This is a genomic window from Bacteroides sp. ZJ-18, assembly GCF_011038705.2.
Classification (GTDB): domain Bacteria; phylum Bacteroidota; class Bacteroidia; order Bacteroidales; family Bacteroidaceae; genus Bacteroides; species Bacteroides hominis.
Window position 1 is genome coordinate 57,672 of record NZ_CP072198.1, and the last position, 57,671, is coordinate 115,342.

General features: G+C 41.8%; 48 protein-coding genes and 1 pseudogene (2 of these 49 cut by a window edge). 12 read left to right on the forward strand and 37 right to left on the reverse strand.

Annotated elements, in window-relative coordinates:
• Positions 1-1,428 carry the 3' portion of a helicase-related protein gene (locus G7Y45_RS00270; RefSeq protein ID WP_165017465.1) on the forward strand. The gene continues 279 nt to the left of window position 1, outside the view, so the window shows 1,428 of its 1,707 coding nt (coding positions 280-1,707); the start codon falls outside the window, past its left edge; the stop codon is at positions 1,426-1,428.
• 123 nt (positions 1,429-1,551) lie between these two features.
• Here G7Y45_RS00270 and G7Y45_RS00275 read toward each other — a convergent pair whose 3' ends face one another.
• Positions 1,552-1,776: a hypothetical protein gene (locus G7Y45_RS00275; protein ID WP_005808515.1), complete on the reverse strand. Its 225-nt coding sequence runs from the start codon at positions 1,774-1,776 to the stop codon at positions 1,552-1,554.
• 111 nt (positions 1,777-1,887) lie between these two features.
• The gene (locus tag G7Y45_RS00280; protein ID WP_165017475.1) at positions 1,888-2,937 is read right to left on the reverse strand and encodes a DUF2027 domain-containing protein; all 1,050 of its coding nucleotides are present in this window, start codon (positions 2,935-2,937) and stop codon (positions 1,888-1,890) included.
• An 80-nt stretch (positions 2,938-3,017) separates the two neighbouring features.
• Here G7Y45_RS00280 and G7Y45_RS00285 point away from each other — a divergent pair, with 80 nt between their 5' ends.
• Together G7Y45_RS00285 and G7Y45_RS00290 are read left to right on the forward strand one after the other, a co-directional pair.
• Positions 3,018-4,238 carry an S-adenosylmethionine:tRNA ribosyltransferase-isomerase gene (locus G7Y45_RS00285; protein WP_165017572.1) on the forward strand — a complete coding sequence of 407 codons (1,221 nt, stop codon included), beginning with the start codon at positions 3,018-3,020 and terminating at the stop codon, positions 4,236-4,238.
• A 3-nt stretch (positions 4,239-4,241) separates the two neighbouring features.
• A complete protein-coding gene (locus tag G7Y45_RS00290) occupies positions 4,242-4,763 on the forward strand; it encodes an NUDIX domain-containing protein (RefSeq protein ID WP_165017477.1) in 522 nt (173 codons plus the stop codon).
• 128 nt (positions 4,764-4,891) lie between these two features.
• Here G7Y45_RS00290 and G7Y45_RS00295 read toward each other — a convergent pair whose 3' ends face one another.
• Positions 4,892-5,434, reverse strand: coding sequence for a glutathione peroxidase (locus G7Y45_RS00295; RefSeq protein WP_005781482.1), 543 nt, complete (start codon positions 5,432-5,434; stop codon positions 4,892-4,894).
• A 62-nt stretch (positions 5,435-5,496) separates the two neighbouring features.
• Positions 5,497-7,839: a GH92 family glycosyl hydrolase gene (locus tag G7Y45_RS00300; RefSeq protein ID WP_165017479.1), complete on the reverse strand. Its 2,343-nt coding sequence runs from the start codon at positions 7,837-7,839 to the stop codon at positions 5,497-5,499.
• A gap of 178 nt (positions 7,840-8,017) precedes the next feature.
• Between G7Y45_RS00300 and G7Y45_RS00305 the strand changes: the two genes are divergently transcribed.
• The 8 genes from G7Y45_RS00305 to hydF all read left to right on the forward strand — a co-directional run bounded on the left by G7Y45_RS00305 (position 8,018) and on the right by hydF (position 20,299).
• A complete protein-coding gene (locus G7Y45_RS00305) occupies positions 8,018-12,337 on the forward strand; it encodes a CusA/CzcA family heavy metal efflux RND transporter (protein ID WP_165017481.1) in 4,320 nt (1,439 codons plus the stop codon).
• Positions 12,338-12,357: 20 nt separating this feature from the next.
• Complete coding sequence (locus G7Y45_RS00310; protein ID WP_165017483.1) at positions 12,358-13,245, forward strand: efflux RND transporter periplasmic adaptor subunit; 888 nt, start codon at positions 12,358-12,360, stop codon at positions 13,243-13,245.
• Between the two features lie 28 nt (positions 13,246-13,273).
• Positions 13,274-14,335: a sensor histidine kinase gene (locus tag G7Y45_RS00315; protein WP_005808531.1), complete on the forward strand. Its 1,062-nt coding sequence runs from the start codon at positions 13,274-13,276 to the stop codon at positions 14,333-14,335.
• Positions 14,332-15,111 (forward strand): LytTR family DNA-binding domain-containing protein, encoded by a 780-nt coding sequence (locus G7Y45_RS00320; RefSeq protein WP_005781490.1) that lies wholly within the window; start codon positions 14,332-14,334, stop codon positions 15,109-15,111. The genes G7Y45_RS00315 and G7Y45_RS00320 overlap by 4 nt, the downstream gene beginning before the upstream one ends.
• A gap of 88 nt (positions 15,112-15,199) precedes the next feature.
• Entirely contained in the window at positions 15,200-16,669 is a 1,470-nt protein-coding gene (locus G7Y45_RS00325; RefSeq protein WP_032529799.1) for a monomeric [FeFe] hydrogenase, read from the forward strand.
• The gene (gene hydE / locus G7Y45_RS00330; RefSeq protein WP_165017484.1) at positions 16,650-17,687 is read left to right on the forward strand and encodes a [FeFe] hydrogenase H-cluster radical SAM maturase HydE; all 1,038 of its coding nucleotides are present in this window, start codon (positions 16,650-16,652) and stop codon (positions 17,685-17,687) included. Before G7Y45_RS00325 ends, hydE begins: the two co-directional genes overlap by 20 nt.
• A 12-nt stretch (positions 17,688-17,699) precedes the next feature.
• Positions 17,700-19,118 (forward strand): [FeFe] hydrogenase H-cluster radical SAM maturase HydG, encoded by a 1,419-nt coding sequence (hydG, locus tag G7Y45_RS00335; RefSeq protein ID WP_165017486.1) that lies wholly within the window; start codon positions 17,700-17,702, stop codon positions 19,116-19,118.
• Positions 19,115-20,299, forward strand: coding sequence for a [FeFe] hydrogenase H-cluster maturation GTPase HydF (gene hydF, locus G7Y45_RS00340; RefSeq protein WP_165017488.1), 1,185 nt, complete (start codon positions 19,115-19,117; stop codon positions 20,297-20,299). Before hydG ends, hydF begins: the two co-directional genes overlap by 4 nt.
• Positions 20,300-20,430: 131 nt before the next feature.
• On the opposite strand, the gene G7Y45_RS00345 is transcribed toward hydF, so the two are convergent.
• From G7Y45_RS00345 to G7Y45_RS00395, 11 genes are all read right to left on the reverse strand, one after another.
• Positions 20,431-21,627 carry a 6-bladed beta-propeller gene (locus G7Y45_RS00345; RefSeq protein WP_165017575.1) on the reverse strand — a complete coding sequence of 399 codons (1,197 nt, stop codon included), beginning with the start codon at positions 21,625-21,627 and terminating at the stop codon, positions 20,431-20,433.
• Positions 21,628-21,843: 216 nt separating this feature from the next.
• The gene (locus tag G7Y45_RS00350; protein WP_165017491.1) at positions 21,844-24,153 is read right to left on the reverse strand and encodes a beta-galactosidase; all 2,310 of its coding nucleotides are present in this window, start codon (positions 24,151-24,153) and stop codon (positions 21,844-21,846) included.
• Between the two features lie 39 nt (positions 24,154-24,192).
• Complete coding sequence (locus tag G7Y45_RS00355) at positions 24,193-27,198, reverse strand: glycoside hydrolase family 2 TIM barrel-domain containing protein (protein ID WP_165017494.1); 3,006 nt, start codon at positions 27,196-27,198, stop codon at positions 24,193-24,195.
• Positions 27,199-27,379: 181 nt separating this feature from the next.
• A complete protein-coding gene (glmM, locus tag G7Y45_RS00360) occupies positions 27,380-28,768 on the reverse strand; it encodes a phosphoglucosamine mutase (RefSeq protein WP_005808542.1) in 1,389 nt (462 codons plus the stop codon).
• 36 nt (positions 28,769-28,804) lie between these two features.
• Positions 28,805-29,449, reverse strand: coding sequence for a DUF4827 domain-containing protein (locus G7Y45_RS00365; protein ID WP_005781500.1), 645 nt, complete (start codon positions 29,447-29,449; stop codon positions 28,805-28,807).
• Between the two features lie 204 nt (positions 29,450-29,653).
• Entirely contained in the window at positions 29,654-30,685 is a 1,032-nt protein-coding gene (locus G7Y45_RS00370; RefSeq protein WP_005781501.1) for a bifunctional oligoribonuclease/PAP phosphatase NrnA, read from the reverse strand.
• 50 nt (positions 30,686-30,735) lie between these two features.
• Complete coding sequence (locus tag G7Y45_RS00375) at positions 30,736-32,835, reverse strand: ComEC/Rec2 family competence protein (RefSeq protein ID WP_165017497.1); 2,100 nt, start codon at positions 32,833-32,835, stop codon at positions 30,736-30,738.
• A gap of 9 nt (positions 32,836-32,844) precedes the next feature.
• Positions 32,845-33,495, reverse strand: coding sequence for a ribulose-phosphate 3-epimerase (gene rpe, locus G7Y45_RS00380; protein WP_005781503.1), 651 nt, complete (start codon positions 33,493-33,495; stop codon positions 32,845-32,847).
• 187 nt (positions 33,496-33,682) lie between these two features.
• Positions 33,683-34,657, reverse strand: a complete 975-nt coding sequence (fmt, locus tag G7Y45_RS00385) for a methionyl-tRNA formyltransferase (RefSeq protein ID WP_165017500.1) — start codon at positions 34,655-34,657, stop codon at positions 33,683-33,685.
• 44 nt (positions 34,658-34,701) lie between these two features.
• Complete coding sequence (locus G7Y45_RS00390) at positions 34,702-36,492, reverse strand: chloride channel protein (protein WP_005781508.1); 1,791 nt, start codon at positions 36,490-36,492, stop codon at positions 34,702-34,704.
• Positions 36,492-37,055 (reverse strand): L-threonylcarbamoyladenylate synthase, encoded by a 564-nt coding sequence (locus G7Y45_RS00395; RefSeq protein ID WP_005781511.1) that lies wholly within the window; start codon positions 37,053-37,055, stop codon positions 36,492-36,494. The genes G7Y45_RS00390 and G7Y45_RS00395 overlap by 1 nt, the downstream gene beginning before the upstream one ends.
• Before the next feature lie 79 nt (positions 37,056-37,134).
• Here G7Y45_RS00395 and G7Y45_RS00400 point away from each other — a divergent pair, with 79 nt between their 5' ends.
• On the forward strand, positions 37,135-37,569 hold the full coding sequence (locus G7Y45_RS00400; RefSeq protein ID WP_005781514.1) for a thioesterase family protein: 435 nt from the start codon (positions 37,135-37,137) through the stop codon (positions 37,567-37,569).
• A 47-nt stretch (positions 37,570-37,616) separates the two neighbouring features.
• Here the strand turns inward: G7Y45_RS00400 and G7Y45_RS00405 are convergent, their stop codons facing one another.
• From G7Y45_RS00405 to G7Y45_RS00510, 22 genes and pseudogenes are all read right to left on the reverse strand, one after another.
• Entirely contained in the window at positions 37,617-39,686 is a 2,070-nt protein-coding gene (locus G7Y45_RS00405; protein WP_165017503.1) for an LruC domain-containing protein, read from the reverse strand.
• Between the two features lie 287 nt (positions 39,687-39,973).
• Positions 39,974-40,066 carry a smalltalk protein gene (locus tag G7Y45_RS00410; protein ID WP_005781518.1) on the reverse strand — a complete coding sequence of 31 codons (93 nt, stop codon included), beginning with the start codon at positions 40,064-40,066 and terminating at the stop codon, positions 39,974-39,976.
• 25 nt (positions 40,067-40,091) lie between these two features.
• A pseudogene (locus tag G7Y45_RS00415) lies at positions 40,092-40,570 on the reverse strand (HU family DNA-binding protein).
• A 322-nt stretch (positions 40,571-40,892) separates the two neighbouring features.
• Positions 40,893-41,477, reverse strand: a complete 585-nt coding sequence (locus G7Y45_RS00420; protein ID WP_165017506.1) for an N-acetylmuramidase family protein — start codon at positions 41,475-41,477, stop codon at positions 40,893-40,895.
• 6 nt (positions 41,478-41,483) lie between these two features.
• Positions 41,484-42,434 carry a glycosyltransferase family 4 protein gene (locus tag G7Y45_RS00425; protein ID WP_165017509.1) on the reverse strand — a complete coding sequence of 317 codons (951 nt, stop codon included), beginning with the start codon at positions 42,432-42,434 and terminating at the stop codon, positions 41,484-41,486.
• Positions 42,435-42,437: 3 nt separating this feature from the next.
• Positions 42,438-43,400 carry an NAD-dependent epimerase/dehydratase family protein gene (locus tag G7Y45_RS00430; RefSeq protein WP_165017512.1) on the reverse strand — a complete coding sequence of 321 codons (963 nt, stop codon included), beginning with the start codon at positions 43,398-43,400 and terminating at the stop codon, positions 42,438-42,440.
• Complete coding sequence (locus tag G7Y45_RS00435) at positions 43,397-44,161, reverse strand: glycosyltransferase family 2 protein (RefSeq protein WP_005802142.1); 765 nt, start codon at positions 44,159-44,161, stop codon at positions 43,397-43,399. The genes G7Y45_RS00430 and G7Y45_RS00435 overlap by 4 nt, the downstream gene beginning before the upstream one ends.
• An 89-nt stretch (positions 44,162-44,250) precedes the next feature.
• Positions 44,251-44,592: a hypothetical protein gene (locus tag G7Y45_RS19850; protein WP_241159070.1), complete on the reverse strand. Its 342-nt coding sequence runs from the start codon at positions 44,590-44,592 to the stop codon at positions 44,251-44,253.
• 33 nt (positions 44,593-44,625) lie between these two features.
• Positions 44,626-45,444, reverse strand: coding sequence for a glycosyltransferase family 2 protein (locus G7Y45_RS00445; RefSeq protein WP_005802140.1), 819 nt, complete (start codon positions 45,442-45,444; stop codon positions 44,626-44,628).
• A gap of 7 nt (positions 45,445-45,451) precedes the next feature.
• Positions 45,452-46,522, reverse strand: a complete 1,071-nt coding sequence (locus tag G7Y45_RS00450; RefSeq protein ID WP_165017515.1) for an EpsG family protein — start codon at positions 46,520-46,522, stop codon at positions 45,452-45,454.
• Complete coding sequence (locus G7Y45_RS00455) at positions 46,519-47,676, reverse strand: glycosyltransferase (protein WP_165017518.1); 1,158 nt, start codon at positions 47,674-47,676, stop codon at positions 46,519-46,521. Before G7Y45_RS00455 ends, G7Y45_RS00450 begins: the two co-directional genes overlap by 4 nt.
• An 11-nt stretch (positions 47,677-47,687) precedes the next feature.
• The gene (locus G7Y45_RS00460) at positions 47,688-48,530 is read right to left on the reverse strand and encodes a hypothetical protein (protein ID WP_165017521.1); all 843 of its coding nucleotides are present in this window, start codon (positions 48,528-48,530) and stop codon (positions 47,688-47,690) included.
• 5 nt (positions 48,531-48,535) lie between these two features.
• Complete coding sequence (locus G7Y45_RS00465; RefSeq protein WP_241159072.1) at positions 48,536-49,705, reverse strand: hypothetical protein; 1,170 nt, start codon at positions 49,703-49,705, stop codon at positions 48,536-48,538.
• 253 nt (positions 49,706-49,958) lie between these two features.
• Positions 49,959-50,930: a hypothetical protein gene (locus tag G7Y45_RS00470; RefSeq protein ID WP_032543926.1), complete on the reverse strand. Its 972-nt coding sequence runs from the start codon at positions 50,928-50,930 to the stop codon at positions 49,959-49,961.
• A gap of 286 nt (positions 50,931-51,216) precedes the next feature.
• Complete coding sequence (pseI, locus tag G7Y45_RS00475) at positions 51,217-52,227, reverse strand: pseudaminic acid synthase (RefSeq protein ID WP_165017527.1); 1,011 nt, start codon at positions 52,225-52,227, stop codon at positions 51,217-51,219.
• Position 52,228: 1 nt separating this feature from the next.
• On the reverse strand, positions 52,229-52,447 hold the full coding sequence (locus tag G7Y45_RS00480; RefSeq protein ID WP_025815006.1) for an acyl carrier protein: 219 nt from the start codon (positions 52,445-52,447) through the stop codon (positions 52,229-52,231).
• A gap of 8 nt (positions 52,448-52,455) precedes the next feature.
• Entirely contained in the window at positions 52,456-54,036 is a 1,581-nt protein-coding gene (locus G7Y45_RS00485; protein ID WP_165017529.1) for an HAD family hydrolase, read from the reverse strand.
• A 3-nt stretch (positions 54,037-54,039) separates the two neighbouring features.
• Entirely contained in the window at positions 54,040-54,441 is a 402-nt protein-coding gene (locus tag G7Y45_RS00490; RefSeq protein WP_241159074.1) for a VOC family protein, read from the reverse strand.
• 4 nt (positions 54,442-54,445) lie between these two features.
• On the reverse strand, positions 54,446-55,066 hold the full coding sequence (gene pseH / locus G7Y45_RS00495) for a UDP-4-amino-4,6-dideoxy-N-acetyl-beta-L-altrosamine N-acetyltransferase (protein WP_165017535.1): 621 nt from the start codon (positions 55,064-55,066) through the stop codon (positions 54,446-54,448).
• Between the two features lie 258 nt (positions 55,067-55,324).
• Positions 55,325-56,284, reverse strand: coding sequence for a UDP-2,4-diacetamido-2,4,6-trideoxy-beta-L-altropyranose hydrolase (gene pseG / locus G7Y45_RS00500; RefSeq protein ID WP_165017538.1), 960 nt, complete (start codon positions 56,282-56,284; stop codon positions 55,325-55,327).
• Between the two features lie 6 nt (positions 56,285-56,290).
• Entirely contained in the window at positions 56,291-57,598 is a 1,308-nt protein-coding gene (locus tag G7Y45_RS00505) for an aminotransferase class III-fold pyridoxal phosphate-dependent enzyme (RefSeq protein ID WP_165167659.1), read from the reverse strand.
• 12 nt (positions 57,599-57,610) lie between these two features.
• On the reverse strand, positions 57,611-57,671 hold the final stretch of the coding sequence (locus G7Y45_RS00510) for a cytidylyltransferase domain-containing protein (RefSeq protein ID WP_165167657.1). The gene runs 719 nt beyond the window's last position; 61 of the gene's 780 nt are visible here — the last part of the coding sequence; its start codon lies off the right edge, out of view — the gene reads right to left on this strand; it ends in the stop codon at positions 57,611-57,613.

Below are 57,671 nucleotides of genomic sequence, written 5' to 3' on the forward strand. Positions count from 1 at the left end.
GCCAATAAAAGAGCAGGATTCATCTATAATCTGATGAATTCATTTGCAGAAACAGAGGAAATTGCTTTAGTTAGAAAATACATTGACGATGAGATAGGGAAAGAAACTACCTTAACAAAATATTTATCAAAAGGAATAGCTATTCATCATGCCGGATTATCAGATGAAGCCAAACTTTTAATTGAATATTTGATCCGTGAAAAACAAATAAAATATGTCTGTGCCACTACTACCATAGCAGAAGGAGTAAATTTTCCTGTATCTTCTGTTTTCTTTGATGATTATAGAAAAGGAAATACTGTTCTCTCTTCCAATGATTTTTGGAATATAGCAGGAAGAGCCGGTAGAACTTTAGTTGACAATTTCGGGAAAATAATAATGCCCTTTCATACTCCTAGAAGTGAGCAGGTTTTTAAAGGTATTATTCAAAGAAGTTCTGATGAATTGGCAAGTGTATTAGCTGAACTTTTTATTAATGAAAATAGTGTGCGTTCTTATTTGTCACAAGAAAGAGGTATTTATGACTTAATCAAAAATTATCCGGATTCATTTTCTCCGTTATTTCAGTATTTTGTACATTTACTTACTACTGGACAAAATGCCTACGCAGTAGAAGTCGAGGATATGTTTAAGGATTCACTACAATACTACTTGCTTGAAACAGAAGAACAAAGAGATAAATTTGTCCAATTATGCAAGAGTATATATCAATCTATAGAATTAAAATATAGTGGCACCTTAGGCGCATTGCAGTTTGCCGATAAAACAGGTTTTTCTGTTCCGTCTGTACTGAAGATAATGCGTGAAAAATCACAAAATGGTATTATATCCGATTTAGCAGGATGGCAACCGAATGTCATGTTCAATAAACGCGACAATTCTAATCTTACAGAAAAAATTAAAGTGATAGCTACACTGAAAGAAACAAATTTAGGAACAGATTCTAAAGAGGCTTCTTTCAGTCCAGAGCTAATAGCAAAAATGGTAACAGCTTGGGTTAAAGGAGATAAACTTAATTCTATTTCTTTAATTCATCCCAGTTATAAGACTTTGAAAGATGATGAACGTATGACTGAATTTATGAAAAAGATGAATGATATACGTTTCAAGACTTCATGGGGATTGAGTGCTTTAGAAGGCATAGTAAAAGGCAATCAAGATGAAATTCAAGATTCCTACATCCCTTCATTAGTTTACTATGGAGTAGATAGTGAAAAACCATTAGCATTAAGAATGCTGGGAATTCCACGGTCTTTATCATTTAGTTTAGCAAATATTATAGATGGAGACTTAAAAGATTTCTCTTATTCTTCTTTAAGAAAAAAAATCAAAGGATTATCGGCATCTGATTGGGATAATTTTAAACCGAAAAAATCAAACTTGACAGGAGATGAATGGAGGAGAATTGTTGAAATTCTTATGAAATAAAAGGGTGTTTCATAACTCACCACAGATTTACACAAAACATTTTTTAATCTACTGATAACCAATAATATTTATCTGCGTAATCTGTGGTAAATACGAGTTTTGACATATCCCCTTGTAATTAGCTCAACAATACTCCCTCTTAAACCAAAGTTCGAATACAGGATCAGAAAACACATACAGTTCCCCCTCCTTCTCAATAAAATCACGTTCGGTCAGCATGCGTTTGTTGCGGGTGATGGTTTGTACACTTCCCGAATCTAACCACTCTTTCAGCTGTTTGCGTTCTTCTACCCGGTTGACGAAATTCTCTTTATCGACCAGTGTACCATACTGAAAAGGTGATTTCATAAACCGTTTCCTTCTTTATCATAGAACTAAAGATACAAATTATGCATCAATGTATAATACATCGATGTATAATTTTAAAGATTATTTATTTCAAAAACAGGCATAGAAGCATCATTTAATGGTCACCATGGTTGCTCCGAAGCCATATTCCTGGAAAGAAGCATCCTGATAGCGGCAATTACTATATTTTCGCTTTAGCTCGTCAATCAATGCTTTGCGAAGCACTCCGTCACCTTTGCCATGAATGAAAACTATTTTTTGTTCACGTTTGGTTTTGTACTTCTCCATCACTTCACGGAATTTATCCAACTGATAATTCAGTATCTCGGCATTCCCCATGCCACGTGTGTCATCCAGCAACTCGTTGATGTGCAGGTCCACTTCAAGAATATCATTTTTCCCGCCACGTTTTACGATAGGCTGCGACTTGGGTTTATCCACTTCTTTCTTCTGGATCAATACGGATTGCAATTCTTCGGCCGAAACAAATACCTGACGGGTAGGAACATCGTCTTTCACAATGTCATAAACCAGTGCCGGTTGTTCAAAGAAATCGGACTCACGGAAAGTATGAAGTTTATAGAACTTCACCGTATCGATACGCAGCTCCACACAAACCGCAGGTTTCAAAGGCGCTGTCCGTCCATCTTTAAAAGCAATGAACTGAACGGCTACATGCTCCATTTCATTCAGCATATCTTTAGTAAACTCTTCCAGCAAAAGCTTCGTATTAGGTTCCACCAGTCCATGCGAACGGGTTTTCCAAGCCTTTCCTTCGGCACTCTGATACGTATAATACAAATAATAATTGCTGTCATTCACCAGATAGGCCTCAAATGGAGTACTGCTGATAGCTTTCACATCTTCGGGCACATAAGCCAGAAAAACATTTAAAACATCGCCACCCCGCACTTCGGCCGGACGAACTACCGGAATCTCAAGCTTTACCGGTTTGACGGGTTCTTCGGGTTTCTTTGGCGCAGGAGCAGCCTTCCGGGTCATATTATAATCATCCGTATCGATCACCACACACTCGCGTATCTGCATCGGGATATCAAATCCATCAGCATCTTCCACCAATACAATATCTTTTCCCCGGAATCCCTTTACGATTCCTCCGCCCACCTCACTGAGGAAGCGCACTTTATCACCTATTTTCATCGTTCTGTTTACAATTTACCATTTACAATCTACAAATTAAGGCAAATATAACTACTTTTGTCGTCGCAAAGAAAGAAATGATGAAAGAAAACCCGAAACATATCCGTATTAGCGAATACAATTATCCATTGCCGGATGAACGCATCGCTAAATTCCCGTTGCCTATGCGGGACCAGTCTAAGTTACTTATTTACCGTCACGGCGAAGTCAGCGAAGATGTATTCACCTCCTTACCGGAACACTTGCCTGCCGGAAGTCTGATGATATTCAACAATACCAAGGTTATTCAGGCACGACTCCATTTCCGCAAAGAGACAGGAGCCTTAATCGAAGTTTTTTGTCTGGAACCGATTCAACCTAACGACTATGTACTCAATTTCCAGCAAACGGAACATGCGGCGTGGCTTTGCATGATCGGTAACCTGAAAAAATGGAAAGACGGTCCGTTACGTCGTGAAATGACTGTAAAAGGTTTCCCCATCACCCTGACGGCTACTCGTGGCGAGTGTCGTGGAACCAGTCATTGGATAGATTTCAACTGGGATAATCCGGAAGTCACCTTTGCCGATATTCTTGAAGTATTCGGCGAGTTACCCATCCCTCCATATCTCAACCGGGATACGGAAGAAAGTGATAAAGAGACCTATCAGACAGTCTATTCAAAAATAAAAGGCTCGGTGGCCGCTCCTACGGCAGGTTTACATTTCACCCCTCGTGTACTGGATGCCCTGACCGAAAAAGGGATCGACCTCGAGGAACTGACCCTCCATGTTGGCGCCGGTACTTTTAAACCGGTAAAAAGTGAAGAGATAGAGGGACACGAAATGCATACGGAATATATATCCGTATCACGCAGTATTATCAAAAAGCTGATAGACCACGACGCTTGTGCCATTGCCGTAGGAACAACTTCCGTACGTACCCTTGAAAGTCTCTACCACATCGGTGTAACGCTGGCCAACAACCCGGAAGCTACGGAAGAACAATTGCGTGTAAAACAGTGGCAACCTTACGAAACGGAATGTGACGTACGCCCTGTTGTAGCTTTACAGAAGATATTAGGTTATCTCGACCGTCACGGTATGGAAGCATTGCACACCAGTACACAAATTATTATTGCTCCGGGGTACGAATACAAAATAGTCAAAGCAATGGTTACCAATTTTCATCAGCCACAGAGCACCCTGCTATTATTGGTCTCGGCATTTGTCAAAGGGAACTGGCGTACAATTTACGACTATGCACTCAGCCACGATTTCCGCTTCCTGAGCTACGGCGATTCATCCTTATTAATACCTTAAGATATGCAAAGCGATAATAATCAGGAAATGTTTCCCATCGTAGACGAACAGGGAACTATTACAGGAGCTGCTACACGCGGCGAATGCCATAGCGGAAGCAAGCTATTGCATCCGGTTGTCCATCTGCACGTATTCAACTCAAAAGGTGAACTTTACTTGCAGAAACGCCCTGAATGGAAGGATATACAGCCGGGCAAATGGGATACCGCCGTAGGCGGACACATCGATCTGGGAGAGAGTGTAGAAATAGCTTTAAAGAGAGAGGTCGCCGAAGAATTAGGTATCACGGACTTCACACCGGAACTCCTGACAAGTTATGTCTTTGAGTCTTCCCGTGAACGGGAGTTAGTCTTTGTGCATAAAACAGTATACGACGGAGCAATACATCCCAGCGATGAATTAGATGGCGGACGTTTCTGGAGCCATGAAGAAATCAAAACGAATTTAGGAAAAGGTGTCTTCACACCGAACTTTGAAAGTGAAATAGAAAAAGCAGGGATTTTCTCTTCTACTTCCCCAAAATAGGCTGTGTAGAAACTCTTTTCGCCACGGAGTAACACAGAGTAGCACAGAGTCTTTTGATTAATAATCAACAACTTAAAATCGTCTCTGTGTTACTCTGTGTCCTCTGTGGTGAGTTTTGACACATTAAATCACTTCTTTTCTATCCAACTGATAATAGTCTCAGAAAAAGGACTTTCTTTAGGAGCTGCGAAACCAACCCAATTTCCATTCTCATCAATCATAAACTTCTGAAAATTCCACTGTACGGGCGCATCCTGCTTCCCGTTCAGTTTCTTCTCAGTCAGCCACTGATAAAGTGGAGCCATATCTTTACCCTTTACCGAAATCTTGGCCATCATCGGGAAAGTAACATCATAATTTGCCGAACAGAACTTGGCTATCTCTTCGTTCGTACCCGGTTCTTGCCCCATAAAGTTATTGGCAGGAAAAGCTATAATCACAAAATTCCGATCTTTATACTGATCGTACAACTCCTGTAACTCGGCATACTGTGGCGTCAGTCCGCACTTGGAAGCGACATTAACCACCAATACCTTCTTGCCTTTAAGGTCTGCCAGTTTATACTCTTTGCCATCTATGGTCTTCACAGAGAAGTCATAGAACGATTTACTCTGCGCAGCCATCGATAATGAGAGTACCAAGACTGCTACAAAAGAAAAAATTGCTTTCATATTCTATTATTTGGTTCATCAAATAATTAACAAGCAGCCCGGACAGAATGTTTGAAAACGTTCTACTCCTCAGACATCGAATAAGGTTTAGCCTCCTTGGCAAGCCCTCTCTTCTTGTTTGGAGAAGCAGACATTTCAAATTCAAGTATTCCCCCTGCCAAGAGATCGGCATGGGTAATATACATTTTATCGTAAACTTTTCCGTTGAGCTTTGCCTGTCGAACATAGCGGTTGCGATCGTTCACTTTCGGTGCTTTTATCTCAAAAGTGTTTCCATTAGGCAGATTCATACGGATGTATGGAAGATAAGGTGCTCCCAACACGTATTGATCGGTACCCGGACAAACGGGATAGAATCCCATTGCCGTAAACAGATACCAGGCAGACATCTGCCCGCAATCGTCATTGCCCCCCAGGCCGTCAATATCATTTTTGTACATCCGGTTCATCACCTCACGCACCCAATATTGTGTTTTCCAGGGCTGGGAAGTCCATGCATACAAATAGGGAATATGATGACTGGGTTCGTTGCCATGCACGTACCCTCCTACCAAACTCACCTCGGCGATATCTTCATTCTTTTCATAATATTTCCGGGGAAGTGCCATAGAGAAGAGTGTGTCCAGCCGGTTGACAAATTTCTTTTCACCACCCATCAGCCCGATCAATCCGGTTACATCATGCGGCACATGGAAAGAGAAATTCCATGAGTTTCCTTCAATAAAACCTTCACCGTAGGTCTGCATAGCATCAAACTCTTTCTTAAATTCACCGTTGCTATAGCGAGGGCGGGCAAAACCGACAGAAGCATCAAAAACATTCCGATAATTATCCGCCCTTTTCTTATAAATATCGGCTAACCGTTTATCTCCCGCCAACAAAGCCACCCGGTAAATGGTCCAGTCGTCATAAGCATATTCCAACGTAGTAGATGCAGCCGTTCCACTCTGATCAAAAGGCACATATCCCAATCGTTTATACGATTCAATGCCTTCATAATAAGACACATTTGCCGTATGATCCATCGCCGGCAAAGCCTCCCGGACGGATATTCCGGCACCTTTGACAATCGCGTCAGCCAAAGCAGATACAGCATGATAACCGCTCATACACCAGCCTTCATTCCCCATCAGACTCCATACCGGCAACATGCCATGCACACTCTGCTGCTGATGCCGAATCATAGACTGCACCATGTCTCTATTCTGCCGGGGTTTAAGCAAATTCAAAAAAGGATGTTCTGCACGGTACGTATCCCATAAGGAGAAAATAGTATAATTGGTAAATCCTTCGGCTGTATGGATATTATGATCGAGCCCGCGATAACTACCGTCTACATCCATATAGACAGACGGATTAATCATCGTATGATACAGTGAAGTATAAAACATGGCAAGCTGGTCGGGGGTTCCTTTGGCCTCAAGCACATCCAATTCACGATTCCATGCCGAATGTGTCTCGGCTGCCAGCCGGCTGAAAGTCTTTCCGCCGGCCTCAGCCTGCAAATTTTTTAAAGCCCCTTCTGTGCTCACTGCCGAAAGAGCGACTTTAATTATCAGTTCCGGATTCTGCCGGGTATCGAAGTTGAAATAAGCCACCAGTTTCCGTCCGGTCATTTCCGGGAAATTCCGGTCGGTATTGAACCGTCGCCAGAATCCTTTATACAAAGCCTTCTCTTTATCTGTATATCCATAGTCTTTGATGGGTTGAGACAAGGATATGGCAAAATAAGTATAGTTGGTGCGGGCCCACCCGTTCGTGATACGATATCCCGTCAGCAATGTATCATTTTCTACGCGTATATTAGCCCACAACGTTTTCCCGTCATAATTATAGATACCGTGTACCAGGTCAAGAATAATGCGTCCGTCGGCACCGTCCGGAAAAGTATATTTATGTATCCCTACCCGTTGGGTAGCTGTCAACTGTGCTTTTATACCGTAATCTGTAAGCTCCACTTCATAATAGCCCGGACGAGCCACTTCAGTTTCATGGCTGAAACGGGAACGGTATCCTTCGTCTGGGGTGTCCGCCCTTCCGGGATTCAGTTTCAACTCACCTGTAGCAGGCATAATCAAGATATCCCCCAGATCAGAATGTCCCGTACCACTCAAGTGGGTATGACTGAATCCTACTATTGTTTGATCGCGATGCTGGTACCCGGCACAATATTCATATGCATTTTTTTGATAAACTCCATCCACATTGTGAGGAATTGTATCCGTATCAGGGCTCAACTGTACAAGTCCGAACGGAGCGCAGGCCCCGGGAAAGGTGTGCCCCATACCATTGGTTCCGATAATGGGATTGACAAGTGCGCATACATCCGATACCGCCGGCAGTTGAGCCGTCACTGTCGTAAATGCCGGGATGAATGCCAGCAAGGAAAGTGCTTTTTTCTTCATAATCTTATTATTGTGATGTGTTGTTGATATGCAAAGATAGCCTTTTTCAACAATTCCGTTCCACTTCATTCCCACATTTTGCCATTTCACCTGCCAATCTTTCCACCTCGCAATTTTTCATCAACAACAAAAGTTTCAGCGATCTACCTTTGTACCGAAATTCAAACACTTAAGGATTATGTTTAAAGCTATCGTACGTTTTTCTATAAAGAAGAAACTATTCGTAGGACTCACTACCCTCTTTCTTCTTATCGGAGGCATTTATGCGATGATGACCTTGCCAATTGATGCCGTACCGGACATCACCAACAATCAGGTACAAATCGTAACTGTCTCGCCGACACTTGCCCCACAGGAAGTAGAGCAACTGATCACAATGCCCATCGAAATTGCCATGAGCAATATCATGAATGTGGAAGATATCCGTTCGGTAAGTCGCTTCGGACTATCGGTAGTGACAGTTGTATTTAAAGAGAGTGTACCGACCTTGGATGCCCGGCAACTGATTAACGAACAGATACAATCCGTAGCAGGAGAAATTCCATCGGAATTGGGTATGCCGGAAATGATGCCCATCACTACCGGATTGGGAGAAATCTACCAATATATCCTAAAGGTAGAATCCGGTTACGAAAACAAATATGATGCGATGGAACTCCGCACAATTCAGGATTGGATGGTGAAACGCCAATTATCCGGCATACCGGGTATTGTGGAAATTAACAGTTTTGGCGGATACCTGAAACAATATGAAGTAGCCGTTGATCCGGATGCGCTCTTTTCGCTGAATATCACCATCGGTGAGGTATTCGAAGCTTTAAGCAAAAACAATCAGAACACCGGAGGAAGCTATATTGAGAAGGCTCGAAATGCTTATTATATCCGTTCAGAGGGAATGATCAGCCGCACTAAAGACATCGAGCAGATTGTTGTTGCCAACCGCAACGGCATTCCTGTGCACATTAGTGATGTAGGTACTGTCCGCTTTGGAGCTCCAAAGCGGTTTGGCGCAATGACCAAAGACGGAAATGGTGAATGTGTAGGAGGCATTGCGATGATGTTGAAAGGAGCCAACGCCAACGTTGTGACACAAGAGTTGGAAAAAAGGGTAGAAAAAATACAGAAACTATTACCCGAAGGGGTAAGTATAGAGCCTTATCTGAATCGTTCGGAACTTGTCAACCGAAATATCTCCACCGTCATACACAACCTGATAGAAGGTGCAATTATCGTATTCGTAGTACTTATCATTTTCCTGGGTAACGTACGTGCAGGGCTCATCGTAGCCTCAGTTATCCCACTGGCCATGCTGTTTGCATTTATCCTTATGCGTATTTTCGGTGTGACAGCCAACCTGATGAGTCTCGGTGCCATCGACTTCGGTATTGTGGTAGACGGTTCTATTGTAATAGTAGAAGGTATATTAGCTCACCTCTACGGCAATAAACTAAAAGGCCGCACTTTATCGAAAACAGAAATGGATGAAGAAGTGGAGAAGGGTGCTTCGGGGGTAGTACGTTCGGCTACATTTGCCGTTTTCATCATTCTGATCGTATTCTTCCCCATCCTGACTCTGAACGGAATTGAAGGAAAATATTTCACTCCAATGGCAAAGACACTGGTATTCTGCATTATCGGAGCCCTATTACTCTCTCTGACTTATGTACCGATGATGGCTTCCCTCTTCTTGAAACACACCATTGTGGTAAAACCTACGTTTGCCGACCGTTTCTTTAAAAAACTTAATGTCATATACCAACGTTGCCTATGCTTCTGCCTGCGTTTCAAATGGCAGACAGTCACTATAGCTTTCGCTGCTTTAATAGGTTCTTTCTTACTCTTCGGACGTTTGGGAGCAGAATTTATCCCTACTTTGGACGAAGGCGATTTTGCCATGCAAATGACATTACCGGCCGGAAGTTCACTCTCTGAAAGTATTGAAGTATCCAACCAGGCCGAAAAGGTTTTGATGGATCAATTTCCGGAAATCAAACATGTAGTTGCCAAGATCGGAACTGCCGAGGTTCCTACCGATCCAATGGCTGTGGAAGATGCCGATGTGATGATTGTAATGAAACCCTTCAAGGAATGGACCTCTGCTTCGAGCAGGGCAGAAATGGTAGAAAAGATGAAAGAAGCCCTCCTGCCTTTAGAGAACCGTGCAGAATTCAACTTCTCTCAACCCATTCAGTTGCGTTTTAACGAGCTGATGACCGGAGCTAAGGCTGACATAGCGGTCAAGCTATACGGCGAAGACACTCACGAACTTTATGCAAAAGCGAAAGAGGCTGCAAAGTTTGTCGAACAGATTCCGGGCGCTGCCGATGTCATTGTCGAGCAAACCATGGGATTACCCCAACTGGTAGTAAAATACAACCGGGGGAAAATAGCCCGTTATGGCATTAACATCGAGGAATTAAACACAATGATCCGTACAGCTTATGCCGGCGAAGTAAGCGGAGTAGTATTTGAAAACGAAAGAAGATTCGATTTGGTAGTACGCCTCGATCAAGAGAAAGTGGCAGACCTGAACCTCGATAAACTCTTTATCCGTACTTCAGAAGGAGTACAGATTCCTGTCAGCGAAGTGGCAAGTATTGACCTGGTAAGCGGTCCGCTCCAAATTAACCGGGATGCCACTAAACGCCGCATCGTGATCGGAGTCAATGTGCGCGATGCCGACATTCAACAGGTAGTATCAGAAATCCAACAAACATTGGACAAAAACATCCGGTTGAAACCGGGATATTATTTTGAATACGGGGGGCAGTTTGAAAATCTGCAGAACGCCATCCGTACACTGACTATCGTAATACCGGTAGCCCTGATGTTGATCCTGCTGATTTTATTCTTCGCTTTCAAGAATGTAACCTATACACTGGTGGTATTCTCTACAGTGCCATTATCATTAATAGGTGGTATCCTGGCTCTTTGGCTACGCGGACTCCCGTTCAGTATTTCGGCAGGAGTAGGATTCATCGCATTGTTTGGGGTATCTGTGCTCAATGGAATTCTGATGATTAACCACTTCAACGACTTAAGAAAACAAAATAAATATGCCATGACCACTAATCAGATTATAAAAAAAGGAACACCACACCTGCTACGTCCGGTATTCCTAACCGGGCTGGTAGCTTCACTGGGTTTCGTACCGATGGCCATTGCCACATCCGCCGGAGCTGAAGTACAACGCCCACTGGCAACTGTTGTAATCGGAGGCTTGATTCTATCAACCATATTGACCCTGATTATCCTTCCGGTTTTTTATAAAATAGTAAATGCGACAAGTGCCGGTTGGAAACAACCTAAGAGACGGTTGCATCTGTTCATCCTGCTACCGGCACTTCTGCTGAGTGCCACCGTCACAGCACAAGCGCCACAAACCGTCAGCCTGGAACAAGCAATAAAAATAGCCAGACAGAACCATCCAAGGCTTAAGACAGCCACAACCGCCATCCGGCAGGCACAGGCCACAAGAGGTGAGATTGTAGAAGCCTCCCCTACCACATTCAGTTACTCCTGGGGACAACTGAACGGCGAAAACAAGAAAGATAAAGAAATGGTTCTCGAACAAAACCTGGGTTCACTATTGACACCGTTCTACAAGAATACCCTTATCAACCGTCAAGTACAAACCGGCACTTACTACCGCCAAATGGTAGAAAAAGAAGTAACGGCAGAAGTAAAACGTGCATGGGCTTATTATCAGTATGCTTCAGCAATATGTTCACTTTATCGCGACCAAGATCGCATGGCTGCTGAATTAAAGCGCATCAGCGAACTGAGATACGAACAAGGAGAAATCACCCTGTTGGGAAAAAACATGATGGCTACATCGGCTGCGGACCTGCACAACCGACTCTTTCAGGCACAAGAAGAAGAAAAAATGGCTCTTACCCGTTTTCAATGGAGTTGCTACGCAGATGCGCCCATCATACCGGAAAACACGAGCATGCAGCTCTTCCCGACAAATATTCAGCCAGGAAGCGTATCCGAAGCCCATCTCGGATTTTTCAACAGCCAGATTTCCGAAACACGGGCAGCACTGAACGTAGAGCGCAGTCGTTTCTTTCCGGAACTCAGCATAGGATATAGCCGCCAAAATATTCTGCCCCTGAAAAACCTGAATGCATGGATGGTGGGGGTATCATTTCCTATCTACTTCTTACCACAAAAGAGCCGGATCAAACAAGCAAAACTTGCCGCTTCTGCCGCACAAATACAAGCAGAAGCCAATATTCGCGAATTGAACAATAAAGTTACTGAACTGAGTGCCACCTTACGCCGTCACGAAGAGAGTCTCCGGTTTTATACCTCGTCTGCACTCAAAGAAGCAGACGAATTAATCAAGGTGGCTAATCTACAATTGCAACACAGCGAAACGAGCATCGCGGAATTTATCCAATCGGTCAGTGCCGCACGTGAAATACGCAAAGGTTATATCGAAACGGTATATCAATATAACATCGCCTCACTGGAGTATGAACTTTATCAATAACCTGTTGAAACATAAATAATATGAAAAGAATATTTTATCCCATTCTCTTGTTGGCTCTTATAGCATGCAAAGAGACAAAACAAACTTCCGAAACAGCAACAACAGCTCCTTCCATCGCTAAGGTACAAACAGATACTACTGCTACGCAAGTGGATGGAATTACATCAGCCACCTCAAAACCCAATCAAGTATCTTTCAACGGAACTATCGTACTATCTCCCCAACGCCAGGCCACCGTAGCCCTTACCATGGGAGGAGTAGTAAGAAACACTTCACTTTTACCGGGACAACAGGTGCAGAAAGGTACCCTGCTGGCAACCCTTGAGAATCCGGACTTCATCATGTTGCAACAGACCTACCTTGACAGTCATGCCCAAACAGAATATTTGCAAGCGGAATATGAACGCCAAAAGTCACTCTCAGCCGAACAGGCCGCTTCGCAAAAAAAGTTTCAACAAAGCAAAGCAGACTACTTATCAATGAAAAGCAAACTGGAAGCTACAGCTGCACAACTTTCCTTATTAGGTATTACCCCTGAAGAATTATTGAAAAGTGATATACAGCCTCTGTTGCAGGTGAAAGCTCCTATAAGCGGCTATATCAGCGATGTAACCATGAATATAGGCAAATACATTCAACCCGGCGAAGCGCTTTGTGAGGTCATTGACAAATCATCTCCCCTACTCTGCCTGACAACTTATGAAAAAGACCTGGCAGATATGAAGGTAGGCAGCCCCGTCCAATTCCGGGTAAACGGCATGGGCAAAACAGTATTTAAAGCTACCTTGGTCTCAATCGGGCAGAAAGTAGATGAAACGAGTCGTTCACTCGAAGTATACGCCCGGATTGACAGCACCGCTCCACAGTTCCGTCCCGGCATGTATGTAACAGCAAGAATACAGAAATAATCCGGTAGATTATCTTATCTTTGTTCCCATGAAAAGAATCAGAGCTCTATATAACGATAAATACCTTCTGTCCACGGTTATCATTTCAATGGCTGTGGCGGTACTTATCCACTTCCCCGAATCCGTCTCCCTCTTTGACGGGTTTGAGAGCCATACCCTTTTCCCGGGCATGAAATTTGCAGATGTAGCCAACGAGATTATCTTCACTTTCCTCTCACTATTGGCCCTGTTCGCTGTCAACACAAGATTGTTTCATTTCAATCAGACCTCGATGAAAATCACGTGGCAAAAGATTGTTCTCTCTTTTGTACTGACCTGGATATTGAGTAACCTATTGGGACAATGTTTTGTCTATCTGCACAAAACATTCGATATTCCCGCAATCGATGCCATGGTACACCACTACCTGCACCCATTACGCGATTTTATCATGTCATGCCTTGTCACCAGCAGTTGTTACATCATCTACCTGATCCGCCGTCAACAACAAGTAATCATTGAGAATGAACAATTGCAGGCAGAGAACATACGCAACCAGTTCGAAGTATTGAAAAACCAGCTGAATCCACATATGCTATTCAATTCGCTCAACACGCTGCGTTCACTCGTCCGTGAAAATCAGGACCGGGCACAAGATTACATTCAAGAATTGTCACGCGTATTACGCTATACATTGCAAGGCAACGAATCTCAATCTGTCACCTTACGTGAAGAAATGGATTTTGTATCGGCCTACATCTTTCTTTTAAAAATGCGCTTTGAAGATAATCTGCAATTCGAAATTGACATAGAATGTAACCTTGAAGACTATTTTCTACCACCTATGTCGATACAGATGTTAATTGAAAACGCTGTAAAACACAATGAAATCAGTAACCGTCGTCCGCTCACCATCACAATCGTCACCGATCCGGAGGGCAGCCTCTCTGTAAGTAACCCTATCCAACCTAAACTGACAGCAGCCACCGGTACCGGCATCGGACTGGCTAACCTCGACAAACGTTACCATCTCTTGTTCCGGCAGGAAATACAAATCACAGAAGATAGTAACTTTACCGTTCGTATACCCCTCATCCGGAAATACCCATGAAAACAATTATCATTGAAGACGAAAAAGCAGCAATACGGAATCTGACTTCACTCCTCACCGAAGTCTGTCCGCAAATAGAAATGGTGACGGAACTCGACAGCATTGCCGGCACCATCGAATGGTTTGCCAGCCACCCTATGCCTGAATTGATATTTATGGATATCCATCTGGCGGACGGTTCGGCATTTGAGATATTCGAACACATCCACATCACATGTCCCATTATTTTCACGACTGCCTACGACGAATATGCTTTACGGGCCTTCAAAGTCAACAGTATCGATTATCTGCTGAAACCCATCGGACGAAAAGATGTAGAACAGGCACTGGAAAAGTTATCTCTCTTTAGTTCCAACACATCCGGACCCGCTGGCCTGGAAACAGACGAACTGTTGAAACTGATACGTTCATTAAAAAAACAAGAAAGCTATAAAACCCATTTCCTGATTCCAGTGAAAGGGGATAAACTACTCCCGGTTTCGGTCGATATGATCATGTTGTTCTATATCAAAGACTGCCAGGTGAAAGCTGTCCTGACAGATAATACGGAATACTCCTTTCCACAGACTCTTGATGAGTTGACGGAATGTCTGGATCCGGCACTCTTTTTCCGCGCAAACCGACAATACCTGCTTTCACGAGAAGCTATCAAAGATATAGACCTCTGGTTCAACAGCCGCCTCTCCATCAATCTACGTCATCCGGTTGCGGGGGAAAAGATTCTGGTGAGCAAGGCACGTGTAGCCGAGTTTAAAGAGTGGTTCTGTGTTAAATAATTAAGGAATAAAAAACAAATATTAATGCAAGCTTGCAGGATACTCCTGCAAGCCGTATCTTTGTAACCCTAATTCTAAATACTCAAATATGGCTTTCACCAACAACGTAATGATTGTACGCCACAAGTTGCTGGCAAAACTGGTAAATCTCTGGAAAGAGAACAAACTGACTAATGAAATTGACAGACTTCCCATTGAACTGAGCCCACGCCGTTCACGCCCGCTCGGACGCTGCTGCATCCACAAAGAGCGTGCAGTGTACAAATACAAGCTGTTCCCGTTGTTGGGCTTCGACATGACAGATGAAGCAGATGAACTCACTCCGCTTTCAGAGTATGCCCGTCACGCCCTGGAGCGTAAAAACGAACAAAAAGAAAACATACTCTGTGTCATCGACGAGGCGTGTTCATCCTGTGTACAGGTCAATTACGAGATAACCAACCTCTGTCGTGGTTGTGTGGCTCGCAGTTGCTACATGAACTGTCCTAAAGACGCTATCCGCTTCCGGAAAAACGGACAGGCAAAGATCGACCATGACGCCTGTATCAGTTGTGGAAAATGCCATCAAAGTTGCCCGTACCACGCCATCGTATTCATTCCGGTACCTTGCGAAGAAGCCTGCCCTGTGAAAGCCATCAGCAAAGACGAAAACGGTATCGAACACATTGACGAAAACAAATGCATCTACTGTGGCAAATGCCTCAACGCTTGTCCTTTCGGGGCTATCTTCGAAATCTCACAAGCCTTTGATGTGCTCGAAGGTATCCGCCGCGGTGAAAAAATGGTTGCGATTCCCGCTCCTTCCATTCTCGGACAATTCAACACATCGATCGAGGCAGTATACGGTGCACTCCGCCAAATGGGATTTGCCGATGTGGTCGAAGTGGCTCAAGGAGCCATGGATACCGTAAGCCACGAAGCTGCCGAACTGAAAGAAAAGCTGGAAGAGGGACAACCATTCATGACAACCTCTTGCTGCCCATCCTACATCGAACTGGTAAACAAGCATATACCGGGAATGAAGCCTTATGTTTCTTCTACCGGATCACCGATGTATTATGCCGCCCGTATCGCCAAAGAACGCCATCCGGACGCAAAAATCGTATTCATCGGCCCATGCGTAGCCAAACGTAAAGAAGCCCGTCGCGACGAATGTGTAGACTATATACTCACTTTTGAGGAAATGGCTTCCATCTTCGAAGGATTGGATATCCAGCTTGAACAGACACAACCGTTCTCTGTACTCTACACTTCAGTGCGCGAAGCACACGGCTTCGCACAAGCCGGAGGCGTGATGGGAGCGATTCAGGCATATCTGGGCGAAGAGGCAAAGAGATTCTCTGCCATCCAGGTTTCAGACCTGAATAAGAAAAACATAGGTTTACTGCGTGCTGCTGCCAAAACAGGCAAAGCGCAAGGACAATTCATCGAAGTCATGGCTTGCGAAGGCGGATGTATCAGTGGCCCCAGCGCCCATAATGACGCTGTCGGCGGACGCCGGCAGTTGAACCAGGAACTGATAAAACGCCGCGAATCATATGAAGAGACTCATAGATAAATTAAAGGGGGAACACACCCTCACCAACGAAGAGTTTGCACACCTGCTATCGCATTATGATGACGAAACTCTGGCATACATCAACCTGCAGGCACGCGAAGTGGCCAACGCACACTTTGGAAAAGGGGTCTACATACGCGGACTCATTGAAATAAGTAATCACTGCCGGAACAATTGCAAATACTGTGGTATCCGGAAGGATAATTGGCAAGCCGACCGATACCGCCTCAGCAAAGAAATGATTCTGGATTGCTGCGAACACGGCTACAAGCTCGGTTTTCGCTCATTCGTTCTTCAGGGAGGAGAAGATCCGAAACGATCTGATTACGACATGGAGGAGATCATCGCGGAAATCCGCCGGTGCTATCCGGAGTGTGCCATTACATTATCCATCGGCGAGAAACCACCGAAAGCCTACGAACGCTATTTCATGAAAGGAGCCAACCGCTACCTGTTACGTCACGAAACAATCGACAGGGGACATTACTATTGTCTGCACCCTTACGAAATGTCCAACGAGAGGCGTATCAAATGCCTCCACGAGCTGAAACGAATCGGTTATCAGACAGGAACAGGTATCATGGTGGGCAGCCCTCTTCAAACTGTAGAATACTTGATAGAAGATATCCGCTTTATTGAAAGTTTTCATCCGGAAATGATTGGCATCGGCCCCTTCATTCCCCATCAGCGAACTCCATTTTGTGACGAAAAGCCGGGCAGCGTGGAACTGACCCTGTTACTGCTTTCCATCTTCAGGCTGATGCACCCCCAGGCGCTGATCCCTTCGACAACGGCATTGGCAAGCTTGGCACCGGATGGAAGAGTACGTGGCATCCTTGCTGGAGCCAATGTGGTCATGCCCAATCTGTCACCCATTATTGTGAGAAATAAATATGACCTGTACGACCAGAAAGTAGCTTTCGGTGCCGAAGCTGCCGAAGGACTTGCCCTGTTGGAAAAGCAACTGGCAGATGTCGGATACCACATCGACTACAGCAGGGGAGACTATAACGACTAATCAATAAATGATATGTATAAAGTAGATTCACCTGATGCCACCGACTTCATAGACCATCAGGAAATAATTGAAACTCTGGAGTATGCCCGTGCGCACCGAAATGACCGGAAACTGATTCGGGAACTGATAGAGAAAGCCCGCACTTGCAAAGGACTCACCCACCGGGAAGCTGCCATATTGCTGGAATGTGTCGAAAAGGACCTGACTGAAGAAATATTTCGTCTTGCCAAAGAAATCAAACAAAAATTCTACGGCAACCGCATCGTAATGTTTGCTCCGCTTTACCTATCCAATTATTGTGTCAACGGTTGTGTATATTGTCCGTATCATCTCAAAAACAAAACTATCGCCCGCAAAAAACTGACTCAGGAAGAAATACGCCGGGAAGTGACTGCCCTGCAAGATATGGGACACAAACGTCTGGCACTTGAAGCCGGCGAAGACCCGGTGCGTAACTCCATCGACTACATATTGGAATCTATCCGCACCATCTACAGCATTCATCATAAAAACGGAGCTATCCGCCGGGTGAACGTAAATATCGCCGCCACAACAGTGGAAAATTACCGCAAACTGAAGGAGGCGGGTATCGGCACCTATATCCTCTTTCAGGAGACATATCATAAAGAGAACTATGAACAGTTGCACCCCACAGGCCCCAAAAGCAACTATGCCTACCACACCGAAGCCATGGACCGTGCCATGCAAGGGGGAATTGACGATGTGGGAATGGGAGTCCTGTTCGGACTGAATACATATCGTTACGATTTTGTAGGCCTGCTGATGCACGCCGAACATCTGGAAGCTGTCTATGGTGTGGGACCACATACCATCAGCGTTCCACGTATCTGTTCGGCAGACGACATCGATGCCGGAGACTTCGAGAATGCTATTTCCGATGAAATCTTCCGGAAAATAGTAGCGGTCATTCGTATCAGCGTCCCCTATACCGGTATGATCATCTCTACACGCGAATCACAAAAAACCCGTGAAAAAGTACTCGATCTGGGCATTTCACAGATAAGCGGAGGCTCACGGACCAGCGTAGGTGGATATGCCGAAACGGAAACTCCGGAGGAAAATTCTGCGCAGTTCGATGTCAGCGATACCCGTACACTGGACGAAGTAGTTAACTGGCTTCTGAAACTCGGATATATTCCCAGCTTCTGTACAGCCTGCTATCGTGCGGGACGCACAGGTGACCGGTTTATGTCACTTGTCAAATCGGGGCAAATAGCCAATTGCTGTTCACCCAATGCGCTGATGACCTTACAGGAGTATCTGGAAGATTATGCTTCGGAAGAAACGAAAGTCCGCGGAGCGGCCATGATAAAACAAGAAATGCAACACATCCCCAATCCCAAAATCCGGGAAAGGGCCTTGGAAAACCTGAAGCAAATAGCAGCGGGAGAAAGGGATTTCAGATTTTGAAAACAACTCCGCTCTCCAACCGCCTGCATATTGCCCTGTTTGGTAAGCGAAACAGTGGCAAGTCGTCATTGATCAATGCACTGACCAATCAAAATACTGCTTTGGTATCGAATATCGCCGGTACCACTACCGACCCTGTATACCAACCGATGGAGATACACGGCATCGGCCCGTGTGTATTCATCGACACGGCCGGATTCGATGACAACGGTGAACTGGGGTCCCTGCGTATCGAACGGACTGTGCAAGCAGTGGACAAAACCGACATTGCACTGATGGTTTGTTGTGATACGGAGTTATCCGAAGAGAAGCGATGGATAGAACTGCTGAAAGAAAAAGGCATCCCCTATCTACTGATACTGAACAAAGCCGATCTGTCAGAAAACCCGGAAGAAACAGCCAACGAACTGGAACGGCAGACAGGAGAACGTCCTCTGATTGTCAGCGCCAAAGAGAAAACAGGCATGGACTCTATCTGCAGGTCCATCCTCCAAAAACTACCGGAACTCGGCGGACAGCCGGATATTATGGGCGATCTGGTTAACAAAGGCGATGTAGTTCTACTCGTCATGCCACAAGATATTCAAGCTCCCAAAGGACGGCTCATCCTGCCACAGGTACAGACGCTACGCGAATTGCTCGACAAGAAGTGCATCACCCTGAGTTGCACTACCGACCAGTTAGACAGTGCCCTGAATGTTTTGTCAGCCCCTCCTGCACTGATCATCACCGATTCACAAATCTTTAGGACCGTATACGAGAAAAAGCCGCCACAAAGCCGGCTGACCTCCTTTTCGGTATTATTCGCCCGGTACAAGGGAGACATTGACTACTATACCGAAGGAGCGTATATCATAGACCAACTGACGGAAAACTCCCGTGTCCTGATAGCCGAAGCCTGTACCCATGCTCCCCTGTCCGAAGACATCGGCAGAGTGAAACTTCCGCGAATGTTGCGCAAACGGATCGGAGAGCAACTGCATATCGATATTGTTTCCGGAAATGATTTCCCTAAGGACCTGAATTGTTACGACCTGATTATCCATTGTGGAGCATGTATGTTCAACCGCAAACATGTTCTGAACCGGATAGCCAAAGCTAAAACGCAAGGTGTCCCGATGACTAACTATGGGGTAGTTATCGCATATATCAATGGTATTTTAGAACAGATAGATAAATAGGCTATCCCCAATACCCTAATAATATTAGCTCAGAAAAAAGGTTATTGCAATGTTACAGATGCAAAAGTGCAATCAAACCATAACCTGAAACAACAGGGAATTTATCCAAGGAGTCCGATATATTAAGAATATTATTTTATCTTATATATGATAAAAATCGGGTTTTCATTCGTGTTTCTCTTTTGCAATTCTTGTGGTATAGTAATTTTTGTATGTTCTTCAAACGTCTCTATCTCGTAAGGTGTCACAACCTGCACCAGATTATTTCCTAAAGAACGCCCCCATACCGGAAACTGGTTATACCCCTTACTACCTACCATGCCTAACTGCATATTGATATCAGCTAAGTTGGAAGCACTTGTCTCAGGAATATCACACTGTTCCACAACTGTTTCTCCACTGTGTTTATCCACCGAAGCCACATAATACTTCTTGTTCAACATCATGCGCAAATAAAAACGACGAGGTGTCTCAAAAATATCGCTTACAAAAATATCGCCATCAGCAGGAAACCTTTTAATATCTCGAATATTGAGTCCACGAATAACCTCTTCATCCGAATTGCCTAATCCGGCCACTAAAACAGGCTGTATGGTGTCTGCCGACAAACGAAAAACAGTATCGTTACTGGCTGTTTTAAACAAGACTGAAGACTGCTTTCCACCTGAAGGTGAACCCATTACTCCAAATGTAAAGCCTGAATCTTCTCGAGGCACCAACGGCGAATAGAAATCATTCTTGGTGATTATCGCCTCGCCATCCTCTTGAAATATACCAATACCAAAACTGCCACCCTGGAAAGGCATAAGAGGCATGGCGATGGCGCCAATGCGCTTACTACCGAGGTGATGAGCATAGATGATGGGAGAATTTATAGGTAGGTCTTCCACAAACGTGCCTTCCAATGTATATACGCCAACCTTATTGCCGATGACGTAGAAACGGTTATCAGTCTCATCAGCCTGTATAAAACCTATCATACCATTAAAGTCATCGGGACCTTGACCTTGGCGAAGAAATGTACGCAAGAAGTGTCCTTGGCGATCGAACAGTACGATACGAGCTTCCTTGCCCACCAATACATAAATATATTTGCTTGTGATGGCAAAATCGACTACACCGTCTATCAATGAAGCATTGTCACTGGTCATTTCTAAAGGGATATATTCGACTGACTCTATCTCATCAGCAATAGACAAAGTTGCCGGCGAATGAAGTGCTTCACGAACGGAAGCGGTTAATAGACCCGTTTGGTTGACTTGATTTAAATTACAAGATGCCAAAACAAATACGCTAATGGCAACCATGAAAAAAGATTTTGTGTTCATCATGTTTTAAAGTTATGTTTTGGTCAAAGATACAAAACATTTATTATGTTACCATTTTTCCCCCGAATATTTTTCTATGAACCGAAAAGATATGTTCAAGAAAACATCTCTGTAATTTTGAAATCAGACAGCATAGAGTAATAAATTGTGAATGTTATAATTGGATCTTATAACATTCACAATCTATCTACCTAATCTTCAGTGGAAATTCCTGTTTCAGTATTGAAACTCTTCCCCTTTGACATACACCCGATAATCCTTTATCATACCAGGGTATCCTTTTTCCGCACGGGGCAAATAGCGGAAACCGGTTACAGTATAGTCACCTCCCAAATCAATAACCAACTGATGCGGATAAGCATCACGGGCAACAGTCATCCAATAAGTAGATTCCTGAAGATCGAACACTTTATCTCCCGTACAGTTACCACTACGTGTCTCTTCGCTATCGGCATAACGTATCCGCCACTTTTCACGCGAAATCGGTTTGCCGTCTGCTCCCAACACATCGAGTTCGGCAATGGCTGCGACCTTCTTTCCGTCTTGGGCCGAAAGAGCTTCGAGGCAGAAGAAGCGTCCGGTATACTGACGATCCAAACGGATCTCCTGCCATCCGTTACCCGGAGTAAACGTACCTGTAGCAACAGGAATTTCCTGCTTCAGATTCAGTTGTTCACCTTTCTTTCGATGGGTAGAAGCACCTTCATTACGCAACCAATCCAGTATGGGTTTCTTCAGACCGCGAACAGAGGCTTTCTCAGGTCCCTTCAGATCGAGGACAATTATTTCATTTTCTCCCTCTTTCAGCCAACAACCGGGCATAAAAAGTGTTTGTTGCGGACCGATCTCCCAAAAACGTCCGATAGCAATACCATTGACCCATACCATACCTTTACCCCAGGTACTCATGTCAAGGAACGTATCGCCGGCTTTATCCAAATGGAAAGTGGCCTTATAATAAGCAGGCATTGTCTGGGCCGTTCCACTTTTATATTTTTTGTCTTGCACAAATGAGTAATCGACCGGGAAATTGTAAACTGTCCAGTTCTTCAACTCCGTGGTTTGCTTATCACAGACAAGTTCTACTTTCTCAGTGATACCTTTACGGTCATGGATGGATTCATCGAAGTTGACACGCCCCATAGCTTCTACCAGAATATCGATGCAGGTCCCTTTCTTCAAAGCCGGCAGCTGCAAAGTGAATTCACCACGACGGCGATCGAGGCGAGCCAATAGTTTACCATCCGCAAAAACCTGTGCCCAATCGTGTACTTCTGTAATCTTCATCGTCGTACCGGCATCTACAGGCTGCTGTAAAACAGTCCGATACAAAATAGTTCCCCATCCCTGATCGAAAGCTTCCATCGGTTGTATATCCGTGCTCTGTTTCGCTTCCGGCAGATTGGCAAAGAGGGGAGCCACCCGCGTAAACTTCACCTCGGGTATCTCTATGACCGGAAAAGCTACGGGAACAGCCGGTAACTGTTCACCTGCAGGCAAATAGTTTTCCAGCAGATCACGCAGTTGGAAATATTTATCTGTAGCCCATCCCGGTTCACTGATGGGAGCGTCATAATCATACGAACTGCACATAGCAGAATAAGCAGGGTTGTTGGCACCTCCCCAATGGCCGAAAGTAGTACCCCCATGTGTCATATAAAGACTGAAAGAGATATTGCGGTCAAGCATATCCTTTATGCCCTGTACCATACTCTTGGCGGGACGAGTCTCGTGTTTGCGCCCCCAATGATCAAACCACCCACTCCAAAACTCGCTGCACATCAACGGTGTGTCCGGACGAGCCTCCTTAAGACGTTTAAATTGTTGCTCAATGTTGGCTCCCGTACCAAAGTTGATAGTCCAAAGCAGATCGTCCAGACCATTCCGGTCGAAAGTACTGCTCCAATCACATTGGAAAAGGGGAACCTCAGTAAACCCGGCACTTTTCACGATGTCACGAATCGCCGAGACATAAGGTTTATCAACAGCATAGGCACCGTATTCATTTTCTACCTGTACCATAATGATATTCCCTCCCCGGGTAATTTGCAAAGGTGCGAGCTGCTTGCCAACTTCCTTCATAAAAATAGCTGTACGTTCCATGAAGTAAGGATCGAGTGTACGGAGAACGATATCTTTCTTCTTCAATAGCCACCAGGGAAGTCCGCCCATTTCCCATTCGGCGCAGACATAAGGACCTGGACGGACAATAACGTACATTCCGTGCTTCTGTGCCAAACGGCAGAAAGCTGCTATATCATTTTGTCCGGTAAAGTCAAATTTACCCTCAGTCTGCTCGTGAATGTTCCAAAACACATAAAGACAAATAGTATTCATGCCCAATGCCTTACACATCTCGATGCGATGTTCCCAGTAAGGTGCCGGAATACGGGTATAATGCAACTCGGCAGCCTTTACTGTGAAAGGCTTGCCATTTAAAAGAAAGGTATTCTTCCCGATCGTAAAGTTCTGCGCCGCGACAGGCAACGAAAAAATCAGTACGAGAAGTAAAATCAGTTTTTTCATGTTATTATTGTATTGTTCTTGGGTTTTATTGAATTATTATTATTTAAGCCTCATCTTTATTTTTCCGAAGCAAGGCAGCGCTTCAAGGGTTTTGCAAAAATTCCCCCATGCTATTTCGGGATAATCCCAGCAATTGTTGACATACAGAATCAGTTGGTCATCCGGTTGTTTATTGATCCGGCATGCCACCGAAGCATCTGTAGACAAAACCGAAAGCTGATGGATAGAAGGGGAAGCTGTCGAAAGAGTATAATAATAGATGTTTTCTTTCATCCCCTTAGCGGTTTGAGTCAACGGGTAGCGACAATTGGCTCCTGCATCTGCCCAATAATAATAGTTGTGTGTATCGTCTCCCCAAGGTTGAAGGGGTTCTTTACCGTAAGCAGCCTGCTTCGAAATGTATAAAGCAGTCTTTCCTTCATTTCCAGCAAAAGCTTTTTCCGGATAATAGTTCCAATACCCTTTACGTTTCCAGTCCAACTGCTGTATGGCATCTGCCAGATGGAAAGACAAACCTGTTTCACGCAGAAATCCGTTGGGAGCTCCATCTGTCAGGTAATCCACCTCCAACTGTCCATCGGGAGTTATTTTTATCGAAAAATCAACAGTTACCTCCTTATAATTTCCGGCAAGGTCGATATATACATCTCCGTTTGTTTCCTGCCGGTAACTGAATGCACTTTTCTTCCAGTCCTCTTCCAAAATCATAAACCGCGTAGCTGCTTTGCGTACTTCCGCTCCTGTCAAATGATTCAGGTTAATATACAAGTTCAGGAAAGGTCCTTTTTCTATCAGTACCCGGTCGCCGGCTTTGGCTTGTGTAATCAACCCTGTCTCTTTACTGAACGGTATTTCAAAACCTTCCCCACGAATGATCACCCAATCACCGGTTTCTTCCACCGATAGCTTATTTCCGTCAAGCACAGGTGGAAAAACAATCTTCTCCGTTCCGAGTATCGGACGGTAAGTGTCGATCAGGCTTCCATCGGCCGTCCTAAATTCAATCAACAGATGCTCACCTTCTTCCCACCGGCCAGCGGGGATCACTATGCTCCCTTTCTGATGGGGCGGAATGGCCGGAAGTGCAAGATTCTTCTTCACCCCCCGATAAGTATAACTCATCTGAAGTTCGTTCAAGCTCGTATGATCAAAGCGATTATAAACCGGAAGCACCAAACGCTGTCCGGAAGTGAAGTTACGAATATCATCAACTAACAGACGCACCGGCGAATACGCTTTCTTCGTAGCCCAAAATTCCGGTTTCTGACGTCTCCATACATCTACGATTCCCCACTCACCATAACCTACACAATTACCTTGATAGCCTTCGGGCTTGGCTGTGTGGGCAAACTCTTTCCAGAACGAAGTACCGGCTTTGGGCACAGGCAAAGCAAAAGTTTCATCTACATACCCCCAAATAGCTCCTCCCAATCCTCCGGGCACATCAAACAGTCCACTCCACATCATGTCAAGTGATTTTCCCCAGAACTCACGGATATTCGGGTCAGTCTGCAAAGTAGAATAAGTATAACAGGCCGGATGTGCCCATTCGTCAAAAAGAGCAGGAATCCCATGTCCCTGAAAGTGGCGGGTATTCATTCCCCATTGCGAAAGGTTACCGTTCACATCTTGATAGTGCATACTGAGTATATCATAAATTTTCTCCTTTGTGTCTACCGATCCCGGATAACTGAAAATAACGGGACGAGTCGTGTCTGTTGCCTTCACCCAGTCCCAACAAAGCTGAAAGTTAGTACCATACACACTCTCATTACCGATACTCCAAAACAAAATAGACGGATGAGAGCGGAAACTCTTCACCATCTCCTGACACTGTCCCAGATAACGGTCAGTATATTCGGGATTGCTTTGTGTTTTACCGGGAGCATAGTTTTTCTGCCGATAAGTATCTACAAAACAGACAGCAGTCTCACTCTCTACATACACCCCATAACGGTCACAGTATTCCAGGAATCTTTCAGAAGGAGGATAGTGCGACGTACGTACAAAGTTCATGTTCGCCTCTTTGAACAGAAGTACATCAAGGCTGTCCAATTCAGCGGTAGTGGTTCGTCCCAGAGTGGGATGAATATCATGCCGGCAAGCTCCGCGCAATTTCACAGGCTGTCCGTTCACCAACATACGATTACCTGCTATTTTAACTTCACGAAATCCCACTTCACGGATAAAACGGCTGATTTCTTTCCGATCCTGCAGAAGTACAACAGTCAAGGTATATAAATTCGGATGTTCAGCATCCCACTTCAACGGACGTGAAACAGGCAGTGACCAGACCTGTTCTTCTGCTCCTGCCTTCAACGGAAAACAATCCTGAGGAAGTTGTACAGGTTTTCCGTCAGGAGCTGTCAGCTGCAACCGGACCTCAGCAGGTTCATTTCCGGCAGATGTACAGGCAAAACGAAGGACAGCATCTCGGTACAATGAGTCCAAATGAGTCTCTACACTAATATCGTAAAGATGGGTAACAGGTAACGTGAACAAAGTCACATCCCGAAGAATCCCTCCAACAGGGTGATGTGCATATCCCGAAGCATAAGAGATTTCATCCAGCCGGTCGGTCACTTCCAACTGTATTTCATTTTTCTTCCCTGGACGGGCCTGTGCTGTTATATCGGTTTCCCAACGAGTAAAGCCACCGTGATGTTCGCGCACCAACTGCCCATTGACACTTAATTTGGCATGGCTGTAAACTCCGTCAAAACGGAGAATAATACGTTTTCCGGCATAATCGGCAGGAATAGTAAACGATTTCCGGTAGAAAAAAGGCTTGTCGTGTTCTATGGCATATCCTTGCATAGCTGCCTCACCGGGAACTTTAATTGTAGTCCATTTGCTTTGGGGTGAATATTTAAATTGCCAGATTCCATTTAGCAGTATTACAGGCTGTCGAACTCCTTCCTGTTCCACAGGGATAGTATAAGCAGGATACGAAGAAGAGGTAAAAGGTGCAGCAGTAGCCGACATAGCAGAAAACAAGAAAAATAGACCGACCACTACAGTAAACAAAGAAAGTCTCAATTTCATGATATACGATATAAGAGGGTTAATTAAAGGTACAAAGGAACAAGAAATATCATTCGCAAAAAATAGACTTTATTTCTTAAAAGATGGACAATCTTATGATTTTTAAAAGATTATTCCATTATAATTCATAAAAAAGGCTGCATCGTTGTCAATGCAGCCCTTCGATTATTTTTTAGAATCTTTACTTAGCCAATTCATTGATTACATCCATAATCTTCTGTCCTATTTCCTCAGCAGCCTCCATAGTCGATGCTTCACTGTATACACGGATAATGGCTTCGGTATTACTCTTACGCAAGTGTACCCACTTGTCTGCAAAGTCAATCTTCACACCGTCGATATCATTGATTTCTTCGTTCTTATAGATTTCCTTTACCTTAGCAAGGATAGCATCTACATCTATTTCCGGAGTCAGATCTACACGATTCTTAGCAATAAAATAAGGAGGATAAGTTGCACGCAACTCGCTCACCTTCTTGCCTTCGTGAGCCAAATGGCTAAGGAATAATGCGATACCTACCAAAGCGTCACGTCCGTAATGGCTGGCAGGATAAATCACTCCACCATTACCTTCACCTCCGATCACCGCATTGGTTGCCTTCATCTTGGTCACTACATTCACTTCACCTACTGCAGAAGCATTGTACTCCATACCATATTTACGGGTCACATCGCGCAAAGCACGTGTAGAGCTCAAATTAGATACCGTATTACCCGGAGTATGTTTCAGTACATAGTCGGCCACTGTGACCAATGTATATTCTTCACCATACATCACACCGTTCTCGCAGATCATGGCCAGACGGTCTACGTCAGGGTCAACAACAAATGCGACATCTGCTTTTCCCCCCTTCATAAGGTTCATGATATCACCCAGATTCTTTTCCAGAGGTTCGGGATTGTGGGCAAAATTACCGGTCGGTTCGCAATAGAGTTTTTCTACGTGTTTCACTCCCAGACGTTCCAACAGTTCAGGCAGAATAATACCCCCTACGGAGTTTACGCAATCGATGGCTACAGTGAAGTTAGCTTTCTTGATAGCTTCTACATCTACCAGGTCAAGCGCCAATACACTGTCGATATGTTTTTTGTTATAAGTAAGATCTTTGCGATAAGAACCCAGATGATCAACATCTGCATAATCGAATTCTTCAGCCGCAGCAATGCGAAGCACTTCTTGTCCTTCGGCTGCATTCAGAAATTCGCCGTGTTCGTTCAGTAATTTCAGTGCATTCCACTGCTTGGGGTTGTGTGATGCAGTCAGGATGATCCCTCCGCAAGCCCCTTCCATTGTCACAGCTAATTCTGTTGTCGGGGTAGAAGCAAGGTCGATATCAACCACGTCCCAGCCCATACCCATCAAGGTACCGACTACAACGTTCTTCACCATCTCACCCGAGATGCGGGCATCGCGGCCCACTACTATCTTGTTACTGTTCGATTTGCATGTCTTGCGAATCAAAGTGGCATAAGCCGACGTGAATTTTACAATGTCAAGCGGATTCAGTCCCTCGCCTGCGCCTCCGCCAATGGTTCCACGGATACCAGAGATAGATTTGATTAGAGTCATAGGTTGTTGTTTTAGAAAATTGGTTATTTAGTAGTTTTAGTTCAATGCTTTCTGGAATTTACGAATATCGTAGAAATAGGGGTTTACATATTGGTTAGCACTCTGATGCCCCATCTTTGAAGGTACAATCATTCTCACATGGGCATAGTTGGTAACATATTTCAAAGCAAGTAGCCATCCGGGAGGAACGTCTGTCGTACCATATTTGGCATACATCGAACCTTCTGTGAATACACCGGCCACCGAAGTTCCATTATCTACGTAACGGAATACATCCGGATAAGTATAGTAGTTCGGATAGTTTTCAAAACCGGGAAGCACCACATTGAAGCAAGTAGTATCATTGGCCTTAATATCATGTTCCACGAAGCGTACAGCTACAATATTATTATTTTTGATAGAATCGTTCTCCGGTTTATCGGTAACAATACCTTTATCCACAATCTGCATATAGACTCCGTTTGAGAAAGCTACATATTCATTCTTGGTCGTATCCGTCTTATATCCGTTTGCTTCAAAGTCACTCTCAGAAATAGTACGGATATCGTGCTTTTTAATAAAAGCGTTTACCGCATCTTTCTCTTCATCCAGCATTTCTGCATAAGTCTTCGAATTGTCGCAAGCCTGGAACATATATCCGAAGGCTAACAAGGAAAAAAATAACAATAGAAGTTTTTTCATTTCTGTATCTTATGTATATTCCGTACAAATGTATTTTAAATTAGTCGAATCTTTAGATTTAAAAGCAGAAAGTTCAAGTCTTTTAACCTTTGACTTTCAACTTTTAACGGAAGAGCAAGGAGCCATGGGCTATAAGTCAAAAGTAACAAGAAGTTATACACTTGTCATTCCTTATTCATAAATTGTAACCGACAACCCGCAGCCTCATTGTTTCAGAAGCGGCTTATATTTCTCCAATGCCTGTTCAAACACTTTCACAGCCTCTTCCATCGTACCGTAAAACTCTCCGCCTGACGCATTGAGATGCCCACCACCATTGAAAAACTCGGCAGCTAACTGGTTGCAAGGAAACTTACCTACGGAACGAAGTGAAATCTTAATCATTTTCTTTTCCGTATCCTCACGGAGGAAACAAGAGAAACAGACATTCTTAATCGAAAGCGGGATGTTTACAAACCCTTCGCTATCGCCTTTGATATAATCAAATTTTCCCTGTTCATCTTTGGTCAGCGATATAAGCGCAGAATTATAATCTTTATACACCCGCATATTCGATAATACATATCCCATCAAACGCAAACGGCTTTCGGAATAAGTATTGTAGACTTTCCGGTAGATATCATCTTTATCGATTCCTTTTGAAAGCAGTTCGCTGATAATGAAATAAATCTCACGATTATTAGAGTTATAAGTGAATCCTCCGGTATCTGTCATCATACCGGTATAAATACATTCAGCCCCCTCTTTGGAAATGTCACTGAAATATCCCATCCGGCAAATCAGGCGAAACACCAATTCGGAAGTAGAAGAAATTTCAGGATGTGAAACAGTGATCCGACAAAAGTCTTCGGGATGAAGATGATGATCTATCATTATTTTACGTCCCGGTGAGGAAGCTACTATATCAGCCATCTCGTCAATGCGCTTCAATGCATTAAAATCAAGACAGCAGATGACGTCTGCTTCCATAATCAACTTATCGGCAAACTCTTTATAACGGTCATACAGCAAAATATCCTTGCTACCCGGCATCCATCTCAGGAAATCGGGGAAAGCATTAGGGACAATTACATTTACAATTTTATCTTGAGAATCCAGAAAATGATACAATCCCAACGATGAGCCAATGGCATCTCCGTCAGGCGACACATGGGATACGATTACTATTTTGTCGGCCCGTTCAAACCATTTAGTAAAATGATCAATATGGGTTTGAGCAATTACTTTAGTCAGCATAACTTGTTTGTATAAATATGAGTTGGCAAAAATACGATAAATCTTTGTACTTAGAGCAAAAACCTCACAGAACCTTCGTCGGAAAGGGAGATAAAATGCAATCCCAACCGACGGCATTCTTCACTGAACACTCCCTTATAATAAGCGGACAGAGAAGAATCCAGAATAACCTCCCGGCAATGAAACAGTTGGGCCAATGACTCCAATCGTCCTGTATAGCCCTTACACAAATACAAATAATCTATGTTTAACGGTTCAGCGGCAGTTTTGTTTCGCCAACGGTTATCACTGACCATACAAATACGTTTATTACCGAACAGAAGCAGGTGGTCCTGCATCCAGAAGCCGGAAGAGCGATAGTCTTTTGTTATGGGTATCGGGGTATTCAGGTGTAACCGATTCCAATAGCCGGTTACCGCACGCGAAAGCCGTCTTTCATCCGGAATGCTATCTGCATAGGCAAGCCAGGATTTACCTTGAGACTCAATGCAATGTACAACCGGACATCCCCGGACATTATAGAAAACAATGCTCTGCACCGGTCGGTCAGCCATCCTCCATGCCCAATGAAGACTACCTGTAACCAACAGGCAAACACCTACAAGGTACAAACTTTTCGCACTACGAACCATCATATGACGCATACAGGCCAACAAAGCCAGATAAAAGGCAAGAACTTCCGCCGGATAAATCCAAACATTATCGATAGATGCCAACGGTAGATGCTCTACCCAACGAACCGCAGCATTCAGTAAATCGATAAGAAACTTCACCGCCACAGCACACCAGGTATAAAGCTGAGAAAAAGGGCTGACCACCAGCAGAATAACCGCTGAATACATAATCACCGACACAAGTGGAATTACCAACAGATTAGTCAATAAGAAATGGGTGGAAAATCTGGAAAAATACAACAATACCAAAGGGGCTGTACCTATCTGCGCAGCAAGCGAAACACACATTAATGCCCAGACTTTTTTTAATACTCCATTACCAATCGGAAGCAACCTGAACAACCGGGGATATATCAGTAGAATGGCAGTAACAGCCGAAAAAGAGAGTTGAAATCCAACATCAAACAGCCAGAAAGGATGAACCGCCAACATAATAAATGCAGTCAGCGCAAGCGTATTAAGTGAAATACCCGTACGCCCGGATAAGACCGACAAAGCCAACAATGAAAACATAATAACCGAACGAACCACAGAAGGGGACAGCCCTGTAATGAAAGCAAATCCCCACAATGCAGTAATTATCACTATCGCACGAAACAGCCTCACCCCCCAAACATTCCCCGGCAACCACTTCAGAAGTAAAAGAAGCAGCATATATAAAAATCCGATATGAAGTCCGGAAAGTGCCAGTACATGACTGGCCCCTGACACGGAATAAGTCTCCCTAATATCTTCACCTAATTCCTCTTTGTAGCCAACAGTAAGCGCGGCAAGTACGGCAAACTCATCCGGTTCGAACTTCAAAGCACGATATTTATCCAGAATCCGGTCCCGGCAGTCCAATGCAATCTGCCGAAAGGAACGGGACATCCTGTGTCCGATTATCTGCCATTTTCCCTCTGCAACAAAAGCAACTCCTCCAATCCCTCTGTAACGTAAATAACAGGCATAATCAAATTCATCGGGATTACCATTATTGGAAGGTGGAGATACGCGCGCCATCAATACTAACTCGTCCCCATTATGTAAACTTCCGGCGAGTGAATCTTTCGAAATGTAAAGCAATACTTTCCGATTCACCGGTACGACTCCCACTGAGTCTTGTTTTTCTGTCAGAAATGCCGGACAGAGAAAAGTATGTTCCTTCTCGTCGGGCCGATCAGTCAGGATAGCCCGATAAACGCATTCTTGTTTTTGGAAAGCATATACAGTTTGTTGTAAAACCTGATTCATGCCGCCGGTTCCGGCCCCAAAAACAAGTAGATAGGCAACACTGCCGAATATCCACCGAAACGAATAGCGACGTGAAAAATAGACTGTCAGCAGCAGAAAAAATAATCCGGCAGAAACTCCCACCAACACGGTATCCGGAATATAAACCTCCTTGAAAAACAAATAATTACCAACAAGAAAGCCTGCTATCAGAGGTAATAGCAGGCGTAAAAATGGATATCGATGTAAATACCGGAAGCTCACAAGCCAGCCTTACAGCCCTTTCATGGCATGAATCGTCTCTTCCGGATTCTCAGCAGCAAAAATGGCATTTCCTGCTACCAACGCATCCGCCCCGGCAGCCACCAGACGGGCACCTGTTTCCAGATTCACTCCACCATCTACCTCGATCAGCGCTTTCGATCCGGTACGCTCAATCAGTTCACGAAGTTCACGTACTTTCTCTACCGAGTGCTCAATAAACTTTTGTCCTCCGAAACCGGGATTCACACTCATGATCAACACCATGTATACATCCCGGATAATGTCCTGCAACAAAGCTACCGGAGTGGCCGGATTTATGGTAACAGCAGGCTGCATACCGGCCTCACGGATTTGTTGCACCACCCGATGAAGGTGTGGACATGCTTCGTAATGTACATTCATAATATGCGCCCCCAATGCCTTTACTTCAGGAATAAACTTCTCAGGATTGACTATCATTAAATGTACATCCAACGGTTTCTGAGTCAACTTAGCAACATACTTCAGCACCGGAAAGCCAAAGGATATATTCGGAACAAATACTCCGTCCATAATGTCAATGTGCACCCAGTCGGCTTCACTACGGTTAATCATCTCAAGATCCTTTGCCAGATATGCAAAATCTGCCGAAAGGATAGAAGGGGATATAATAGGTTTCATATTCATCAATATTTTAATAATAGCACAAAATTAACAAAAAAACATCAGAGCTCCCTCTTCTATAACAGTTTATTTGGCAGAAATTCTTTCCTTCTATTCCAATTCCACAATTGCAAGTGACAGACTCTGCTTTCCAGTACGTTGCCTTTACACTATCAAAGCATAAGATAGAGAGCCTCACCGCCAATTATTCCGCCTTCATCCTAAATGCCTCAGTCAGATGAAACCCACGCAAAAGTTCATCTGTCTTCAGCCTCTTTTTACCCGGCAACTGTAAAGAAAGGATATTTACAAACCCATCCGACACGGCTACTTTCAGGAAGTGCTTTCCATCTGTAATAATGCTCCCCGGAGTCAGTGCATGTACTTTCTCTTCTTTCTCACTCTCAAAGATTTTCACTACAACCGCTTCACCTTCCGGATTAAGTAATTCACTCCACGCAGCAGGATAAGGAGAAAGCCCGCGGATAAAATCATAAACCCGTTTCATCGGCTGATTCCAATTAATCCTACAGGTTTCTTTGAAGATTTTCGGAGCCGGACGAAGCTCCCCGACCACTGCCATTTCTTCCTGGGGAATTGCCTTTACATTTCCCTCCAGAATAGCATCTACCGTTTCTATCACCAGCCGTCCGCCCAACTGCATCAATTTGTCATGCACCACTTCCACATTGTCCGTATCAGCAATAGGAACGCGCACCTGCTGGATCACCTCACCTGTATCGATTTCATGCTTCAGGAAAAAAGTAGTAATCCCCGTCTCCGTATCTCCATTGATAACCGCCCAATTGATAGGAGCTGCCCCACGGTACTGCGGAAGCAAAGAAGCATGAAGATTGAAAGTTCCAAAACAAGGCATGTTCCATACCACTTCCGGTAACATCCGAAAAGCCACAACAATCTGCAGATCGGCCTTCCATTCGCGAAGTGCCTGAACAAATTCTGCATCTTTCAGTTTCTCCGGCTGTAATAAAGGCAACTGATGATCCAGCGCATATTGCTTTACCGGAGAATATTGGATTTTGTGTCCACGGCCGGCAGGTTTATCAGGCATTGTAATCACCCCGACTACATTATAGCCGCCTTCCACCAGACAGCGTAGGGCCTCCACTGCAAAATCAGGAGTCCCCATATATACGATTCTTAAATCTTCTTTTTTCATATTTAAAAAGCTATGAGTTATAAGTTTCCGGAAATTGTAACCCGTCAATCTTCCGAGAAATGCACCAATACCTGGCGATACGAATTAAATATTTTAGATTTTGAAACAAATCCCAGATACTTTCCTTCTTCGTTGACTACCGGCAAGTTCCACGCTTTTGTATCGTCAAACGTCTGCATCACCTGTTCCATACTGTCGGTATCATACAAACGGGCAGGAACGGAAGTCATCAATTTACTAACGGTAAAACGATGATAAAGTTCCTGACGGAACATGATGTTCCGGATATCATCCAGCAGCACGACGCCTAATAGAATTCCATCCTTGTCTGTCACAGGAAACATATTACGATGGGAGGTCGAAATAGCCTTTACCAATTCACCCAAATCCATTTCCGGACGTACACAGACAAAGTCTGTTTCGACTACATTTTCCACTTTCATCAATGTCAGTACAGCCTTATCCTTATGATGGGTCAGCAACTGTCCTTTCTTGGCCAGACGCATGGAATAAATACTGTGGGGTTCGAACACAATGATTGTCAGATAAGAACTGACCGAAACAATCATCAAAGGCAGAAAAAGGTCATATCCACCGGTCAGTTCAGCAATCAGAAACACACCGGTCAACGGGGCATGCATGACCCCACTCATGACTCCTGCCATTCCCATTAGAGCAAAGTTCTTTTCCGGTAAAGTGGAAGTAAAATCAAAATCATTGCTAAAGTGGGAGAAAACAAAACCGGCAATACATCCCAAATACAACGAAGGAGCAAAAATACCACCACATCCGCCTCCACCGTTAGTCGCACTCGATGCAAATACCTTCAACAGGATAATCAATACCAGATAAACCAACAGCAGATTGCCATATCCATAGAACAAGGAGTTATTCAATACCGTATCCCAATCGGCATTACTCGTACCGTTCAGCAATAATTCAATCGTATCGTAACCTTCACCGTAAAGAGGCGGAAAAAGAAAGATAAGTACACTCAACATCACACCACCCAATGCCAACTTCTTATACGGATTGGACAGTTTACCAAATACCCCTTCTACAGAACTCATGGCACGTGTGAAATAGAGTGATACCAATCCGCAAAAGATACCTAAAAGAATCACATAAGGAATACGTTCCAACTCAAAAGGCTGATCCAAATGAAATTTAAACATAGCCTCTTGCCCGGTTGTAATATACGAAACAGTAGCAGCCGTAACAGCCGAGATTAGCAACGGCAACAAGGATGACATGGTAAGATCAATCATCAATACTTCCAAAGTGAATACCAATCCCGCTATCGGCGCTTTGAAAATACCTCCAATGGCACCGGCAGCACCACATCCCACCAGCAACATCAACGTACGGTGTTCCATCTTGAACATACTTCCCAGATTCGATCCGATAGCCGATCCGGTAAGTACAATAGGGGCCTCGGCTCCTACCGATCCGCCGAAGCCGATGGTAATGGCACTGGCAATGGTCGACGACCAGATATTATGGCGTTTGATACGTCCTTGACGACGTGAAATTGCATAAAGGATCTTCGTAACCCCATGACTGATATCATCCTTTACGATATTGCGCACAAACCATCCGGCAAGGAAAATACCGACTACCGGATAGACCAGATAAAGGTAGTTGGCCTCTGTCGTATTAAAATTATCTGTGAGAAAGTTCTGTATCGTATGAATGAAGAACTTCAGGATCAATGCAGCAATAGCTGTAAAAATACCTACCAGAAAACTTAAAATGAGAATAAACTGCTTTTCTTTAATCTTATTCTCGCGCCAAATAATAAAGCGCTGTAATAAACTTATCTTTTCTTTTTCCATTATTCGCGAATAATCTTAATCACTCCACCTTTATCCAGTTTAATGATACTCGATGGTTTAGGACGACTCATATCATCCTGCCGGAAATTGACAATGTAGTCTACCGACGATTTTATTTCTTCGCTGATTTCATTGAAATTGGCAGCTCCCGGCTGTCCACTGATATTGGCAGATGTCGAAACAATAGCCTTACGAAACTGCTGGCACAAACGACGGGAGAATGCTTCGTTCGTCACCCGGATGCCTACGCTACCGTCTTCGGCAAGCAGATTTGAAGCTAAATTACGAGCACCGGAATAAATGATAGTCAATGGTTTATCGGCAACTTCCATCAAATCCCAAGCAATCGAAGGGACATCCTGCACATAAAATTCGACCTTCACTGGCGAATCCACCAATACCAACATCGCCTTGCTGTCAGCACGTTGTTTTATCTCATACACCCGGCGCACAGCGTCTTCATTGGTAGCATCGCAGCCAATTCCCCAAACCGTATCGGTGGGATAGAGAATCACCCCGCCTTCGCTCATCACTTGACAAGCTTTTTTAATGTCTTCTATCATTTCTTGATCTATTTCTTGTGAGAATAACGTGCAAAAATACTAATTTTGCCCAATAATAACAAAGGTTAAGAGAAAACAAATGGAAGAAATCGAATTTCATCACAGTTTACCTATACAACTACGATTCAATGACGTAGACAAGTTCGGACACGTCAACAACACCGTCTATTTTTCATTCTACGACCTCGGCAAAACAGAATACTTTGCCTCGGTTTGTCCGGGTGTTGACTGGGAAAAAGATGGTATTGTAGTAGTACACATTGAAGCCGACTTTCTGGCACAGATTTTTTCATCCGACCACATTGCCGTTCAAACTGCCGTCTGTGAGATCGGAACCAAAAGTTTTCATCTGATGCAACGGGTTATCGATACCGAAACAATGGAAGTGAAATGTATTTGTCGCTCGGTCATGGTGACATTCGACTTGGAGAAACATCAATCCAAGCCACTGACCGAAGAGTGGATAGAGGCAATTTGCCGATTTGAAGGAAGAGACTTGAGAAAGAAAAAATAAATAATCCTCCGTAGATGCCTTTTTCTACGGAGGATTTTATTTTCTCCTTAATATAAGAATTCCTTATTCACGTTCCCCGACACACTCGCATCAAACCACGAAAGGTTCGATTGATCAAGCACCCATTTTTCATAATTAGGATATGCCTGTATGACATTAATTCTCTCCTTCGGATACTTCCATGCCGGTGAGGAGGCTTCTTTACGTGGGAAATCAAGTGCCCAGGGATAGCGGTTGTCCATGCGATAGTAAACTCCGGACTCAGGATCCGAGCGATCATTTTCTGTTTTGAAAAGTGAAACATCCGCATGCTTTGTCGGTTTATAATCTACCAGATGAATCTCTTTTTGACGGCTGTTGACAAAGATAAACGGATTAAATTTTTGAGTCTGCAGATTGCTGACAGGAGTTTTCAACCGAACGGTTATTTCAGCGGGAGTCCCGGAAATTCCGGTTGCCGTCCCTTCCGTATTCACATATCCCTCAGTAGTCCCCAAAGCTACATTTACATCGTTCCACACAATAAAAGTGGCCCATTCATTCCCTTCCTCAATAATAGCACCTTCCAGTTTTGACCGATCAATAATGTCCTCGGAAAGCGGAAGTTCAATCCCGACCCCAATATGCGTCCACGGGGCTGCCCCCTTCGCAATTGGTGTGAAAGTCAATTTCACGGCAGTAATAGAATTATCATCTCCTTTCTCCAGCTCATAAGCATAATTCATCACAAAATCATTGAAATCATAATCTCCCATCTTAGGCCACTGGTCTTCAAAAGCAAGTGTTCCATAAACAGCCTCCGAAGGAGCGAATTCATCAATTACCGGAATATCTTCTTCCGGTTTAACGGCCGATACCGGTGATGCGGTAAGCTTTATCAGCACGTCATTGAAATCATAATCAGCTTTCGCATCGCCATAAGGACGGATATCAAACCCCATAATGCAGCAGTTGTAATCGGACATGCTACGGATCACGGCATTTGTTTTTTTAGTTGTATTCAAGGTTGGAGTAGAATAATAGAATCCATTTACATTCGCATTAGGAAATGTCTGATTCTGGAATTTATAGGCACTCTTCGAGTTTACACCGCCAGTAGCGATATTCGTCATGTTTAACCCGTCACGTGCCACGGCAAAACCGATACGTGTACCCTTCGGAAATATTGTATCATACTTGTTTCCGTCCCAATATAATAATTGCACTTTCAGTCCCGACGGACATTTTTCCTGATGGGTGTTCGGCAACAGCAAGGTCATACGATGTCCCTGTATATCTTCGCGTTTATTGAGTTCCCCTTCTTTATAACTATAGTAAGTCAAAACATTGTAAACAGTCCTATTATTTACATAGAATCCCCCATCACCAACATACGTAGCCCACACTTCTGCTCCCAGTTCGTCAGTAACCACCAGATCCGAACTCTTATTCAGATCCACATCCTGTACATTCTTCTGTTCCGGATACCAACTATTCACCCGGTTTAAAAATTTAGGTGACAATTCTTCTTTTGAAACAAGCGGCGAAGCATTTAAAAGCGGGATGCCGTCTTTCCCAACTTCTGCATCCGCATACGGACTATACAGTTCATAAAGATTGCTTAGCTTCTGGCTGACAGGAATCGCCAACTCTGCCCCGCCCCGGGCAACAGCCATGCGAGTAGAAGCATTGGTACTGACTTGAAAGGGTACGGCAGACAAGACACACGTCATTCCCGGTTGCACATCAACCTCCTGCACACCGGGAAAACCGGCAGTCAATGAAGTTATATATACCTTATCGACATTTACCGGAACAGATATAATAGCATAAATGCATCCATCCACATCTGTATAACCAACATAAAGAGGCTTAATGACAATAGTCCCATCCTCCTCATAAGGTTGTTGGGGATAAATCCCTATCAAGATGCCTTCAGCCACCTTCTCATTCGCAGAGGTAGCCATCACACCGATCTGCTTATCGGTTCTCAAAGAGAATTTAAATGATAAATCCAGTTCTTCCGTATCATCAGGATTCTTACCCGACGGTTCATACAAATCTTTTTCTTTTACACATGAGGTGCAAAAAAGTACTATCAGCAGTGCATACTTCAGCAATGATACATTATTTCCCATAAGACTCTGTTTGTTCGTTTGTGCGAGGTCACCATATATCAGTAATCTCAGTAATCCATTCCACTGTACAAAAATATCAAAAAAAACAGAAACTTACAAAATTTGATCATTTTAATGTAGATTTTATTCTCCTTTATCTTATAATATCATTCACACCACTATATAGGCCCTATTATTAATGCTCTTTTGCATTCCCGGTTCTACAGGTAATATAATAAAATGCCGGCATCCACTCTTCCAAACGGACACCGGCATTTATCATTCCAACCGAAGCTGTCAGCCGCCTATCAAAGCAATCCCTGCCCTCCGATCACCCCGGCAATAGCACTTGCTACAGCAATAATCACTTTCAAAATAACGTTCCAATTATTTTTCTTCATCTTTTTCATCCTATTAAAAATGCAACTACGCAGTCGGATCATCTACTATGTCTCCATCACCACCTCCGGAACCATTATTGCCCGAAGCACCGATCCCACTCGCCTTCTGAAACTCAACACCCTGAAACAAAGCTCGGGTAGTACCGATAGCCGCAGGACGAGTATATTCAGGAGTAAAATGACAAAGAAGGGCTGCCACCTGATTCGGATTCACTCTTCCTCTTTGTCCACTCCCCTTCCCCGTGTACGCGCTTTCATCGTAAAAGTACCCAATCCGTCCAGACGTACCGTCTTACTGTCCAGCAGTGCACTACGCATCGCTGTCATCAAGTTCCGAACCACATTATGCACATCACCCGGAGTCAACGACGACTTTTCCGCAATCATTTCAGCCAATTGCTGAGTAGATACCACTTTACCTACCTTCACCAAGTTCAAGTGCCATTTCTTATCACCGGCCTTAGTTGCCATAGTCGATTTTACTGCTTTATAAAATAATGCCATATTCCTAATCTCCTTTTTTTAATGTTATTACCACTGATTTTATTCACATTGCGTTGATCAACATTGCAAAGGTGAACATTTGCAGGAAGATGACAAAGGAAAATGAGGCGTCCGGATCAAGTTATACAGAACAAGTTATAATCATCACATTATCAGAGTTATTACTTAATTCTTTCTCATACATCTACTTCACATACTCTGCCATTGTTCGATTATTCATATTATATCCGTTTAACGGAATGTCCCCAGGTTTATACCCGATATAGTATAAAGCTGGGGACGAAACAAAAATCTACACCCGAAAACCGGGTATATCTCTTTTCTACTTCGTAAATCTCCGATAAGCCTCTTCTAATTTTTTATCGTACTGATTCTGAGCATATCCGGAACCATTATATCTTTTGGCAAAACCGGTCCAGTCTTTCCGCTCCAGATTGGGCCGTAACCCAGCAAGTTTAATGAACCTCGCAAATGCCTCCAGTTGCTTATCTTCTCCGGTACACATATCTTTCACCATTTCATCTACACTGCCATACCCACACATCACATAGTTAAAGCCCATCACCTGAAACATTCCCCATGAAGTGGAAGCGTCAGCAGCTTCTTTATGTATTTTCCGGGCCTTTTCCAGACGTTCATACTCTCTTATCCCTCCATAATAATGCCCCTTCTCCCATTTAGGATAAAGAATATTTTCATTGCCCGCAACATATTTCTCCGGATCAAGCCCCTGCTTCTTGAGTTCACGCCAAAAGATGTGTCCTTCGAATAAAATCACCGGTCGCCCCGGAGCCACAAAGCCCCCACGACCACCGGTTTCAACTGTCTGTACGGCTTTTACCACTGCCATTTCAACGCCAAGCCAATCTGCCACACGTTGAAAATCATTCTCTGTTAAGTTTTCCATGAGTAATTAATTTGATTTATGTAAATAGAAGAATCTCTTCATAAATAGGAAGTATAATAGACCCAACACCAAGATACTCCCTAATAAATACCCATATCCATACTCCCGCAATGCCAAATATCCTGCTACAACCCCAGCTTGCACCGACATATAGGTCAATGCCACTGCCACGTGTGGTATCTTCAGTTCATTGGCCATGATCTGATACAAATGTTTCCGGTGAGGCAAACCAATATTTTCATGTAGCAACAACCGGTGTACGATCGTCAACACACTATCCACCCCGTACACAACAAGCAATACAAGCCAGCTGAAATCTTTCGTTTGAAGAATCAAACTCCCGATCAGGAACAGGACTACAAAAGCTATACTGACCGAACCCACATCACCGGCAAAGCATTTCGCTCTCTTACGGAAATTAAAAAAGTCAAACACCAACACAGAACAAATCATCGTATAAATAAAACTCTGTTCTGTGAAGGAGATCACTTCCGCATTCACATATGCCAAAGAAACCAGGATAACCAATGAATACCCGCCGGTAATGCCGTTAATGCCATCCATAAAGTTATAGGCATTGATAATCCCCGTACAGACGATCAGAGCGACAAGCAACGTCCACCAAGGCAAGCTGAACAATCCCCATTGATAGAACATCAGGGCCATTGCCATAAAATGGAAGACCAAACGCAAACCCTGCGAAGTAGAACGGATATCATCTACAAAACTGATAAAAGTGATCAAGGTCAAAGCCAGTGTAAACCAAGGGTATTCAAACTGATTCGTCAGGAAAAAAGTCAATGCACCCAAATAGAAGATGATTCCTCCACCTCTCAGAGTAATCCGAGTGTGCGAACTCCGCTCGTTCGGCTTGTCGATAATATTACATTTATCAGCAATACGGAAATAAAAAAGTTCTGCCAGAAATAGCAGAACTAAGATTAGCAGATAATACATAAGTTATTTAGTTTCTTCAAATGAACGAATGGTCTTCATTAATCCTTCTTTAGCAGTGACAGGTAATTTATCGATACCTAAAGCTGCTTTGATCTTAGCATTACTTACCACATAATTCTCCGTCAGTTTACGAAGTCTTTCGGTATTCAAAGGCAAGTGGAGTAAAGTGCCCAATCCGGCACAAGCTTCCATAAAACGCTTATTCATCTTCCAGATACGAGGTTGTTTCTCCATTGCCTCGCACATGATGGCAATCAATTCATTTGTTGACAAAGCTTCATCATCCCCCATGTGATAAATACCCGTAGGTACATCCTGATTCAAAAGCCCCTCAATCACATAACAAAGGTTATCGATTGAAGTAAACGAACGACGATTATCAAAATCGCCAAGAGGCCAAGGGATTCCTTTTTTCACTACATTATATAATAAATTCAGATTCCCTTTATTTCCCGGTCCGTGAATCATGCAGGGACGAAGAATATACACCTGTTTCTCTGTTGTTGAGTATTCTAAATGCTCCTTTATATATTCTTCAGCCTTGATCTTACTCTCTCCATAAAACCCAACAGGAGCCGGAATAACATCCTCAGTAAGCATATCTCCCACTACACTATCAGCCGCAGCTTTTACTGAACTAAAAAATATGAATTTCTTCGCAGAAGACTCCAAAAAGAAATCAAATATCTTTTGAGTCAGGCCGGTATTAATATCAAAATAAGACTGAGCAGCTGATTGGTTTTTCGTATCATGAGCCTTTCCGGCAAGATGAATGATTGCATCAAACTGGGGAAGAGTTTGAAAAGGAAAAGATGTGGGTTCGATATCTCGCCAAGAAAATGTTTGGCTCACTCCATCTCTACAAGGAAAGATAATATCAAGTCCATATAATGTATGTTTATCTCTCAAGGCCCTGATAAAATTAGAACCTATAAATCCATGGATTCCTGTAATCAGTATATTCATTCTTTTATCAATAACAGTTCAAAAACCTTCACAGCATATTTTAAACATAAAAGTGGCAAACAAGTCCAAATTCCATTCTCCCTACACGCCCTGACAATCTCCTTATTCAGTAAAATATTACTTTTTACAGATGCTGTACTGGTGCCTCCCGTACGCATTTTCATAAAATCAAATGGTAAATATTTACTTTTCAATTGACGCACATACAAGAAGCGGATAAGGAGCTCATAATCAGCAGCTATCTTATAATCTGTTTTATAATAGCCAAACTCCTCAAAATACTTTCGATAAGTAAAGAAAGTCGGATGCGCAGGCATAAAACCATACCGGAACAAATGTGGGGCAAAGTTCTTAGAAGAATAATAACGCACTGTTTTATCCAAATTTTTAGGGTTCACAAAACGCACATCCCCATAAACGACTTGTGTATCTGTATTATCAAAAGCCTCTACCACTTTAGTTATAACATCATTCCTGTGATAAAAATCATCTGAATTAATTATACCGACAATATCCCCAGTAGCCATACGAATTCCTTTATTCATGGCATCATAAAGACCGTTATCTTTCTCACTTATCCAACGCAGACATCCATTGAACTGAGGCGCAAACTCTCTAATCAAATCAACTGTACCATCATTTGACAAGCCATCAATGATAATATATTCGATATCAGGATAAGACTGAGATAAAACCGATTGAAGAGTATCACGAAGAGTAAAGTAGCTATTAAAAGTGACAGTGATAAGAGATATTGTCATGTTAGTACTCAATTTAGAGTATATGATTTTCAGTACGATACACTGGGTATATCGTACTGAAAATCGTTGTTAATTTTGATTAATTTTATCTATAGATATACTGCAAAGTCAATATTTTGCAGAGAGAGGCTCAACCAATCTCTGCAATCATTAAAAATTCCAGTGAAAAATTTGCGAAAAATAATCCCATACGGATCTGCATTGCAGCTTATCTGTACGAACCACACAATTAAACTGGAAGAGCCTTTATATACCATGAAGACATCCACATTCTTCTTACTTACTTCCATACGGTCTTTATAAGCTTGTCCCTTATCAAATGCATCAACACTTATACGAAGTAATCCGCCAAGCGAAATCTTTCGTAACACACTTTTCACTGCTAAACATTGTGATAATAATTTTGGTCGCAGCAAGATTAAAATAATCATTTCGGACCCTAGTTTGAGTGCTTAACCTCAGATTCAACGATTTTTTAAAAGGACGAAACTATTTTTTAAAACACTCAAAATTGAGTATGCATATAATTTAAATGAATAATCTCTAGGATTTGAAAAGTAATACTTTATCAAAACAAACCACAACAATATGGTATCTTTCAATATTTTCCCAAGCGATAATTTTGATCGCGATGCAGACCCAATTCGTATGCGAACATAATAAACAGCCGATTCAGATGTACACCTCAGTCCCTTATATTTATCTGAGATAAGTCTTGAAAAAAGTCCATCTTCACCATTAGTAAATCTGGTATCAAACCTCCTGCTTTTAATAATATCACGATGATACAACTTCGCAACAGGATAAGAGATATAACGTCTATATCCTACCACATCTGCATTTTCTATTCTTTTTTTATACCTAATATAATCACTAACAAAAAATTCTGTTCCCATTTCGGAAGGATGATTATGAAAACTAAAGATATTACACAAGCCCACATAATCGGGGCTGGAAACATTATACAATTCTGATAAAAAGTTCTCAGACACTATATCATCATCATCAACAAAACAAATATATTCGCCAATTGCTAAATCTAAACCAATATTTCGAGCTATAGATACTCCTTTTTTACTAGAATAAAAATATTTAATATTATTCACTCGCTCATATCCTAATAAGAATTTCTTAATGTTATTTTCATAGGGATTCTGATCACCATTTAAAATGATCAAAACTTCGTATTCTGATGCATTAAGTGTCTGTTTAAAAACTGATTCAAGGCATTCAAATAAATAGCCTCCAGGATTATATGTTGGTATGATAACAGATATCTTCATAAGTTAATTAATCTATATGAGAAAAAAAAGTTTGATAGGGCAGAAAACTAATCCTTTCACCTGCAGGTGTACCGTGAATGACTACAAAAAATATAGAACAGAAATATATTATAAAAAACAAATATATATACCGCTTATTACGCGCTATCCCCCATGGTAATACATAAACGTAATACGGAGCAATTAACATTAAAAATATACTACAATAATTAGATAATCTTAGAGCAAAAGTTGGCTCAATAGATATGGTTAAATTATATAGAATACATCCCAAATTATATACCATCAAAAATTTACCAACTTCAATATTTTGAGCTTTTAGTTTATTCCAATAGTAAAAATTAACTAAGTTGATAATATTAACAACTATCCATAATGTTCTCCCTGAGTGGTTGTCCGGCGTATTTGACAAATACCATGCAGCTCTACTTATATATGGAAGGTCTAAATAATTCTCTAACAGCGTTACTATATGAGCTTGAGAAATGATAAAAGATACAACCCAGAAAAAAAATGCCGTTCTCCTTTTAAAGGTGATAAAAGCTAATGGGAGAATTGCTAAAGCAATAATAGCTGAATTATGGAATCCCAAAGATATTATGACTGGAATAACAGATAGATATTTCTTTCTTTCTCGCAACAATATCATAAAAGCCAATAATATCATAGGATAGGCTATTGAGTTCCTAATAGTACTCATACCATCCAAAAAAAACATTGGTACAAGCATATAAATCATGAATGATAATATCGGCATAATCGAATAACGCTTACTTACAATGTAAACAGGTACTATCGTTATTACAGTTGTAATTACAAAGAACCATTGATAGTGTATGCTTGAAGTAAAATTTATTAAGGCTTGAGCGATAGGTTCGAACTGTTTAACACCTGGATACTGTATGCATTCCTTGTATTCATAGTAATCGTAACCGACACCGTATCTTATACTCAAAAAAACAATAACAACAATAACTAAATAAAATAAATTTCTCTTTTTATTATTAATAATAAAACATATTAGTGTAAATAAAATAAAGTAAGGGAACAAATCCAGTATATTAAAGTAATATTTCATCTGTAATTACAATCTATTATATCAACAATTGCCTCATTAAATTTATCTACTGTGTGAGTCGAACAATAAGTATTATCAGGCTTATTTAATAATCCCTTATCTAATTGATAATAAGCATATATTAGCGAAGACGCATTAACGGTTGGTAATAAATGACCTAAATTGTATTCTTTAACTAACTCACCTATCAATCCTGTAGATGTTGCTATTACTGGCGTATTGAATTGGGAAGCATATCCTATAATGCCACTACTAGCACTATCTAATAAATATGGCAACAATATGGCATCAGCAACCTTGCACAATGATGCAAAAAAACCATATGAGCAAAATTCATCTTTGACAACAACATTAACATCCTCTATTGCATTTATTATTTCGTAAAACTCAACTTTAATATCCTTATCTACTCTACCTGCAAAGAAGAATGTATATTTACACCTATCTTCTTGGGGTAATTTCAATATCGAATCTAAAACAACAAGTGTCCCCTTTCTTCTTTCTAATGAACCAATATGAATTAACAATTTATGATCATCTGGGATATTATAATATCTCCGGATGTCAATATTTTCTTCTTTTAATGATATATATGGATCCGTTAGATACTTAAATTTATCAGTTTTATATATTGAATTAAGTTTCTTTGCGCTCGACTCATCGTTTAAAATAAAAACAAACGCAAAAGTTCTTTTTTTTGACAAAACAACATATTTGATACGATCTATCATTTTAAGTAGCAATGACGATTTACTATCACGATACAAATATATTTGATAAATTATACCAGATATTTTAACCTTAGAATTAAAGTAAAACAAAGAAGCTGGTATTATTGTCATAATGCTATTCATAAATACAATATCAGCACTGTGCTTTTTACAGTATTTATTAACAAGCTTAGCAATAGTAGCAGATTTTCTTATGCTATGAATTATACTTCCTTCTTTATTTGAAACTTTTTCACGTGGAATTAAATCAAAAGTAATATTCGTTGCATTGATCCATTGAAATTTATCATTAACATCATAGAACAGATCTGGTATAACGAAAATGAACCGATGATCTGGCCTCGATAGAGCCATTTCATACAAATGATGAACATACTCTAAATGATGTCCACCAATTTTATCATCAAAGATTACGATATTCATATTGTCATCTTCTAATACAGTCTTTTCATTAGTTCTTTTTCTTCAGTATAATACAGTCCAGACCATCTGAAAATCTTCTTTACATAATATTTTATTAAATACATCAGAGGATCTACCTTTCGATTACATAAAACTAAAGTTGAATAATTGCAATTATCATACGACATAGGATTATACGCATATTCCTTACACGCATTCATGTATGGCATCTCTCCATAATCCGAGCAATCACGAAATACAGGAATATTATATTTTAACCGGAGCAAATTTAGTACAGACTGATCCTCTCTATGAGAAACATAATCAGGAAACTCTGCGATCTCAGGATGAAATTTCTTCGGAGATAACATTTCTTCATCTTCACATAAATTTAACCATTCTTTTACAAAGGCGACACTAGTGGAACTTTTTCGTAGTAGTAGTAGTAGACCCAATACCTGGTTTTCTCCATGATCCTCCAACCCCATCTTTACATAACATTCACGCTTTGTAAATTGACGACTAAGTAATGGTTGTTCCATGAGGAATATATCCAATCCTTGGCCTTCTGTATGTCGAATGATATGATGAAGATCTCTGATTACAGTCGTTCCTGCATCAAGATACATTAACCAATCTCCATTTTTGATTTCATCCAATGCTTTATTTATTAAGTATGGTTTCCATAACCAAAGTCCATTCCCGCGCTTATATGCAAAAATATCCTTATAAGCTTCTTTGTATGACTGTGGAATATCTTTAGAGGAATATTCAATAATCCTATCGGCCTTACCGAACCACTTGGCAGTACGGGTATTTATCTTTCGATATGACTCGTATGGTTCGCCATTCGCATAATTGACTACGTATAACATATTCTCTACACATCTATTACCTCTGGCTCTTTAATAAGTTTCAAGGCAATATTTTTCAAAAATTGAAGATCTTTATAATTCAGCATAATGAATACCAATAATGGAATGAAAATGAGGTATTCTATTTGAGTACATGATATAATCAAAGCTATCATATATGGAATAAACATTCTTATAGGAAAAAAATGCTTCAAAGTATAGCTCACACTCTTTTCTCTTCTTAGAATGGTGTCACCCTCGTATGCCATAAGGAATGAGGATATCATATATGCAACAAGAATGGCAATTGTTATATAAGAGTATTCCACATTCAGTATCTTAGCCAAACCTAAGCCCAATATTATATTTACAATCAGAGAAACCGCTGAAATAAAGCCTGCTTTATGTTCCTTGTTTTGAGCAATCAGCATATTGGAATATCCGTAACTGTTGGTATTCATCAACACCGCAAGTGCTATCATATTCATAGAACTTAATGCTGGCATATATTTCGGTATAAACCATACTAAAACCGGGAAACAAATCATTGCCAGATAAATAAGCATATGTGAGGTTAATATATAACCTACTCGCATTTTCTCTAATGCATCAGCCTTTTTCTTGTTATCATCAGAAGACATCAAATCAATTGTTTTAGGAAAGAGAATTGTATTAAACGAATCCAAAAGAAGCATCACCGCATTAGCTATAGTAAATGAAAACGTAAAATAACCGAACTCTTCTACTGTATAGTTTACACTAATGATGGTACGTATAGATATCAATATGAAGTAAAAACAAGAATTATATAAGAAAAGGTATAGCCCCTTCTGTAGTATAGACTTTTGTTTCTGTAGTTGCAAAGTTCTGCTTTGTCTCCGTGGAAATACTCCCTTTCGTATGCAAATAACAGCCGTTAATATGCAAGCCAAAAGATTTGCTAAAGTTAAAGCAAACACCAATGTATTTTCCTTGAAAAACCATACAATACACAGATTTAAGAATACTCCAATAGACCCGATTACTGATAACGCATTCACTTCATTTCTAACTCGAATAATAGTTGTAAGAATCGAATTATAATATGTGAGTATAGAAATTGCTATAATCAAAGGAAAATATGATCCAAGGTCATACTCACCCCATTTAGTCCAACCAGCTATACTTACAATTACGGAACCTATTACAATAGCCATGTTGAGATATGTATACAACGCAAAGGCATTGTATGAATACAGGTCTCCAACTTGTCGGTTCTCCTTATTATGAATAAGAAAGACATTCAATGCATGTGGTACTCCAAAGTTTACTTGCCCGAAATAACTGATAACCAGATTTACCATACCATACACACCCAAATAGAAAGGACCTAATCTGACGGCTATTGCGAGAGATAAGAGGAATTGTAGTGCGTATGTAATATAGCGAGTAGTTACATATATAACTATCTTATTCTTGAGTATTGGCATAAAATTTGGGTTTTATTTCAAATGGTCCCCAATATTTTTTGACTACTGCAATTTGTTCAGGGGTAATGATAGGCTCTCGTGAGTTAAATACAGCTTTAATCTCAGCATATTCCCTGTCACGTATAGCCTGAAGATGATCAGAGGCTTGCGCAGATGCTGCTTTTTTTATAGACGTGATGTCTTGGTTAAAAATATAATGAGGAGTTCCTAAACAAATACTATAACCTATATGCGTTCCTATGTTGTTAGAAATAGTCATATCTGCCAACTCCATCAAATCCCTTTGTCTATTCAAAAAGTAAGGATCATTACGAGTACCTGATGATACTATTCTATAACCTTTATTCCTATACTTTTTATCAAAACCCTGCTGTATATCATAACCTATCATTGAAATAAGAACTGTATCATAATCTTTCGCCATTTCGTCAATACATTGAGAAAACTGGTTGAAGTCGTATAAATCATCGCAATCTTCAAAACTATGTGTTGGAAAAACAAGCAATATTTTACCGAGTTGAGCTTTTAATGCTTTAAGTTTATCCTTCGATTTGAAATAATCGACATATTGGATATAAGGCCCTACCATAATAATTTCTTTATCAAAGTTTTTACCGAACTCTTTGAGTATAGCATTCTTTCGATAATTACTATACGTATAAATTGTATCAATACAGGGCATTATACACTCATCCTTTAACACATACTCTGCAAAATAAAGCCCATGTTCTATCATGCAATGCTTATGGAAGTTCTTTCCAGTTGCATTTTTTATAGCGTGAATATTACCGTAACATTTATTTCCTAGTATACCGGGAAGGTATGGGTAAGCATACAAGGGAATGTCATGAGAAAATCTCTCAGGATGGAAGTAATCCACGTGCATTCGGAACAGCCTCATTATGTGATACAATATTCCAAAAATGCTATATTTCAATACGTCTTTATACATAATTTGCGTGTAAATATCTAAAAATAGAAAAAAGGCAGGCGGTTAGATTTCCTCCCACTTTGGATTTGTTTAATAACTTATTATACTACCTGCTAAAGACATTGTCAATCATGACTCAACGGGGTATCGAACCATGAACCTTACGGCTCCACTTGTGCAATCAGAAAACTACTGACTCTATCGAAGGAGGAAAACTAAGAATCTTCATAGTTAAATGTTTTAAGTTGAACAATAAAAGTGTGGTTGTCATTAACCTTCTTTCTTGGTAAAAACAGTCATAGTTGTATTACTTTTGTATATACTCCAATTTCATTCTCTCACCCTTCTCCAAATCACGATTGACTTTCTTACCTAAACAGTCTTTGAGGTACTTGGGATGAAGACCATATCCCGGACGAACGGAGCGGACATTCAATTCGGTAATGATATCACCGGTCTTCATATCCTCTGCAATATAGAGGGAGCGGGAGTCTTTTCTCGCAGATAAAGACCATGGATCTTCAGGGTAATAGGCTTCTCCCATAACTTGTTCCACCTCTCGAATAGCTATCACCATCTTCTTGAACTCATTAGTACTCATAGAGAAGCCTGAATCAACACCTCCTAACGCGCGATCAAGTATGATATGTTTCTCAACTACTGTTGCACCCAAGGCAACAGCTACTATTGGTAAAGTGTTGGTAAGAGAGTGATCACTAACACCGACTTTAACTCCAAATCGCTCCTTCATATCAGGAATAGTCAAAAGATTGGCCTTTTCAAGAGGAGCCGGATATGCAGATGTACACTTAAGTAATGTAATATCGTTATTACCTACTGAACGACATGCCTCTATCGCCAATTCTAAATCTTCAATAGTAGCAATCCCTGTAGATATTATCATCGGTTTACCTTTGCTTGCTGCATAACGAATGAGGTTTACGTCAGTTATCTCAAAAGAGGCTATTTTGTAAATAGGATTTCCACACTCCTCCAGTAAATTGACTGCCGTATTATCAAATGGTGTTGAAAATAGGCATATACCTATTTCTTTTGCATACTCAAATAGTTCTTTATGCCATTCCCAAGGAGTGTATGCCTCTTGATACAATCTATAATAATTGTACCCATCCCATAATCCACCATGTATTTGAAAATCTTCAGTATCGCAATCAAGTGTTATAGTATCTGCCGTATAAGTTTGGATTTTTACAGCATTTACACCTGCCTCTTTTGCTGCAAGAATAGTTTGCTTTGCAAGCTCAATATCACCATTGTGATTTCCTGATAGTTCAGCAATGATAAATGTATGTGCCATATTATTTTATTTCAGAAATAATCCTACAAATATCCTTAACAGACTTCATTTCGGCTATCTGCTCTGGCTCTAAAGAAACATCAAATGCATCTTCGAGTTCAACTGACAAGTTGAGTTGGGCCATTGAATCCCATTTTTCACAATTTTCCTGCGAGCAATTTGAATCAATTGTGTTATCTTCAAGAACCTCCATGAGGATTTCTAACACTTTTTCTTCCATGTTTTTTATTATTTAACTATTATATGATAAAAATTTTTGATTTCCATTTCAGCATCCTTAATTACCAAAGAATAGTTCTTGCTGCCATCCTCCGATTCTTGCGTACAGGCAAATCCAACCTTCTCCCAGAAGTTTTTCACCTGTGCATTCTTGGCTGTAGGAAGATACTTAGCAGATATAGTTTCAAATCCTGCATTTGCAAGCAAAGAAAGAATCTTCTTTACGAAAGCATTCTCAATACCTTTGCCCAATATCCTACAACTCAAAAGGAAGGTATCGATTGTACCCTCTGGAGTTACCATGATTGCGCCCGTGATTCCATTATCTCCGAACTTGTCAGCAACACTAATACACCAAACTTTCCAACCAGAATCTACAAAACCACGGACATCTGCATCCGTATATCTTTGTGTGGTCAGATTAAACTGATTGGTCTTCTGTGTCATCTGAGCAATACGCTGTGTATTGAATTCATTGGCAGCCTCAATGGTAATCTGAATATCAAGCGACTCAAGGAAAGAGTCAAAGTCTGTAAAAGAAGCCTGTGCCTGAGCACGTGCAGCATTCTGTTTGTACTGCTCAGTCTTCTTTTTGTCTTCATCAGTTACAGAATAAACCTTAAAATAATCTTCTACCAACTGCTTAAAGAAAGACATCAATCCGTAAGGCTGGGTCGGAAACTCAGGAACCTCAACCATAGGAAGCATCTGCTTGATAAGTTCACGTTCAGTAGGATTGTCATCTACAAACACAAAACTATCCAAACCGATATTCAGCTCAGAGGCAAGTTCTTTAATATTTGTCGCCTTATCAGTCCAATTGATGCGATAGGCAACAAAGTGCTCTTTCTTTAACACATTGAAAGGATTCTTATCCCAAGCATCCAGCACATCCTGCTCGTTGTTTTTTGAGCAAACGGTCAGTATCACACCATTCTTAGAGAGAGCAAGTAATGCCTCCTGCCAATATAAGAAAGCTTTTCCAGGGTAGTCTCCCCCTATCTTGATACCATCGATACCTTCCTCACCAAGAACGCCACCCCAAAGGGTATTATCCAAGTCGAGTACAAGACACTTCTTTCGCTTCAGACTGATGGAATTCTGTTTTTTGTCCCACCAAGCCTTGAAATCCTTACTAAGTTTTGGATTCAGACCCATCTGACTAATGAAGTAAAACTTCCAGTCAAACAGTTCGGAAGTATTGAACTTCCGTGTAAACTCTGTGATGTCAATCACTTTCACGCTTTTGTGACCTGCCTCAGCTACATAGAGCGCATTGTTATATTCTGCTACAGCTGCTTGAAGTTGATAATCATCATCTGTAAAAGGAACAGCATACAGAATATCCATAGTGAAAGCTACAAACGACTTTTTTTCATCAATCTGACTAAGTACATAGTTCAGCTTCTGAGCATATCCTCGGATCTCGTCTGCAAGGACATTCTGCTCAAACTTGATTGGCACCTGATACCACCAAATATAACCATCGGCTTCCTGCGGTATATTGGAAACATCGTCATAACCAGAGAAGGCATACTCACTTCCGAAGAAGCGCTCAATAGTATTGTTTCTAAAAACGAATCTTGCCATACACTAAATATTTGCAGGAGCCTCAACAAGCTCTATGAGTCCGACATTCTTGTTATACAAGAAGCTGACCTTGTATCCATGAATAGCCACGGCTTCTACCGGTTTGCTTACAATAACATACTTCATCTCTCGCAAGTCCTTCACAGCTTGCTCAATGTCATCCACAATATAGCAAGTGTGATATGGAGTAACACCATTCTTCTCCAGAGTCTTATTGATAGGTGAAGTCTCATCTACTGGTTCCAGAAGTTCCACTACCGGCATTCCTTCTTTTGTCAACCAGCAAATATTCACGTTTTGCTCAGGGTCGTATGTTATTTCCGACTGATGATAGCCTCCTGACACATAAACGGCAGCTGTCGCAGAAATGTCCTTGACAGCTACACCTATGTGATGGAATTTCATTGAATTAAGCATTTTTTTTAAAATAATTGAAATATTGTTTATTTGCCTTCATATATCGAACAAACTGCCTTATATCATTAAGGTTGTCTTTATTGCCCAAAAAATCAACCGAAGATAAAATCCAACGGATGTATGAAATATTATTTATGTTTTCTATATCTTCAGAATCCAGTTGACATCCAAGATATGAGTCTAACATGATTGCATTAATATTTCTTTTATCAATTCCACCAAATAGAGAATCGCAGCCTATATAAGAGAAAGCAAAAAGCATATTTGTATATGCAAACTCAAGGCCTATTCCAGAGTTAAGCATATCAGGAATCATGTAGTACCCTAATTCTGCTCTCGAAGTTTTCAAGTCAATGCTTGTTAGATTTGTCACGCCAACTACCAGTTCACCTTTAGCAACAAGCCAATAAGCAACATCTTCTCTTTCAAATAATGCTTCCAAGAATCTCAAATGGTTTTCATAAGAAATTATATCACTATTATACATATACTTTCTTATATCGGGATGATTTCTCCATTCCCATACCGAGTCAATCTGCCGCTTGTTTAATGTCACAAAATTCTTGTAGGAGTAAAGCCCTACTTCAATGGTACTCGTCCTGTCAATCTGCATGTTTGTTTATATTTATACAGCCCCATTAAATACCCAAATAGCATTTACAAATACTGCATAATATACCCCGTCTCTTCGTGAGCAAAGCGACTGTATAAAAGCTAAATGGTCATTCCAAAATATGGAATCAGTGTTTTCCATCCAGCAAGCGACTGAGGGGTTGGTTGTGCATATTAAGAATCTGTCGCAATTCTATTTCTGAAAGTTTTGTATAATTCACAAAACGGAAACGCTCAGTATTAATTTCTTCTGGAAACCTCATTTCAAAAACGTTTTAAAAGTATTAATATACCTTTGAGGGATTTTTGTAAAACTTGTTATATTTACAAAATCGTAATCGTTAATATTATCGATAATACCATTATATGAGATTTTGTTTAGCTCTCCTAACGGTAGAACGTATCGTTGAAGCCCTAAAATAGACGCAAATTGAATTTGATTTTCAACGAAATATCCACTCGCGACTTTACATCTACACGCTAATGCTTCGATACAGACTGAACTTGATGGCAATATGGCATATTGTGACTTGCGCATTACATCTGCCATCTTTTCCGCAGTCAAGTTCTTCATAATTCTTGCCTTCGGATATTTCTTCAGGTTATCCTTATATTTGTATCCATCCCCAATGACTACAGTAATACTTTCAACACAGGGAGCATCATGAATTGCCTGCAATGCTTTTTCTGTCAAGTTAAAATAGTCTGTTCCTCCAAATGAGATAAACCAACTATTAGGATTTTTAGCGGTACTTGAAGCTTGAATAAAAGGTTTGCGAAGTAGAGCATAGTCGAGACCAAGGCACAGGCGCGTGTAAGGTTCTACGTCAAAGAGTCTCCCATCAGTCAAGCCGTGGTTGATTACCACATCTGCATAGTAATGCTTGTCGTGCATATCGTCAATGCAAACAAGTTTACATCCTTTCTCTTTGATCTGTTTCTGGTACTCTGAAGTGTAGAAATAGTTATCAAGTACAACGATTTCTTCGCCTTTAAGACAGTCTAGAAACTTTTCGAACTTGCTATTGTCGGATGGTAAAGCTACGAGAGAACATACTTTCTCAGCCTCCCTCTGCTGATATTCAGAGGGAGACTGAGTGAAGAATGTACAATCAAAATCGTCTCGGAGCATGTCGGCAAGCGCAAGGGTACGGATGAAATGTCCATAACCTATCCGCACACCCGCGTCTGCCCGAAAGAAGATCTTTCGTTTAGTCATTTGAAATTAGTTAAGTCGCTTAAAACCGGCCTGACATACAGGTCCTTCGAGAGCCTCCATTACATCTTTGCCATCCTCAAAGTCGCGAATATCTGCAAAAATAGAATCAAGAGCCTCGAAATAGCCATCAAGTATTTCCTGCGTATGAGCAAGTGAAGTGTACATGATTGTTCCTGCAAGATAGCCCTTCTTAAGCATCTCCTGGGCCACATAAGTCTTGTATGCAAGGGCATTAGGAGAGTCGAATGTGTAACCGGCAAGTGCAGGAATACCCCATTGATTTATCTTCAAACCATACTTGTCAGCTAGTGCCTGCCAACGTTCTTTGTTCTGCAGACCCTTTGCGGTAATCTGTTCCCAAGACTTTTCCTTCTCCATTACATCAAGGGCGGCAAGTGCTGCAGTTGGTCCAATACGGTCGGTCCAGAATGTTGAACTAATCCAGGAACCCTGAGCAGCATCCATTATTTCTTTCTTTCCAAGAACTGCAGCAATAACGTATCCGTTACCCATAGTCTTAGAATAGATGGTCATATCTGGATAAACACCATATTTCTTGTGAAGTCCGCCAAATGTCTCTCGGAAACCTGAAGAACATTCATCGAAAATGAGTATTACACCATATTCGTTGCAAAGATTGCGAATATGTTCAAGATAACCCTCAGCAGGACCGAAATTGCGGCAAACCTCCATCTTGACAGCTGCAAGATCAGGCGTATTGCGAATGATGTTCTCTATCTCTTCGAAATTGTTGTAATGAAAAGGTATAGAAGAGCCCCGGAGTCCTTTAGGAACGCCTGCTGTAGGAATGCCAGGGAGAAGGTGTCCCGCAAGGGCATCGTTTTCGCCAAGGTTTACAGATACATACCAGTCGTGCCAACCGTGATAGCCACAGATTGCCACCTTATCCTTACCGGTATAGGCACGTACAATACGTATGCACATAGAGTTGGCTTCGCCACCGCCACGGGTGTATCGTACACCACCGGCCCATGGATTCATCTTGATGAGCCGTTCTGCAAGATAAACTTCTTCAGGACAGTTGAAAGTAGTAAGGTTACCATCACGAACAACCTTCATCACAGCTTCATCAACCTCCTCACGAGCATATCCAAGTGTGTTGGTACCCACACCCATAAGACCGCAGTCGATATACTCACGACCGTCAAGATCCCATACGCGACATCCCTTTGACTTGCTATAATATGCCGGCCAATTCTCGGGCAACAACTGCTCGGGTCTTTTTGATAACAACGATGTCCCCCCGGGGATCAACGTTTTTGCTTTTTTGTAAAGCTCTTGTCCTTTACCCATTGTACTGAATATTTATTTATTAATTACTGAATCGTTAGCAAGTGATTTGGCATAACCCTCATTGTTTGAAAAC

Excerpts from the sequence above, each read along its gene's own strand:
- G7Y45_RS00320 (WP_005781490.1), top strand. The coding sequence starts at position 14,332 with ATGAAAACAATTATCATTGAAGACGAAAAAGCAGCAATACGGAATCTG.
- rpe (WP_005781503.1), bottom strand. The coding sequence starts at position 33,495 with ATGAAACCTATTATATCCCCTTCTATCCTTTCGGCAGATTTTGCATAT.
- G7Y45_RS00325 (WP_032529799.1), top strand. The coding sequence starts at position 15,200 with ATGGCTTTCACCAACAACGTAATGATTGTACGCCACAAGTTGCTGGCA.
- G7Y45_RS00355 (WP_165017494.1), bottom strand. The coding sequence starts at position 27,198 with ATGAAATTGAGACTTTCTTTGTTTACTGTAGTGGTCGGTCTATTTTTC.
- G7Y45_RS00405 (WP_165017503.1), bottom strand. The coding sequence starts at position 39,686 with ATGGGAAATAATGTATCATTGCTGAAGTATGCACTGCTGATAGTACTT.
- G7Y45_RS00285 (WP_165017572.1), top strand. The coding sequence starts at position 3,018 with ATGAAAGAAAACCCGAAACATATCCGTATTAGCGAATACAATTATCCA.
- G7Y45_RS00410 (WP_005781518.1), bottom strand. The coding sequence starts at position 40,066 with ATGAAGAAAAATAATTGGAACGTTATTTTGAAAGTGATTATTGCTGTA.
- G7Y45_RS00390 (WP_005781508.1), bottom strand. The coding sequence starts at position 36,492 with ATGGAAAAAGAAAAGATAAGTTTATTACAGCGCTTTATTATTTGGCGC.
- G7Y45_RS00425 (WP_165017509.1), bottom strand. The coding sequence starts at position 42,434 with ATGTATTATCTGCTAATCTTAGTTCTGCTATTTCTGGCAGAACTTTTT.
- G7Y45_RS00470 (WP_032543926.1), bottom strand. The coding sequence starts at position 50,930 with ATGTATAAAGACGTATTGAAATATAGCATTTTTGGAATATTGTATCAC.
- G7Y45_RS00310 (WP_165017483.1), top strand. The coding sequence starts at position 12,358 with ATGAAAAGAATATTTTATCCCATTCTCTTGTTGGCTCTTATAGCATGC.
- G7Y45_RS00370 (WP_005781501.1), bottom strand. The coding sequence starts at position 30,685 with ATGCTGACTAAAGTAATTGCTCAAACCCATATTGATCATTTTACTAAA.
- G7Y45_RS00485 (WP_165017529.1), bottom strand. The coding sequence starts at position 54,036 with ATGGCAAGATTCGTTTTTAGAAACAATACTATTGAGCGCTTCTTCGGA.
- hydG (WP_165017486.1), top strand. The coding sequence starts at position 17,700 with ATGTATAAAGTAGATTCACCTGATGCCACCGACTTCATAGACCATCAG.
- G7Y45_RS00275 (WP_005808515.1), bottom strand. The coding sequence starts at position 1,776 with ATGAAATCACCTTTTCAGTATGGTACACTGGTCGATAAAGAGAATTTC.
- G7Y45_RS00455 (WP_165017518.1), bottom strand. The coding sequence starts at position 47,676 with ATGAATATCGTAATCTTTGATGATAAAATTGGTGGACATCATTTAGAG.
- G7Y45_RS00315 (WP_005808531.1), top strand. The coding sequence starts at position 13,274 with ATGAAAAGAATCAGAGCTCTATATAACGATAAATACCTTCTGTCCACG.
- G7Y45_RS00445 (WP_005802140.1), bottom strand. The coding sequence starts at position 45,444 with ATGAAGATATCTGTTATCATACCAACATATAATCCTGGAGGCTATTTA.
- hydE (WP_165017484.1), top strand. The coding sequence starts at position 16,650 with ATGAAGAGACTCATAGATAAATTAAAGGGGGAACACACCCTCACCAAC.
- pseH (WP_165017535.1), bottom strand. The coding sequence starts at position 55,066 with ATGCAGATTGACAGGACGAGTACCATTGAAGTAGGGCTTTACTCCTAC.
- glmM (WP_005808542.1), bottom strand. The coding sequence starts at position 28,768 with ATGACTCTAATCAAATCTATCTCTGGTATCCGTGGAACCATTGGCGGA.
- G7Y45_RS19850 (WP_241159070.1), bottom strand. The coding sequence starts at position 44,592 with ATGATTATTTTAATCTTGCTGCGACCAAAATTATTATCACAATGTTTA.
- G7Y45_RS00305 (WP_165017481.1), top strand. The coding sequence starts at position 8,018 with ATGTTTAAAGCTATCGTACGTTTTTCTATAAAGAAGAAACTATTCGTA.
- G7Y45_RS00295 (WP_005781482.1), bottom strand. The coding sequence starts at position 5,434 with ATGAAAGCAATTTTTTCTTTTGTAGCAGTCTTGGTACTCTCATTATCG.
- G7Y45_RS00280 (WP_165017475.1), bottom strand. The coding sequence starts at position 2,937 with ATGAAAATAGGTGATAAAGTGCGCTTCCTCAGTGAGGTGGGCGGAGGA.
- fmt (WP_165017500.1), bottom strand. The coding sequence starts at position 34,657 with ATGAAAAAAGAAGATTTAAGAATCGTATATATGGGGACTCCTGATTTT.
- pseG (WP_165017538.1), bottom strand. The coding sequence starts at position 56,284 with ATGACTAAACGAAAGATCTTCTTTCGGGCAGACGCGGGTGTGCGGATA.
- G7Y45_RS00350 (WP_165017491.1), bottom strand. The coding sequence starts at position 24,153 with ATGAAAAAACTGATTTTACTTCTCGTACTGATTTTTTCGTTGCCTGTC.
- G7Y45_RS00430 (WP_165017512.1), bottom strand. The coding sequence starts at position 43,400 with ATGAATATACTGATTACAGGAATCCATGGATTTATAGGTTCTAATTTT.
- pseI (WP_165017527.1), bottom strand. The coding sequence starts at position 52,227 with ATGGCACATACATTTATCATTGCTGAACTATCAGGAAATCACAATGGT.
- G7Y45_RS00420 (WP_165017506.1), bottom strand. The coding sequence starts at position 41,477 with ATGGAAAACTTAACAGAGAATGATTTTCAACGTGTGGCAGATTGGCTT.
- G7Y45_RS00290 (WP_165017477.1), top strand. The coding sequence starts at position 4,242 with ATGCAAAGCGATAATAATCAGGAAATGTTTCCCATCGTAGACGAACAG.
- G7Y45_RS00400 (WP_005781514.1), top strand. The coding sequence starts at position 37,135 with ATGGAAGAAATCGAATTTCATCACAGTTTACCTATACAACTACGATTC.
- G7Y45_RS00300 (WP_165017479.1), bottom strand. The coding sequence starts at position 7,839 with ATGAAGAAAAAAGCACTTTCCTTGCTGGCATTCATCCCGGCATTTACG.
- G7Y45_RS00505 (WP_165167659.1), bottom strand. The coding sequence starts at position 57,598 with ATGGGTAAAGGACAAGAGCTTTACAAAAAAGCAAAAACGTTGATCCCC.
- G7Y45_RS00460 (WP_165017521.1), bottom strand. The coding sequence starts at position 48,530 with ATGTTATACGTAGTCAATTATGCGAATGGCGAACCATACGAGTCATAT.
- G7Y45_RS00345 (WP_165017575.1), bottom strand. The coding sequence starts at position 21,627 with ATGAACACAAAATCTTTTTTCATGGTTGCCATTAGCGTATTTGTTTTG.
- G7Y45_RS00365 (WP_005781500.1), bottom strand. The coding sequence starts at position 29,449 with ATGAAAAAACTTCTATTGTTATTTTTTTCCTTGTTAGCCTTCGGATAT.
- G7Y45_RS00480 (WP_025815006.1), bottom strand. The coding sequence starts at position 52,447 with ATGGAAGAAAAAGTGTTAGAAATCCTCATGGAGGTTCTTGAAGATAAC.
- G7Y45_RS00395 (WP_005781511.1), bottom strand. The coding sequence starts at position 37,055 with ATGATAGAAGACATTAAAAAAGCTTGTCAAGTGATGAGCGAAGGCGGG.
- G7Y45_RS00435 (WP_005802142.1), bottom strand. The coding sequence starts at position 44,161 with ATGACAATATCTCTTATCACTGTCACTTTTAATAGCTACTTTACTCTT.
- G7Y45_RS00465 (WP_241159072.1), bottom strand. The coding sequence starts at position 49,705 with ATGGCTATTGTAATAGGTTCCGTAATTGTAAGTATAGCTGGTTGGACT.
- G7Y45_RS00450 (WP_165017515.1), bottom strand. The coding sequence starts at position 46,522 with ATGAAATATTACTTTAATATACTGGATTTGTTCCCTTACTTTATTTTA.
- G7Y45_RS00490 (WP_241159074.1), bottom strand. The coding sequence starts at position 54,441 with ATGAAATTCCATCACATAGGTGTAGCTGTCAAGGACATTTCTGCGACA.